Annotated in this window: 62 protein-coding genes, 3 tRNA genes, 3 rRNA genes and 2 pseudogenes (2 of these 70 only partly in view); 46 read left to right on the top strand and 24 right to left on the bottom strand. The window is 57.9% G+C overall.

The genetic code is table 11. The features are described 5' to 3' along the window. From CKALI_RS11600 to CKALI_RS11590, 3 genes are all read right to left on the bottom strand, one after another. A protein-coding gene (locus CKALI_RS11600; RefSeq protein ID WP_156193497.1) for an MFS transporter crosses the window boundary here: on the bottom strand, positions 1–228 show its start. It extends 933 nt beyond the left edge of the window; the window shows 228 of its 1,161 coding nt (coding positions 1–228); its start codon is at positions 226–228; the stop codon falls past the left edge of the window. A gap of 93 nt (positions 229–321) precedes the next feature. After that, on the bottom strand, positions 322–2,448 hold the full coding sequence (locus CKALI_RS11595) for a heavy metal translocating P-type ATPase (protein ID WP_156193496.1): 2,127 nt from the start codon (positions 2,446–2,448) through the stop codon (positions 322–324). Positions 2,449–2,516: 68 nt separating this feature from the next. Continuing rightward, entirely contained in the window at positions 2,517–2,720 is a 204-nt protein-coding gene (locus tag CKALI_RS11590; protein WP_231580469.1) for a heavy-metal-associated domain-containing protein, read from the bottom strand. A 184-nt stretch (positions 2,721–2,904) separates the two neighbouring features. Between CKALI_RS11590 and trxA the strand changes: the two genes are divergently transcribed. Both trxA and CKALI_RS11580 read left to right on the top strand, forming a co-directional pair. Next, complete coding sequence (gene trxA / locus CKALI_RS11585; RefSeq protein ID WP_156193495.1) at positions 2,905–3,279, top strand: thioredoxin; 375 nt, start codon at positions 2,905–2,907, stop codon at positions 3,277–3,279. A gap of 107 nt (positions 3,280–3,386) precedes the next feature. Further along, positions 3,387–4,220, top strand: a complete 834-nt coding sequence (locus CKALI_RS11580; RefSeq protein ID WP_156193494.1) for a PspA/IM30 family protein — start codon at positions 3,387–3,389, stop codon at positions 4,218–4,220. Between the two features lie 101 nt (positions 4,221–4,321). Here CKALI_RS11580 and CKALI_RS12385 read toward each other — a convergent pair. Beyond that, a pseudogene (locus CKALI_RS12385) lies at positions 4,322–4,729 on the bottom strand (NYN domain-containing protein); the annotation flags it as partial. Between the two features lie 251 nt (positions 4,730–4,980). Next, positions 4,981–5,554 (bottom strand): annotated as a pseudogene (locus tag CKALI_RS12380) (NYN domain-containing protein); the annotation flags it as partial. 209 nt (positions 5,555–5,763) lie between these two features. Between CKALI_RS12380 and CKALI_RS11570 the strand changes: the two are divergent. From CKALI_RS11570 to CKALI_RS11530, 9 genes are all read left to right on the top strand, one after another. Further along, positions 5,764–6,147: a GntR family transcriptional regulator gene (locus tag CKALI_RS11570; protein ID WP_156193492.1), complete on the top strand. Its 384-nt coding sequence runs from the start codon at positions 5,764–5,766 to the stop codon at positions 6,145–6,147. Next, positions 6,144–6,986 carry an AAA family ATPase gene (locus CKALI_RS11565; RefSeq protein ID WP_156193491.1) on the top strand — a complete coding sequence of 281 codons (843 nt, stop codon included), beginning with the start codon at positions 6,144–6,146 and terminating at the stop codon, positions 6,984–6,986. The genes CKALI_RS11570 and CKALI_RS11565 overlap by 4 nt, the downstream gene beginning before the upstream one ends. Continuing rightward, a complete protein-coding gene (locus CKALI_RS11560; RefSeq protein ID WP_156193490.1) occupies positions 6,983–8,014 on the top strand; it encodes a hypothetical protein in 1,032 nt (343 codons plus the stop codon). The genes CKALI_RS11565 and CKALI_RS11560 overlap by 4 nt, the downstream gene beginning before the upstream one ends. Before the next feature lie 441 nt (positions 8,015–8,455). Continuing rightward, a 16S ribosomal RNA gene (locus tag CKALI_RS11555) occupies positions 8,456–9,972 on the top strand. A 371-nt stretch (positions 9,973–10,343) separates the two neighbouring features. Further along, positions 10,344–13,420 (top strand): 23S ribosomal RNA (locus CKALI_RS11550). Positions 13,421–13,548: 128 nt separating this feature from the next. After that, a 5S ribosomal RNA gene (gene rrf, locus CKALI_RS11545) occupies positions 13,549–13,666 on the top strand. Together the 16S, 23S and 5S rRNA genes with 1 tRNA gene alongside form the textbook arrangement of a ribosomal RNA operon. A 54-nt stretch (positions 13,667–13,720) precedes the next feature. Further along, a tRNA-Ala gene (locus CKALI_RS11540) sits at positions 13,721–13,793 on the top strand. A 159-nt stretch (positions 13,794–13,952) separates the two neighbouring features. Continuing rightward, a complete protein-coding gene (locus tag CKALI_RS11535; RefSeq protein WP_156193489.1) occupies positions 13,953–14,975 on the top strand; it encodes a pyridoxal phosphate-dependent aminotransferase in 1,023 nt (340 codons plus the stop codon). A gap of 109 nt (positions 14,976–15,084) precedes the next feature. Further along, positions 15,085–16,539: an NAD-dependent succinate-semialdehyde dehydrogenase gene (locus tag CKALI_RS11530; protein ID WP_156193488.1), complete on the top strand. Its 1,455-nt coding sequence runs from the start codon at positions 15,085–15,087 to the stop codon at positions 16,537–16,539. Here CKALI_RS11530 and CKALI_RS11525 read toward each other — a convergent pair whose 3' ends face one another. Together CKALI_RS11525 and CKALI_RS11520 are read right to left on the bottom strand one after the other, a co-directional pair. Continuing rightward, positions 16,540–16,992 (bottom strand): carboxymuconolactone decarboxylase family protein, encoded by a 453-nt coding sequence (locus tag CKALI_RS11525; RefSeq protein ID WP_156193487.1) that lies wholly within the window; start codon positions 16,990–16,992, stop codon positions 16,540–16,542. 45 nt (positions 16,993–17,037) lie between these two features. Beyond that, positions 17,038–17,652, bottom strand: coding sequence for a GyrI-like domain-containing protein (locus CKALI_RS11520; RefSeq protein WP_156193486.1), 615 nt, complete (start codon positions 17,650–17,652; stop codon positions 17,038–17,040). Between the two features lie 87 nt (positions 17,653–17,739). Here CKALI_RS11520 and CKALI_RS12315 point away from each other — a divergent pair, with 87 nt between their 5' ends. After that, positions 17,740–17,865 carry a hypothetical protein gene (locus tag CKALI_RS12315; protein WP_269076354.1) on the top strand — a complete coding sequence of 42 codons (126 nt, stop codon included), beginning with the start codon at positions 17,740–17,742 and terminating at the stop codon, positions 17,863–17,865. Next, positions 17,866–19,326, top strand: coding sequence for a sodium/proline symporter (locus CKALI_RS11515; RefSeq protein WP_156193485.1), 1,461 nt, complete (start codon positions 17,866–17,868; stop codon positions 19,324–19,326). It abuts the gene before it with no gap. Between the two features lie 74 nt (positions 19,327–19,400). On the opposite strand, the gene CKALI_RS11510 is transcribed toward CKALI_RS11515, so the two are convergent. The 5 genes from CKALI_RS11510 to CKALI_RS11490 form a co-directional block, all read right to left on the bottom strand. Further along, on the bottom strand, positions 19,401–21,950 hold the full coding sequence (locus CKALI_RS11510; protein ID WP_156193484.1) for an ABC transporter permease: 2,550 nt from the start codon (positions 21,948–21,950) through the stop codon (positions 19,401–19,403). A gap of 3 nt (positions 21,951–21,953) precedes the next feature. Beyond that, positions 21,954–22,682, bottom strand: coding sequence for an ABC transporter ATP-binding protein (locus CKALI_RS11505; protein ID WP_156193483.1), 729 nt, complete (start codon positions 22,680–22,682; stop codon positions 21,954–21,956). 190 nt (positions 22,683–22,872) lie between these two features. Further along, positions 22,873–25,431 (bottom strand): ABC transporter permease, encoded by a 2,559-nt coding sequence (locus tag CKALI_RS11500; protein ID WP_156193482.1) that lies wholly within the window; start codon positions 25,429–25,431, stop codon positions 22,873–22,875. 4 nt (positions 25,432–25,435) lie between these two features. Beyond that, positions 25,436–26,167 (bottom strand): ABC transporter ATP-binding protein, encoded by a 732-nt coding sequence (locus tag CKALI_RS11495; RefSeq protein ID WP_156193481.1) that lies wholly within the window; start codon positions 26,165–26,167, stop codon positions 25,436–25,438. A gap of 86 nt (positions 26,168–26,253) precedes the next feature. After that, positions 26,254–27,273, bottom strand: coding sequence for a pseudouridine synthase (locus tag CKALI_RS11490; protein ID WP_156193480.1), 1,020 nt, complete (start codon positions 27,271–27,273; stop codon positions 26,254–26,256). Here CKALI_RS11490 and CKALI_RS12230 point away from each other — a divergent pair. From CKALI_RS12230 to CKALI_RS11475, 4 genes are all read left to right on the top strand, one after another. After that, positions 27,209–27,355: a hypothetical protein gene (locus CKALI_RS12230; RefSeq protein ID WP_197079705.1), complete on the top strand. Its 147-nt coding sequence runs from the start codon at positions 27,209–27,211 to the stop codon at positions 27,353–27,355. The genes CKALI_RS11490 and CKALI_RS12230 overlap by 65 nt on opposite strands. A 121-nt stretch (positions 27,356–27,476) precedes the next feature. Continuing rightward, complete coding sequence (locus CKALI_RS11485; protein ID WP_156193479.1) at positions 27,477–28,382, top strand: universal stress protein; 906 nt, start codon at positions 27,477–27,479, stop codon at positions 28,380–28,382. 201 nt (positions 28,383–28,583) lie between these two features. Next, positions 28,584–28,847: a GlsB/YeaQ/YmgE family stress response membrane protein gene (locus CKALI_RS11480; protein WP_156193478.1), complete on the top strand. Its 264-nt coding sequence runs from the start codon at positions 28,584–28,586 to the stop codon at positions 28,845–28,847. Positions 28,848–28,944: 97 nt separating this feature from the next. Further along, positions 28,945–29,568, top strand: a complete 624-nt coding sequence (locus CKALI_RS11475; protein ID WP_231580572.1) for a TetR/AcrR family transcriptional regulator — start codon at positions 28,945–28,947, stop codon at positions 29,566–29,568. Here the strand turns inward: CKALI_RS11475 and yidC are convergent. Continuing rightward, positions 29,556–30,701 carry a membrane protein insertase YidC gene (yidC, locus tag CKALI_RS11470; protein WP_156193476.1) on the bottom strand — a complete coding sequence of 382 codons (1,146 nt, stop codon included), beginning with the start codon at positions 30,699–30,701 and terminating at the stop codon, positions 29,556–29,558. The genes CKALI_RS11475 and yidC overlap by 13 nt on opposite strands. A 112-nt stretch (positions 30,702–30,813) precedes the next feature. Between yidC and CKALI_RS11465 the strand changes: the two genes are divergently transcribed. Beyond that, on the top strand, positions 30,814–31,614 hold the full coding sequence (locus tag CKALI_RS11465) for a class E sortase (protein ID WP_156193475.1): 801 nt from the start codon (positions 30,814–30,816) through the stop codon (positions 31,612–31,614). Between the two features lie 3 nt (positions 31,615–31,617). Then, the gene (locus tag CKALI_RS12225) at positions 31,618–31,770 is read left to right on the top strand and encodes a hypothetical protein (RefSeq protein WP_197079704.1); all 153 of its coding nucleotides are present in this window, start codon (positions 31,618–31,620) and stop codon (positions 31,768–31,770) included. On the opposite strand, the gene CKALI_RS11460 is transcribed toward CKALI_RS12225, so the two are convergent. Then, the gene (locus CKALI_RS11460; protein WP_156193474.1) at positions 31,767–32,321 is read right to left on the bottom strand and encodes a DUF2020 domain-containing protein; all 555 of its coding nucleotides are present in this window, start codon (positions 32,319–32,321) and stop codon (positions 31,767–31,769) included. The two genes, CKALI_RS12225 and CKALI_RS11460, sit on opposite strands and share 4 nt — an antisense overlap. A gap of 390 nt (positions 32,322–32,711) precedes the next feature. Between CKALI_RS11460 and CKALI_RS11455 the strand changes: the two genes are divergently transcribed. Next, positions 32,712–33,530: a sensor histidine kinase gene (locus CKALI_RS11455; protein WP_407643753.1), complete on the top strand. Its 819-nt coding sequence runs from the start codon at positions 32,712–32,714 to the stop codon at positions 33,528–33,530. Further along, on the top strand, positions 33,527–34,165 hold the full coding sequence (locus CKALI_RS11450) for a response regulator (protein ID WP_156193473.1): 639 nt from the start codon (positions 33,527–33,529) through the stop codon (positions 34,163–34,165). The genes CKALI_RS11455 and CKALI_RS11450 overlap by 4 nt, the downstream gene beginning before the upstream one ends. On the opposite strand, the gene CKALI_RS11445 is transcribed toward CKALI_RS11450, so the two are convergent. After that, a complete protein-coding gene (locus CKALI_RS11445; RefSeq protein ID WP_156193472.1) occupies positions 34,162–34,482 on the bottom strand; it encodes a histone-like nucleoid-structuring protein Lsr2 in 321 nt (106 codons plus the stop codon). The genes CKALI_RS11450 and CKALI_RS11445 overlap by 4 nt on opposite strands. A gap of 170 nt (positions 34,483–34,652) precedes the next feature. Here CKALI_RS11445 and CKALI_RS11440 point away from each other — a divergent pair, with 170 nt between their 5' ends. The 4 genes from CKALI_RS11440 (at position 34,653) to CKALI_RS11425 (ending at position 39,933) form a co-directional block, all read left to right on the top strand. Then, entirely contained in the window at positions 34,653–36,395 is a 1,743-nt protein-coding gene (locus CKALI_RS11440) for an alkaline phosphatase D family protein (RefSeq protein WP_156193471.1), read from the top strand. Positions 36,396–36,474: 79 nt separating this feature from the next. Then, positions 36,475–38,310 (top strand): pyruvate kinase, encoded by a 1,836-nt coding sequence (locus CKALI_RS11435; protein WP_156193470.1) that lies wholly within the window; start codon positions 36,475–36,477, stop codon positions 38,308–38,310. Position 38,311: 1 nt separating this feature from the next. Next, positions 38,312–39,022 carry a glycerophosphodiester phosphodiesterase family protein gene (locus CKALI_RS11430; RefSeq protein ID WP_156193469.1) on the top strand — a complete coding sequence of 237 codons (711 nt, stop codon included), beginning with the start codon at positions 38,312–38,314 and terminating at the stop codon, positions 39,020–39,022. Positions 39,023–39,027: 5 nt separating this feature from the next. Next, entirely contained in the window at positions 39,028–39,933 is a 906-nt protein-coding gene (locus CKALI_RS11425) for a DUF5926 family protein (protein WP_156193468.1), read from the top strand. 52 nt (positions 39,934–39,985) lie between these two features. Here the strand turns inward: CKALI_RS11425 and aqpZ are convergent, their stop codons facing one another. Next, positions 39,986–40,729 (bottom strand): aquaporin Z, encoded by a 744-nt coding sequence (gene aqpZ, locus CKALI_RS11420; protein ID WP_231580468.1) that lies wholly within the window; start codon positions 40,727–40,729, stop codon positions 39,986–39,988. Positions 40,730–40,939: 210 nt separating this feature from the next. On the opposite strand from aqpZ, the gene CKALI_RS11415 reads away from it, so the two are divergent. The 5 genes from CKALI_RS11415 to CKALI_RS11395 all read left to right on the top strand — a co-directional run bounded on the left by CKALI_RS11415 (position 40,940) and on the right by CKALI_RS11395 (position 43,548). Further along, a tRNA-Ser gene (locus CKALI_RS11415) sits at positions 40,940–41,024 on the top strand. Between the two features lie 44 nt (positions 41,025–41,068). After that, a tRNA-Arg gene (locus CKALI_RS11410) sits at positions 41,069–41,144 on the top strand. Between the two features lie 238 nt (positions 41,145–41,382). Then, positions 41,383–42,210, top strand: a complete 828-nt coding sequence (locus tag CKALI_RS11405) for a TIGR04255 family protein (RefSeq protein ID WP_197079703.1) — start codon at positions 41,383–41,385, stop codon at positions 42,208–42,210. Next, positions 42,200–42,829, top strand: coding sequence for a hypothetical protein (locus CKALI_RS11400; RefSeq protein ID WP_156193466.1), 630 nt, complete (start codon positions 42,200–42,202; stop codon positions 42,827–42,829). Before CKALI_RS11405 ends, CKALI_RS11400 begins: the two co-directional genes overlap by 11 nt. A gap of 2 nt (positions 42,830–42,831) precedes the next feature. Continuing rightward, a complete protein-coding gene (locus CKALI_RS11395; protein WP_156193465.1) occupies positions 42,832–43,548 on the top strand; it encodes a hypothetical protein in 717 nt (238 codons plus the stop codon). A 515-nt stretch (positions 43,549–44,063) separates the two neighbouring features. On the opposite strand, the gene CKALI_RS11390 is transcribed toward CKALI_RS11395, so the two are convergent. From CKALI_RS11390 to CKALI_RS11365, 6 genes are all read right to left on the bottom strand, one after another. Continuing rightward, complete coding sequence (locus tag CKALI_RS11390; protein ID WP_156193464.1) at positions 44,064–45,299, bottom strand: tyrosine-type recombinase/integrase; 1,236 nt, start codon at positions 45,297–45,299, stop codon at positions 44,064–44,066. A gap of 97 nt (positions 45,300–45,396) precedes the next feature. Next, a complete protein-coding gene (locus CKALI_RS11385; RefSeq protein ID WP_156193463.1) occupies positions 45,397–45,759 on the bottom strand; it encodes a hypothetical protein in 363 nt (120 codons plus the stop codon). Positions 45,760–45,777: 18 nt separating this feature from the next. Further along, positions 45,778–46,344, bottom strand: coding sequence for a membrane lipoprotein lipid attachment site-containing protein (locus CKALI_RS12220; RefSeq protein ID WP_197079702.1), 567 nt, complete (start codon positions 46,342–46,344; stop codon positions 45,778–45,780). Positions 46,345–46,365: 21 nt separating this feature from the next. Beyond that, positions 46,366–46,779, bottom strand: coding sequence for an ImmA/IrrE family metallo-endopeptidase (locus CKALI_RS11375; RefSeq protein ID WP_156193462.1), 414 nt, complete (start codon positions 46,777–46,779; stop codon positions 46,366–46,368). Between the two features lie 2 nt (positions 46,780–46,781). Continuing rightward, on the bottom strand, positions 46,782–47,852 hold the full coding sequence (rhuM, locus tag CKALI_RS11370) for a RhuM family protein (protein ID WP_156193461.1): 1,071 nt from the start codon (positions 47,850–47,852) through the stop codon (positions 46,782–46,784). Between the two features lie 8 nt (positions 47,853–47,860). Then, positions 47,861–48,313, bottom strand: a complete 453-nt coding sequence (locus CKALI_RS11365) for a helix-turn-helix domain-containing protein (RefSeq protein WP_156193460.1) — start codon at positions 48,311–48,313, stop codon at positions 47,861–47,863. A 77-nt stretch (positions 48,314–48,390) separates the two neighbouring features. Between CKALI_RS11365 and CKALI_RS11360 the strand changes: the two genes are divergently transcribed. The 4 genes from CKALI_RS11360 to CKALI_RS11345 are packed head-to-tail and all read left to right on the top strand — an operon-like array spanning position 48,391 to position 49,737. Further along, the gene (locus tag CKALI_RS11360) at positions 48,391–48,639 is read left to right on the top strand and encodes a helix-turn-helix domain-containing protein (RefSeq protein WP_197079701.1); all 249 of its coding nucleotides are present in this window, start codon (positions 48,391–48,393) and stop codon (positions 48,637–48,639) included. A 31-nt stretch (positions 48,640–48,670) separates the two neighbouring features. Continuing rightward, complete coding sequence (locus CKALI_RS11355; RefSeq protein WP_156193458.1) at positions 48,671–48,868, top strand: hypothetical protein; 198 nt, start codon at positions 48,671–48,673, stop codon at positions 48,866–48,868. A 33-nt stretch (positions 48,869–48,901) separates the two neighbouring features. Beyond that, positions 48,902–49,054, top strand: a complete 153-nt coding sequence (locus CKALI_RS11350) for a hypothetical protein (RefSeq protein ID WP_156193457.1) — start codon at positions 48,902–48,904, stop codon at positions 49,052–49,054. Between the two features lie 29 nt (positions 49,055–49,083). Beyond that, positions 49,084–49,737: a hypothetical protein gene (locus CKALI_RS11345; protein ID WP_156193456.1), complete on the top strand. Its 654-nt coding sequence runs from the start codon at positions 49,084–49,086 to the stop codon at positions 49,735–49,737. 296 nt (positions 49,738–50,033) lie between these two features. Here the strand turns inward: CKALI_RS11345 and CKALI_RS11340 are convergent, their stop codons facing one another. Then, positions 50,034–50,279, bottom strand: a complete 246-nt coding sequence (locus CKALI_RS11340) for a hypothetical protein (RefSeq protein WP_156193455.1) — start codon at positions 50,277–50,279, stop codon at positions 50,034–50,036. A gap of 288 nt (positions 50,280–50,567) precedes the next feature. Here CKALI_RS11340 and CKALI_RS12310 point away from each other — a divergent pair, with 288 nt between their 5' ends. The 9 genes from CKALI_RS12310 (at position 50,568) to CKALI_RS11300 (ending at position 53,210) form a co-directional block, all read left to right on the top strand. Next, complete coding sequence (locus CKALI_RS12310) at positions 50,568–50,696, top strand: hypothetical protein (protein WP_269076353.1); 129 nt, start codon at positions 50,568–50,570, stop codon at positions 50,694–50,696. 15 nt (positions 50,697–50,711) lie between these two features. Next, on the top strand, positions 50,712–51,491 hold the full coding sequence (locus tag CKALI_RS11335; protein ID WP_156193454.1) for a phage antirepressor KilAC domain-containing protein: 780 nt from the start codon (positions 50,712–50,714) through the stop codon (positions 51,489–51,491). Between the two features lie 63 nt (positions 51,492–51,554). Further along, positions 51,555–51,812: a hypothetical protein gene (locus CKALI_RS11330; protein WP_156193453.1), complete on the top strand. Its 258-nt coding sequence runs from the start codon at positions 51,555–51,557 to the stop codon at positions 51,810–51,812. Then, the gene (locus CKALI_RS11325; protein WP_156193452.1) at positions 51,803–52,006 is read left to right on the top strand and encodes a helix-turn-helix domain-containing protein; all 204 of its coding nucleotides are present in this window, start codon (positions 51,803–51,805) and stop codon (positions 52,004–52,006) included. The genes CKALI_RS11330 and CKALI_RS11325 overlap by 10 nt, the downstream gene beginning before the upstream one ends. Beyond that, complete coding sequence (locus tag CKALI_RS11320; protein WP_156193451.1) at positions 52,003–52,164, top strand: hypothetical protein; 162 nt, start codon at positions 52,003–52,005, stop codon at positions 52,162–52,164. Before CKALI_RS11325 ends, CKALI_RS11320 begins: the two co-directional genes overlap by 4 nt. Beyond that, entirely contained in the window at positions 52,161–52,394 is a 234-nt protein-coding gene (locus CKALI_RS11315) for a hypothetical protein (RefSeq protein WP_156193450.1), read from the top strand. Before CKALI_RS11320 ends, CKALI_RS11315 begins: the two co-directional genes overlap by 4 nt. Next, the gene (locus CKALI_RS11310) at positions 52,385–52,660 is read left to right on the top strand and encodes a glutaredoxin family protein (RefSeq protein WP_156193449.1); all 276 of its coding nucleotides are present in this window, start codon (positions 52,385–52,387) and stop codon (positions 52,658–52,660) included. The genes CKALI_RS11315 and CKALI_RS11310 overlap by 10 nt, the downstream gene beginning before the upstream one ends. After that, positions 52,657–52,899, top strand: coding sequence for a hypothetical protein (locus CKALI_RS11305; RefSeq protein WP_156193448.1), 243 nt, complete (start codon positions 52,657–52,659; stop codon positions 52,897–52,899). Before CKALI_RS11310 ends, CKALI_RS11305 begins: the two co-directional genes overlap by 4 nt. Continuing rightward, on the top strand, positions 52,893–53,210 hold the full coding sequence (locus CKALI_RS11300; protein ID WP_156193447.1) for a hypothetical protein: 318 nt from the start codon (positions 52,893–52,895) through the stop codon (positions 53,208–53,210). The genes CKALI_RS11305 and CKALI_RS11300 overlap by 7 nt, the downstream gene beginning before the upstream one ends. Before the next feature lie 13 nt (positions 53,211–53,223). On the opposite strand, the gene CKALI_RS11295 is transcribed toward CKALI_RS11300, so the two are convergent. Further along, on the bottom strand, positions 53,224–53,475 hold the full coding sequence (locus CKALI_RS11295; protein WP_156193446.1) for a hypothetical protein: 252 nt from the start codon (positions 53,473–53,475) through the stop codon (positions 53,224–53,226). Here CKALI_RS11295 and CKALI_RS11290 point away from each other — a divergent pair. The 3 genes from CKALI_RS11290 to CKALI_RS11280 form a co-directional block, all read left to right on the top strand. Then, on the top strand, positions 53,474–53,791 hold the full coding sequence (locus CKALI_RS11290) for a hypothetical protein (protein WP_156193445.1): 318 nt from the start codon (positions 53,474–53,476) through the stop codon (positions 53,789–53,791). The genes CKALI_RS11295 and CKALI_RS11290 overlap by 2 nt on opposite strands. Then, on the top strand, positions 53,788–54,045 hold the full coding sequence (locus CKALI_RS11285) for a hypothetical protein (protein WP_156193444.1): 258 nt from the start codon (positions 53,788–53,790) through the stop codon (positions 54,043–54,045). Before CKALI_RS11290 ends, CKALI_RS11285 begins: the two co-directional genes overlap by 4 nt. A 150-nt stretch (positions 54,046–54,195) precedes the next feature. After that, a protein-coding gene (locus tag CKALI_RS11280; RefSeq protein WP_156193443.1) for a hypothetical protein crosses the window boundary here: on the top strand, positions 54,196–54,377 show its beginning. The gene runs 577 nt beyond the window's last position; the window shows 182 of its 759 coding nt (coding positions 1–182); it begins with the start codon at positions 54,196–54,198; its stop codon lies off the right edge, out of view.

The raw sequence follows: 54,377 nt of genomic DNA, 5'->3' as shown, positions 1-54,377 counted from the left end.
GATGACCAGGGCGGGGCGCATGAGGGCGCGGCGACCAACGCGGTCGGAGAGTTTGCCGCCGATGAGCAGCGCGGGCACGAGGCCGAGGATGTAGGCGGCCAGCAGGAAGGTCACGGTTGATTCGCTCAAGCCCGCTTCCATCTTGTAGGCGAGCAGCATCGGAGCGTAGCTATTTGCACCGAAGGCGATGATAAACATGCCGAGGGCGATTCTGAGCCATTTATCCATGGCGCCTCCCAAAGTAAAATGTGATCCGAATTACAGCTTTACCATGTGGGAGACCTCGCTGGCGGGCTTTTGGGAATACCCGCCTATGCAGACTTAGCGAAAGCTACTTTTGAAACCTCGGAGTCGGAGGGAGTTTGTCACAACGAACACCGAGCTCAGGGCCATCGCAGCACCAGCGAGCATGGGGTTGAGCAGTCCCATCGCAGCTACTGGAATCAGCACGACGTTGTAGGCGAACGCCCAGAACAAGTTGCCATGGATGATTCGCAAGGTTGACCGGGACAACCGGATCGCATCGACGGCGCTGCGGGGGTCATTGTTCATGATGGTGATGTCACTGGCCTCAATCGCGACGTCGGTGCCGGCGCCCATGGCTAGTCCCAGGTCGGCTTGGGCGAGAGCGGCGGCGTCGTTAATGCCATCGCCGACCATCGCGACCTTCTTGCCGGATTCCTGCAGTGCAGCAACGCGCGCCACCTTGTCGGCGGGCATGACTCCGGCGACCACGTGGTCGATGCCGAGCTGCTTTGCGACGTCCTTCGCCGCGCCCTCGTTATCGCCGGTGACCAGCCATGGCTCGATGCCCAGCTGTTTGATGTGTGCGACTGCCTCAGCGGCCTCCGGCTTCGGGGTGTCCTGGACGACCACGAAGCCGTAGTCCTGGTCATTGACTCGCACCGCGACGGGGGTGGATCCATCCGGGGCGTTGACGGTCTCATTCGGTCGGCCCACCCACACTCGCTGACCGGCGACGGTAGCCGAGATGCCCTGGCCAGTTTCAGCGCGGAAGTCGCTCGCCTCTGGGATATCCGTGGTCGCAGCGACGATCGCCTTGGCAATGGGATGCTCGGAACCTTGCTCGACAGCGGCGGCCAGCGCAAGGGTGTCGTTGGGGCCTGACACGCTAGTGACCTTCATGTTTCCGGTGGTCAGGGTGCCGGTCTTGTCAAAGATGATGGCCTGCACCTGTCTAGTGGCCTCCAGCACCTCAGGGCCCTTGATCAGCAGGCCGAGCTGCGCGCCACGACCCGTACCAACCAATAGGGCGGTCGGAGTGGCCAACCCTAGGGCGCATGGGCAAGCGATGATGAGCACAGCCACTGCGGCGGAAAACGCATCGGTGACGGCGTTTCCCATTAGTAGATGCACTGCCAAGGTGATGATTGCCGTGACAATCACAACCGGCACGAACACTTGGGAGATCTTGTCGACCGTCCGCTGGACAGGTGCCTTCTTTGCCTGCGCTTCAGTGACGAGTCGGCCCATAGCCGCCAAAGTGGTGTCTTCGCCCACGCGCGTGGCCTCGATCAATAGCCGACCAGAGCTGTTCAGCGATGCGCCGGTCACGAGGTCGCCAGGAGCTACTTCCACAGGCACCGACTCGCCGGTCAACATCGAGTTATCAACCGCGGAGTGGCCCTCGAGTACGCGACCGTCAGTCGCGATCTTCTCGCCCGGTCGGACGATAAACCGGTCCCCGACGCGCAGCTGCGCGATGGGAATGGTGACTTCGATGCCGTCGCGAAGCACGTGCGCATCCTTGGCGCCCAGGTCGAGCAGCGCCTTCAGTGCGGCGGAAGACCGGCCCTTGGCGCGCTCCTCAAACCAGCGTCCCAGCAGCAGAAACACGATCACCATCGACGCGGTTTCGAGGTAAAGACCGTGCCCGGAGTGCGCGGTGAAGCTCATATGCATCTTCATGCCGACCTCGCCCGCGCCGCCGAAGAACAGGGCAACGAGGGACCAGAGGTACGCGGCGGTGGTGCCTAGTGAGATCAGCGTGTCCATGGTGAACGCGCCATGTTTGAGGTTCACCACGGCGGCGCGGTGGAATGGCCAACCGCCCCACAAGTACACCGGAGTGGCCAAAGCGAGGGCTACCCACTGCCAGTAGTCGAACTGCAGCGCCGGGATCATCGACAGCAGCATCACCGGCGTGGCAAGCAGCGCGGACACCACAAGCCGACGTCCCAGTGACGCATGCTTATCGACGTCCTGCTCTTGCTCCACGGGAACAGCGCCGTACCCAGTCTTTTCGATGACTGCGATGAGGCCGGTGGCGTCGATAAGCGCAGGATCGTAGGTGACGCTGGCGGTCTCGGTGGCGAAGTTGACGGTCGCCGCTACGCCCTCCACCTTGTTGAGCTTGCGCTCCACGCGGGAGGAGCAAGAGGTGCAGGTCATACCGGTGACGCCGAGGTCAATATGAGTGGTAGACATATCCCCAACATACCCCTAGGGGGTATCAGGTGCAAGCAAAAAAAGGGGCCTCACGGCCCCCATGTCACTTACTGCTCGATGACCTTGTAGCCAGCTTCGATGACGGCTTCGACGATGGCGTCATCAGAGAAGTCTTCGCCGTGCACGGACATGCGGCCAGAGGCAAGATCGATGTCAACGCCCTGGGTGCCGGGAACCTCGTTTACCTCGGCTTCCACTGCCTTCACGCAGTGCTCGCAGGTCATTCCCTCGATCTGGTAGTTTTTCGTCACTGAAACTCAAGCCCTTTCGACAATGGCAGCATTAATATTCATACATCTGTATGAGACATTAATAGCCCAGGAAGCGATAAAAAGTAAACGTGGCACTAGTCACAGGGCGGCCTGCGGGAATATCCTGGGAGGCGTTAGGGTTGAACCAGCTAGAACACCCACCGATGAGTCAAGGAGACTAGCAATGGCAACCGTAAACATTACCGAGACCGACTTCGAGAAGACTGTTACCGATGGCGGCATCGTCCTCGTTGACTTCTGGGCATCCTGGTGCGGCCCATGCCGTCAGTTCGCTCCAATCTTTGAAAAGGTCTCGGAGAATCACACCGACGCGGTATTCGCCAAGGTAGATACCGATGCTAACCAGGGCATCTCTGCAGCACTGCAGATCCAGTCCATCCCAACCCTGATGGCTTTCCGCGACGGCATCATGGTCTTCCGTCAGGCCGGCGTCCTCCCAGCCAACGCGCTTGAGGACCTGGTCACCCAAATCAAGGGACTCGACATGGAAGATGTGCGCCGTCAGGTGGCTGAGCAGAACGCAGCTCAGGGCGAGTAGTTACCTATTCGATACCAAAGACCTGCCCTCCCGGGCAGCGTCCCCCATGCTCAAACACTAGAATGGTGGGAAGCTTATCCAACTGACCAGGAAAGAGTTGACCCACCATGGCGAATCCGTTTAGCAAGGGCTGGAAGTACCTGACCGCATCCCTGGATGCAAAGATCGACGAAAACGCCGATCCAAAGGTGCAGATCCAGCAGGCAGTGGAAGCCGCCAAGGGGCAGCACCGCAAGATTACCGAACAGGCGGCAGCCGTCATCGGAAATCAGCGCCAGCTGGAAATGCAGCTCGATCGCCTGGTCAAGGAACAGACCTCCCTGCAAGACAAGGCTCGCCAAGCCATCCTCGCCGCAGACAAAGCCTCCGCCGACGGCGACGCCTCCAAGGCCGCGGAGTTCACCACCACTGCAGAAATCTTTGCCTCCCAGCTTGTTGCTGTGGAGCAGCAGATTGAGCAGACGAAGGCAATGCACACCCAGGGAGCTGCCGCAGCTGAGCAGGCGAAGAAGCAGCAGAAGGAATCTGAGCTGCGACTGCAGGAGCAGATGGCCCAGATCGACCAGCTCCGCGCGCAGGCGGACCAGGCATCCATGCAGGAAAAGGTTTCCGAGTCCATGGATTCCATCAACCAGTTTGGCAAGGATGACTCCGTGCCAACTCTCGATGATGTTCGAGCGAAGATTGAACGTCGCTACGCCAACGCGTTGGGCGCTCAGGAGCTCGTGGAGTCCACCGTGGGCGACCGTATGGCAGAGATTCAGTCTGCGGGCGTCGACCTCAAGGCCAACGCACGCCTCGACGAGATTCGCGCCTCCATGAAGGCCGATAAGGAGCTCGAGGCTGCCCCTTCTGACGAATCCGCTGCTGAAGAGCAGGGTGCGGAAGCCGACGCTGAAAAGCCTGCTGAAGAGTCGACTGAGAAGTCTTCGGAAAAGTAGGAATCAGCGGCTGGGAGGCTGCGAACAAGAAGAGAGGCGGGGCCACATGGGCTCCGCCTCTCTTTACTTTCGTATCTCTGGCCTGAACTGGGCGCTAACAGCTAGTCCGTCCGACGGCCGAGGTTAATGAGCACACCACGGATTCCGGAGTGGAAACCATCGCGCAGGCTCACGCGCTGGGTCTCGGTCAGGGTGTACTCGTGCAGGGTTTCGCAGGCGAATTGCAACAACGGCCGATCGATCTCGGGTGGCAGTCCGCCGCCGGAGAAGAGATGCGCAGAGTCGCGCTGCTCGAGTGTTGCGGCGTTGTCGTACCACCACGATGCGTACTGTTGCCCGACTTCAAACGGGGTTTGGAATCCGGCCGATGCCCACACTTCATTAGGAAGGGGCACGTACCTCGAACGCAGTTTGCGGCGTGGTGCCATCATCGATGGGCTCGGGATCGGGCGGGATTCCTGGTCCTCCTTGGCGGAATCTTCCTCCTCAGCGGGTTCTGCTGGAGAAGACTCCGAAGGCGACTCGTCAGTAGTCGTCTTTGCTGCTTGCTGGGCGAGCAGCGCGGGCGACGGGGTTGAAGGCTGCGCAGGTGCTGGGTCCTGAGCAAGTTCATCGCGTTCGCCTTCGGACAGGCAATCGTCGTCGGTCTCGCGTGGCTTTTCCACACTGGGTTCCCCTGGCCGTGCAGGGAAGTGCGGTTTCACGTCGCCAAAGTTGGTGGTGCCATCGACGTCGATAGGCTCGGCGTCCCCGATGGGTTTCGTGCGCACAACTGGTGGCAGTGGGCCCTCGAGTACCTGGAGCTGCATGCAGTCGGCGAAGTCTTCACGCGGGTCAAAGATGGTGGTCGAGTCACAGGCGTGACGCAGTGCGGAGGACATAGAGTCCCAGCCGAAGCCGTACAAATGAACGCGTACGCCGGCGTTGACCGCTTCCTGGACACCCGGGATCATGTCGGCATCGCCGGAGACCAGCACGATGTCGGAGCAGGTGCCACGGACACCGGCGAGGACGAGGTCGGCAACGAGGCGAGTATCTACCGCTTTTTGGGTACGGCGCTCGCCCCACTCAATCAGCTGACCAGCCCGAAGCTGTACGCCATCACAGGTGCGCAGGGCGCGTTGGTATCGGTGGGGGCCGGTGTCTGGGATGCCGTCGTACCAAAACTGGCGGTGGATGGGCTGCTTAATTTGGTTTTCGATCATGGTTCCGAGGACGGCTACGACCTCGGGTAGGTCAATTTCTAATTGTGCGCGTGCTCCTGTTTCCCACGAGTTGTAAAAGCTCGCGAGCAGGTAAGACGTGTCCACAAAGACCATTGTTCGTTCAAGCATGGCTCCTAATTTCCGTTCATTGTTTTGTATCTAAGTTATGTATAACCAGCATGCCCTATTACCCCCTGCTGCGTCGAAAATTTTGTTTCATAATGCCCTGGCCTGCAGCTTTTCGACGCCCATCGGCCCCATTTGTCGCCATTGCCATCGATTTCTGGTGGTGGTATGGTTAGTTACATAAGTAACCAACTAAATAGCTAGGAGGGGCTGTGGACGAGTCGACCGCGCCACTCTTTCGTCAGATCGCAGACCTGATCGAAGACTCCATCGTGGAGGGATCGCTCGCAGTCGGTGACCGAGCGCCCTCCACCAATGAACTTGCAGCCTTCCACCGCATTAACCCGGCTACCGCACGCAAAGGGCTGGCCCTACTAGTGGAAAGTGGCGTGCTGGAGAAGCGGAGGGGGATTGGCATGTTTGTCACCGCAGGTGCGCCAATGCTCATCGTGCAACGGCGTCGAGAAGCCTTTGCAGCTGACTACTTGGCGCCACTCGTGGATGAAGCCGTGAAACTAGGCATGCACCGCGCAGATGTACACGACCTACTAGATCGGGTCGCGGAAAGCCGCGGCCTATACAAGGAGCAGCCATGATTATCGCCCGCAATCTCTCCGCGCAGTACAAGGAACCCGTCATAACCGGCCTGAACCTGGAGCTGGCCCCTGACCTTATTCACGGCCTGATCGGGCCGAACGGCTCGGGCAAAACCACGCTGATGCGTGTGCTCGCTGGGCAACTTCCGCATGGTGGCGAGCTTTCGGTATTCGGCACGGACCCGTTTGACAATGAAAGCGCGATGGATCGCATCGTGTTTTCCGGAGCGGACATGGTGTTTCCCATCAATTGGAAGGCGAAGAAGATTTTTGCGCTAGGGGCTAAGCGCTGGCAGACATACGATCTTGACCATGCGCTTGCGCTCCTGGATCGCTTTGAAGTTTCGGCGGACACGCCTTTCGGCAAACTTTCGCTGGGCCAAAAGTCTGCGGTCGCCGTGGTGTTTGCCCTTGCGGCACGCTGCCCGTTCACGCTCCTCGACGAGCCCTACTTGGGCATCGACGCCCAGCGCAGAGAACTGCTTTACCGCATTCTCTTGGACGAACAGGAGGAACAGCCTCGCACTATCCTGCTCTCCACCCACCACATCAATGAAAGTGCACGCGTGCTCGACTCGGTGCATTTGATCAGTGACGGCAGCGTGCACCTTTCCTCTGATGTGGAGACGCTGACCAATCAGATCCTTGAGATAACTGGCCCGGCTGAGACCCTAGCCAGCTGGGATGTTCCGGTGCTGGCCCAGGAAACCGTTGGTGGCACAACCAAATTCATCATTGATACTCGGGTAGGAATTAACGTGCCAACTGAACCGCACGTCCGCGTCTCCGCCGTGGATCTAGAAACCGCAGTATTGGCGCTACAGGAGGCATTGCGATGACCGCGCGAAACATTGCCTCGCTGATCCTTGATTGGCGCCGACTATTCTGGGTCACCCTCATGGCTCTCTACCTCCCGTTTCTCAACCTAGAACTCGGCTTACCGATAGCCTTCGCGGGACTCGTTGGCACCGCGGTGATAGTGGGCCTTTACACTGCCGATCCCAACCGGTTCCGGCTCTATGGCCTGTCCCGGCGTACAACTAGACAAATTCGCTTCGTGGTGGCAGCGCTCATCGGCGCGATAATCACCCTGAGTCTTGTGCCTGGCGCGCTGATCAACGGTTCGCGGAACGCAGTGTTTTGCGCGGTCGGAACGGTGATTGGACTCAGCGTGCAGGCTTTTCGACGCCCGGAGGAGAGCTTCGGAGCAAAGCAACCCTTCATCTTTGCCACAGATGCAGTGCGAGGAATTCGCTTCGACATCCTTATCCGACCACTAATGATGTGGATTGCGGTGATTGTCGGCATGTTGCTCATTTACCCGATGATTATCCGACGCGGGCACGGTGATGTGGAAAGCATCATGCCAGCGATGATGGGAGCCTATTGGCCGATGCTCGCCGGCATGGTTGTGTTGGTGAAAAACCAGCTCTCGGTTTCACGAATCTACGGGCGGTCCGCAACCTGCGTAGTCCGAGATCTTCGGTGGGTAACTCTTTCCATGGTGGCGCTTTACGCACTCGGCACAATGGCAATGGCTTATTGGGCAGTGGAGCGATTGGAATGGCACCAGCTGTTGCCGTTGCTGACTATGAGCCTCACTATGCAGGTGGCATTGTTCATTGGAGCGTTTCGAAAGCTCGGCATCGCCACGCCTGTCATCGTCTTTGTGGGAGTGATTGCTGTGATGATCTCTTCAAGCGTGATTATGGACAGTCTCGCGCTCTGCATCGCTCAGCTAAGTGTCGTGCTCGTGATCTGGCTGTTTGTTCTGTTCATCTATGCGCCACGGCGTGCAAGGACTGGAGTGTTCGGTTCCAGCGGACTGCGTGAATCGTTCGGAAGCGCAACTAATGTAACCCTATAAAACCGCTATTTACCTGCGGGTTTGTGTTGTGGGTTGGGGGTGTGTAACTTTATGTGGGTCAGCGTGACCGACAACGCCCCGCTTTTGAGTGTGTGGCGGTAGGAAAACGAGTCGCTGGTATTACAAGCCTTCTTTTTCTTTCAGTCTTTTGGGGCTGGGGGTTGGTTGTGCGTGTGTTGTTTGAGAACTCAATAGTGTGCCAAGTACTTATTTTTTTAAGTTGTTTTTGGTTGTGTGTTGGTGCCGGCAGGCCCGTGAGGGGTCTGTGTAAGCATTAATACTCAATTTTGTGGCTTTCTTTTCTTTCCTCGTCGGATTTTGGGGGAGTCACGTATTTTTGGACAATCTAGATAGAGGCAGGCCTTTTGGGGTTTGTTTTTGCTGGTTGTTTGTTTTTTTGCTAGGTAGTTGGGCTTTTCATAGTTCTGATTATTTTGATCTTTTATGGAGAGTTTGATCCTGGCTCAGGACGAACGCTGGCGGCGTGCTTAACACATGCAAGTCGAACGGAAAGGCCCTTCGGGGTACTCGAGTGGCGAACGGGTGAGTAACACGTGGGTGATCTGCCCTGCACTTTGGGATAAGCCTGGGAAACTGGGTCTAATACCGGATACCTACCATTGTTTAGTGTCGATGGTGGAAAGCTTTTGCGGTGTGGGATGAGCCTGCGGCCTATCAGCTTGTTGGTGGGGTAATGGCCTACCAAGGCGTCGACGGGTAGCCGGACTGAGAGGTCGATCGGCCACATTGGGACTGAGACACGGCCCAGACTCCTACGGGAGGCAGCAGTGGGGAATATTGCACAATGGGCGCAAGCCTGATGCAGCGACGCCGCGTGGGGGATGACGGCCTTCGGGTTGTAAACCTCTTTCGACAGGGACGAAGCTAACGTGACGGTACCTGTATAAGAAGCACCGGCTAACTACGTGCCAGCAGCCGCGGTAATACGTAGGGTGCGAGCGTTGTCCGGAATTACTGGGCGTAAAGAGCTCGTAGGTGGTTTGTCGCGTCGTCTGTGAAATACCGGGGCTTAACTTCGGAGCTGCAGGCGATACGGGCATAACTTGAGTGCTGTAGGGGAGACTGGAATTCCTGGTGTAGCGGTGAAATGCGCAGATATCAGGAGGAACACCAATGGCGAAGGCAGGTCTCTGGGCAGTAACTGACGCTGAGGAGCGAAAGCATGGGTAGCGAACAGGATTAGATACCCTGGTAGTCCATGCTGTAAACGGTGGGCGCTAGGTGTAGGGGTCTTCCACGACTTCTGTGCCGTAGCTAACGCATTAAGCGCCCCGCCTGGGGAGTACGGCCGCAAGGCTAAAACTCAAAGGAATTGACGGGGGCCCGCACAAGCGGCGGAGCATGTGGATTAATTCGATGCAACGCGAAGAACCTTACCTGGGCTTGACATACACCAGATCGCTGCAGAGATGTAGTTTCCCTTGTGGCTGGTGTACAGGTGGTGCATGGTTGTCGTCAGCTCGTGTCGTGAGATGTTGGGTTAAGTCCCGCAACGAGCGCAACCCTTGTCTTATGTTGCCAGCACGTTATGGTGGGGACTCATGAGAGACTGCCGGGGTTAACTCGGAGGAAGGTGGGGATGACGTCAAATCATCATGCCCCTTATGTCCAGGGCTTCACACATGCTACAATGGTCGGTACAACGCGTTTGCGACACTGTGAGGTGAAGCTAATCGCTGAAAGCCGGCCTCAGTTCGGATTGGGGTCTGCAACTCGACCCCATGAAGTCGGAGTCGCTAGTAATCGCAGATCAGCAACGCTGCGGTGAATACGTTCCCGGGCCTTGTACACACCGCCCGTCACGTCATGAAAGTCGGTAACACCCGAAGCCAGTGGCCCAACCTTTTAGGGGGGAGCTGTCGAAGGTGGGATCGGTGATTGGGACGAAGTCGTAACAAGGTAGCCGTACCGGAAGGTGCGGCTGGATCACCTCCTTTCTAAGGAGCTTTTTTGGCTCACAGTTGTGAGCCGTGTACACCAACTCAGTCACCGAGTGTGTGGCTGTTGGTTTATGAATCGGGTGGAGACTAACTAGCCGCTTATATGGTGGTGGTCATCACGACCGGAAATATGACTTAAATATGTTTTTGTGCTTGGCATGCTGTTGGGTGTCTGGAATGACACTGTTGTGTTGTTTCAATGGGCTCCTTGCTTTCTGGTTGCGTGACTGTTTCTTTGTGGGATGGTGTGGTTGCTGGTTGTGGGGGGTGTGTTGTGTGAGAACTGTATAGTGGACGCGATGCAATTTTTATTGTGTTTCTTTGTTTTTTGTGGCATATATTTTGTTTGTGTTTGCCTTTTGTATGGTGTTTTTGTTACTTAAGGGCGCACGGTGGATGCCTTGGCATACTGAGCCGATGAAGGACGTGTAAGGCTGCGATAAGCCTCGGGGAGTTGCCAATAGAGCGTTGATCCGAGGGTGTCCGAATGGGGAAACCCAGCTAGGGTTATGCCTAGTTACCTGCCCATGAATTCATAGTGGGTGTGGGGGTTACGCGGGGAAGTGAAACATCTCAGTACCCGTAGGAGAAGAAAACAATTGTGATTCCGTTAGTAGCGGCGAGCGAAAGCGGATGTTTGGCTAAACTGCATGCGTGTGATACCCGGCAGGGGTTGCGTGTGTGGGGTTGTGGGAGCAAGCTGTTCCAATACTGCCGTGTTGGTCGTGTGTGTTTGTGTGTTAGGGGAAGTGGTGTGGAATCGCCTGCCGTAGACGGTGAGAGCCCGGTACCTGAAAATGTGCAAGCCATGCGTGTTTGTTTCCCGAGTAGCAGCGGGCTCGTGGAATCTGCTGTGAATCTGCCGGGACCACCCGGTAAGCCTGAATACTCAGTGTGACCGATAGCGGATTAGTACCGTGAGGGAATGGTGAAAAGTACCCCGGGAGGGGAGTGAAATAGTACCTGAAACCGTGTGCCTACAATCCGTCAGAGCCGACTTGTTCGGTGATGGCGTGCCTTTTGAAGAATGAGCCTGCGAGTCAGCGGCATGTCGCGAGGTTAACCCGTTGTGGGGTAGTCGTAGCGAAAGCGAATACTAACTAGTGTGTTTAGTGGCATGTCTTGGACCCGAAGCGGGGTGATCTACCCATGGCCAGTGTGAAGCAGCTGTAAGAGGTTGTGGAGGCGCGAACCCACTTAGGTTGAAAACTGAGGGGATGAGTTGTGGGTAGGGGTGAAAGGCCAATCAAACTCCGTGATAGCTGGTTCTCCCCGAAATGCATTTAGGTGCAGCGTTGCATGGTGCTTGCCGGAGGTAGAGCTACTGGTTGGTTTAGCGGGACTACAATCTTAGCGACGTCAGCCAAACTCCGAATGCCGGCCAAAGTTAGTGCAGCAGTGAGACTGCGGGGGATAAGCTTCGTAGTCGAGAGGGAAACAGCCCAGATCGCCGGTTAAGGTCCCTAAGAGTGTGCTAAGTGGAAAAGGATGTGGGATCGCTTAGACAGCCAGGAGGTTGGCTTAGAAGCAGCCATCCTTGAAAGAGTGCGTAATAGCTCACTGGTCGAGTGGTTCTGCGCCGACAATGTAGTGGGGCTCAAGCACACCACCGAAACCGCGGCAATATATTTATATGTTGGGTAGGGGAGCGTCGTGTACTGCGTTGAAGCATCCGGGTAACCTGGTGTGGAGTGTACGCGAGTGAGAATGCAGGCATGAGTAACGAATTGATGAGTGAGAATCTCATCCGCCGGATGACTAAGGGTTCCTGGGTCAAGCTCGTCTTCCCAGGGTGAGTCGGGGCCTAAGGCGAGGCCGACAGGCGTAGTCGATGGATAACGGGTTGATATTCCCGTACCCGAGTGTGCGCGACCATGGTGAATCAGTGATACTAACCACCCTGAAACACCTCGTGATGCTCTTTGAGTGTTGTGTGGTGTGGATGCGTGGGGCCTGATCTGGTAGTAGCTAAGTGATGGGGTGACGCAGTGAGGTAGCCGAGCCACTTATTGGATTGTGGTGTAAGCGTGTAGCCCGCGGCCTAGGTAAATCCGGGACCGCATGTTGGGTGAGGCGTGATGCGTACCCTTTAAAAGGGGATGTTGGTGATCCTGTACTGTCGAGAAAAGCCTCTAGCGATGTGCATATTCGGCCCGTACCCCAAACCGACACAGGTAGTCAGGTAGAGAATACTAAGGCGTTCGGGTGAACTGTGGTTAAGGAACTCGGCAAAATGCCCCCGTAACTTCGGGAGAAGGGGGACCACAAGCGGTGATCGTTTTTACAACGTGAGCTGGTTGTGGTCGCAGAGAATAGAGGGAAGCGACTGTTTATTAAAAACACAGGTCCGTGCGAAGACGATAAGTCGATGTATACGGACTGACGCCTGCCCGGTGCTGGAAGGTTAAGAGGACCTGTTAGGACGTAAAGTCCGAAGCGGAGAATTTAAGCCCCAGTAAACGGCGGTGGTAACTATAACCATCCTAAGGTAGCGAAATTCCTTGTCGGGTAAGTTCCGACCTGCACGAATGGCGTAACGACTTCCCTGCTGTCTCAACCACAGGCCCGGTGAAATTGCAGTACGAGTAAAGATGCTCGTTTCGCGCGGCAGGACGAAAAGACCCCGGGACCTTCACTATAGCTTGGTATTGGTGTTTGGTGCGGTTTGTGTAGGATAGGTGGGAGACTGTGATGCAGCATCGCTAGGTGTTGTTGAGTCGTTGTTGAAATACCACTCTGATCGTAGTAGATACCTCAACCTCGGCCCATGATCTGGGTTAGGGACAGTGCCTGGTGGGTAGTTTAACTGGGGCGGTTGCCTCCTAAAGAGTAACGGAGGCGCCCAAAGGTTCCCTCAGCCTGGTTGGCAATCAGGTGGTGAGTGTAAGTGCACAAGGGAGCTTGACTGTGAGACTGACAGGTCGAGCAGGGACGAAAGTCGGGACTAGTGATCCGGCACTGGCTTGTGGATGCGGTGTCGCTCAACGGATAAAAGGTACCCCGGGGATAACAGGCTGATCTTCCCCAAGAGTCCATATCGACGGGATGGTTTGGCACCTCGATGTCGGCTCGTCGCATCCTGGGGCTGGAGTAGGTCCCAAGGGTTGGGCTGTTCGCCCATTAAAGCGGCACGCGAGCTGGGTTTAGAACGTCGTGAGACAGTTCGGTCTCTATCCGCCGCGCGCGTGGAAACTTGAGAAAAGCTGTCCCTAGTACGAGAGGACCGGGACGGACGTACCTCTGGTGTGCCAGTTGTACCGCCAGGTGCATGGCTGGTTGGCTACGTACGGAAGGGATAACCGCTGAAAGCATCTAAGCGGGAAGCCTGTTTCAAGATAAGGTTTCTTTTGAGGTTCCCCATAGACCATGGGGTTGATAGGCCAGATCTGGAAGCACAGCAATGTGTGGAGGTAACTGGTACTAATACACCAACTAACAAAACCCAAACATGGGGCACGCAACAGCAAACAAAACATCTTGCCGCAAGCAAAAACAAGAATAAATCGCGTTCACTATGCAGTATCTGACACAACACCCACACCACATGTGTGTGTGGCCGATTGTCACAGTTGTGTCGGTGGTTATTAGCGTGAGGGAAACGCCCGGTCCCATTCCGAACCCGGAAGCTAAGCCTTACTGCGCCGATGGTACTGCACCTGGGAGGGTGTGGGAGAGTAGGACACCGCCGACCAAAAACTTCATATTCATGGACCCGGATAACCTCCGGGTCCATGAACCCATTCTTGGGGCATTAGCTCAATTGGTAGAGCACCTGCTTTGCAAGCAGGAGGTCAGGAGTTCGATTCTCCTATGCTCCACAACTAAAACGAGATCCCGACATCAGTTAATGGTGTCGGGGTCTTTCTCGTTCTTCTACTCACACGGCATTGTCGTTCCAGTGGGCGTCGATAAGCCAGCTGAGCTGGGCGACTACACTGAGACAAAACAGATTTTTCCCCACAAAAGGAGTTTGTGAAGTGATTCGTGCAGATCTGGCTGCATTGCCGGCCTATGTCCCAGGCAAGCGCCAGGATGGAGCGACGAAGCTGTCCTCCAATGAGACGACACAACCTCCACTGCCAGCTGCAGTCGCTGCGATGCGCGATGTCGCCGCCGGGGCGAACCGCTACCCAGACATGGGTGCGATCGAGTTGCGCACCGAATTAGCTGATCACCTCGGCTTGTCGCTCGAGCAGATAGCTGTCGGCACCGGTTCCTCTGCACTGTGCCAGCAACTCGTACAGATCACCTCCACCGTGGGAGACGAAGTTGTATTTCCGTGGCGTTCCTTCGAGGCCTACCCATTGTTCGCACAGGTCGTCGGCGCGACGCCGGTCGCGGTTCCATTAAAGGACGACGGTGTCGATCTGGAGGCCATGGCCGCTGCGATCACCGAGCGCACACGATTAGTTTTCGTCTGCAACCCGAACAACCCGACGGGTACAACGGTCACGTCAGGTGAATTCATCAAGTTCTTGAGCAAGGTACCATCCGACGTAATCGTCGCGCTCGACGAAGCCTACTTCGAATACAACAAGGCCACCGATACGCCGGTCGCCACTGACTTCCTGGCCTCCCATCCGAATGTTGTGGGCCTGCGGACTTTTTCCAAGGCGTACAGCTTGGCCGGCGTGCGCGTCGGATACTGCTTCGGTGCTGTTCCCATCATTGAGGCGCTGAACAAAGTTGCGATCCCGTTTTCCGTCAGCTCCGTCGCTCAGGCAGGCGCGGTCGCATCGCTGCGCGCCCGCGACGAGCTCGCCGAGCGAGTTGCACTCACCGTGACTGAGCGCGAGCGCTTGTCGACAGCCCTCGGCACGATCCCCTCCGAAGCGAACTTCGTCTGGCTCCCGGCCTCGTCTCTGCCTCGGCCACCAGCCGAGATCGCCTCCGTTCTTGCCGATCGTGGCGTTCTCGTTCGTGCCTTCCCTGAGGGCATTCGCATCACCGCTACCACCGCCGAGGAAACCGACAAGCTGCTGGAAGCTTGGGACTTTTAGTTCCGGCGCGGCATTGAAGGAGCCTCCGGGTGTGGGGTACCTTGGGCTGCAAAGCCATTCGTTTGGCTGTTGCTCAAGTCCAGCCTCGCGCTGGGGGAAGGTTTCACACATGAAAGAGCTGCTCGCAAAAGTCCCAGCTGGCCTGCTGATTAACGGCGAATGGGTGGACTCGATCACGGGGGAAACCTATGATGTGAAGAACCCGGCGACAGGCGAGGTGATCGCTACCATGCAGTCCGCAGGTGCCGAGGACGCCATAAAGGCCCTCGATGCCGCCTGCGCTGTGCAGAAAGAGTGGGCCCAGACCCCGGCCCGCGAGCGCTCCGAAATCCTGCGCCGCGCCTTCGAACTCGTCACGGAACGCGCCGAAGAGTTCGCTACCCTGATGACACTCGAGATGGGCAAGCCACTGGCCGAGGCACACGGCGAGGTCAAATACGGTGCAGAGTATCTGCGCTGGTTTGGTGAAGAGGCTGCGCGCATGAACGGCCGGTTCGGCCACGCGCCTGACGCTGGCTTCCCGATGCTCACCCGTCGCAAGCCTGTCGGCCCCTGCCTGCTGATCACCCCGTGGAACTTCCCATTGGCGATGGCCACCCGCAAGGTTGCCCCGGCAGTGGCTGCTGGCTGCACAATGGTGCTCAAATCCGCACGCCTGACCCCACTTACCGCGCAATACTTCGCCCAGACCATGCTTGATGCGGGCCTGCCATCGGGCGTGTTGAACGTGGTGTCCGGTAAGTCGGCATCGGCCATCTCCAATCCGATCATGGAGGACCGACGCCTGCGGAAGATCTCCTTCACCGGCTCCACTCCGGTCGGCCAGAAGCTGCTGGCCAAGGCATCGGAAAACGTCTTGCGTACCTCGATGGAGCTCGGCGGCAACGCCCCGTTTATCGTGTTCGAGGATGCTGACCTGGATGCTGCGGTCAAGGGAGCCATGGGCGCGAAAATGCGCAACATCGGCGAGGCATGCACCGCTGCCAATCGTTTCCTCGTGCATTCATCCGTCATCGACGAGTTCTCTGCCAAGTTCGCCGCGGCGATCGTCGAGCTTAAGGTGGGCAACGGCCTCGACGACGGCGTCACCTGCGGTCCGATGGTGGAGCAGGACGCAGTCGACCACATTGCCGAGCTTGTCGACGACGCAGTCGCCCGCGGGGGCCGCATCCTCGTCGGTGGAAAGCGAGTAGAGGGCGCTGGCTACTTCTACGAGCCGACGGTCATCGTCGACGCTCCGATCGAGTCCCGTGTCTTCCGCGAGGAAATCTTCGGACCAGTTGCCCCGATCTTCCCATTCGATACGGAAGCAGAGGCCGTGGAGCTGGCCAATGACACCGAGTACGGCCTGGCCTCCTACGTGTTCACCCAGGATCCAGACCGTATGTACCGCATGTCCGACGGATTGGAGTTCGGACTGATGGGCTTTAACTCGGGTGTCATTTCCAATGCGGCTGCGCCGTTCGGCGGTGTGAAGCACTCTGGCATGGGCCGCGAAGGCGCAGCGGAGGGCATCGAGGAGTACACCTCGTTGCAGTACATCGGGGTGAAGAACCCGTACTAGTTACAGCGCTGGGTGCGCGCTGAGCAGCGAAAGTCGGTTGTACGAGTTGATCACAATGGCGATCCATTCTGCTGCTGCAATTTCTTGGTCTGACAGCGCGGCACCGTAAGCGGCGAATTCGGCGTCCCAATCCCGGTTTGGATCTGTGATGGTGACTGCTTCCGCAATCTGTAGGCATGCGCGCTCGCGTGGGGAGAAAACATCGGCCTGGCGCCAGGCCGGGAGAACGTTAATTTTGGTTTCGCTTATCCCGACGCGCCTTGCCTCGGGAACGTGCAGGCTCAAGCAGGTGACGCAGGCATTAATTTGGGAACAACGGAGCTTAATCAGCTCGATGAGCGCCGTATCCAGCCCCGCGCTGATGGCCGCATCCTTCGCTTGGCGGGACAGCCCGTTCAGCGTCTTGTACATTTCGGGATGAGTCTTGTCGAGGTAAGGGCGTCCTGGCTTCACTGTGCTTCTCTTTCCGATTAGGGGGTCGTCCTCTAATTCAACCCCCTAGGTCGGGGAATATTCCGACACTGGCTGTCGCAAGACGGTCTTGAGTCTCTCAGGCCCGACCCGCCTCGGGTCACTGAGATAAATCTCGTGGTGCAGCCCGTTGAACTTTAGCCCCCGTTCAGGCATCCATTCATCGTGGAGTTGCGCGAGCAGGGGTGCTTCCTCGTCATAGGAACCGATGTGCAGCACCTGCGCGCAGAGCCCCTCACTGAGGGTTGCTAGGCGGATATCCGGAAACTCGCACTTTTTAGCGGCCTTGTCGATGCCCTCCTGCAGCTCCTCCTGACCGATCCACTCCGGCTGTCGAATCATCATCGTCCAACGAAAGCTGTCCTTCTCTGCCCGGGTAAATACGCCATAGTCCGCGGCATGCCACAGGCCTTCAAGTGGCATGACGACGAAGTCGCGCTGCTCGGCCTTGCTGAGGAATTTGATGGCGTAAGACACCGAGTACAGGGCTTCAACTGCGGTTTTATACAATGGCGAGGTGTTGGGATCGCCCGCGCCGTCGATCATCAAGTATTGGGCGGGAGGGACGTCGATAAGCTCCCAGCTTCGGTTTTTCGGCGCGTACTCCGCCCGGTGCACCTTCTTCAGATCTGTTTTCTCCACACTCTGAGTTTATGAAGAAAAGTGTCAATTTTTTCGCTTGAAGGCGGGATGTATGCCACTCTTTACTGCAATAGAAAGGGAGCACACGTGTTTGGATTACCTCTGGAAACAGCGATCATCATGTCCGTGATTCCCGCGGGGTGGTTGCTGTACACGCTTGGTTTCTGGGTCTTTAGCCGGGACTGGCAGGCTACCGAGAATGAGGGCGACTAGATGAACGTCGCACTCATTGTCCTGGTGGTGTACTTCGCGCTGATGGCGGCCATTGGTATGTGGACGACGCGGAGGTCGTCGACAAGCACCGAAGACTATTTGCTGGGCGGCCGCAGGCTGGGACCTGCGGTGACGGCGCTGCGCCTGCAGTCATCGTCGATGTCGGGGTACATGTTCCTGGGCGCTGGCTCGTTGGGATTCACCCAGGGATATTTCGGCATGTGGTACGCGCTAGGGGATCTCGGCGGCGGCATTTTGAACCTGTCAGTGCTAGGGCGTCGAATGCGCAAGCTGTCCAAGATGCTCGGTTCGGTGAGCTCGATTGAATACTTGGAGGATCGCTACCAGTCACCGTGGGTGCGGATTGTGGCCGCTCCCATCGCGCTGGGCGCCCTATTCCTCTACGTGTTGTCTCAGTTCATTGCCGGTGGCTCGGGTTTGGCATCGGTCACTGGCCTGGATTTCAAAGTGGCGCTGCTGATCGCGGTGGGCGTGATCGTGCTGTACACCTTCCTGGGTGGCTATTTGGCGGTGGCGTACACGGACTTTATCCAGGCGATCGTCATGCTCATTGGCATGTTGTGGATTTTGATCGCCACCCTGCGCTCCGTTGGTGGGGTGACGACGGGGCATGAACGCGTGGGAGAGGTGAACCCGAACCTGCTCACCATGTGGGGTGCCGACCTGCAATATCAGGCGGATTGGGGAACGATCCTTGGCGCGCTGTTGCTCTTTTCCATCGGCTACATGGGCTGGCCCCACGTGGTGGTCTCCCATATGGCAATGGAAAAGCCGTCCGTCGCACGCGGCGCCGGGGTTTATTCGATGTTGTTTAACATCCTGTTCATCCCCGCCCCGTATCTGATTGGCACCATGGCAATCGTGTTGTTGCCGGGTCTCAGTGATCCGGAGCAGGCCATCTTCGAAGTAGCCAAGTCGGTGCTACCGGAATTTGCGGTAGGCATTGTGATGGCAGCTGTGATGGCAGCGATCATGTCTACCGCTGATGCCCTGTTGTTGCAGACCTCCACCATCGCAGCGCGGGACGTCTTCGGGCGCTTCTTCATCAAGAACATGAGCGAGCGCCAGATGGTCAGGATCTCACGCACTATGGTGCTGCTACTGGCTGCCGGCGGAATCGGTCTCGCACTCTGGCAGCCACCAGGAGTGTTCGCGCTGGTCGTCTTTGCTACCACCATCCTGGGCAGCGCTTTCGCCCCGGCCTACATTTGCGCGGTGTGGTGGCAGAAGGCCAACTCAGTAGGTGCCATCGCCTCGATGATCGCCGGAACAGTGGTCTCCGTGGCCTGGAAACAATCCGGCCTGGCAGATATGACCAGCACCGATCCGATGCTCGCCGGGCTGCTGGCCTCCACTATTGCGATGGTCGTGGGCTCGTTGCTCACGCAAAAGAGCCACCCCGTTAGTTCGGAGATTCGCGAGGCGATGGCAGATTTGTAACCACTAGGCGTCGATAAGCGCATGGCAAGAGCCGGTGGGAAATAGCTCACCACCGGCCCTCGAGAATGTGCAGGCTATTCTTCGATAGCCTCCAGCGGCTGGGTTCGCGCTGCGCCACGGGCTGGCATCAGGGCGGCGATCAGGCCTACCAAACCGGAGGCAAGGACCACGACCCCGACCTGCAGCCACGGGACGCTGATGGTTGTCAGCCCCATGTCGGACAGGCTCTTGATGAACGCCCAGCCCAGCCCCAGTCCGATGAGGGAGCCAACAACCGCGCCGTACAGGGCGATCACAATGGCTTCCAGGTGGATCATTCGGGATACTTGGCTGCGCTGCATACCGACGGCGCGGAGCATGCCGATCTCTTGGCGCCGCTCGGATACGGACAGCGCAAGGGTATTCATGATGCCGAGGACTGCGATGATCACGGATAGCGCGAGCAGCGCGTAGAGGATGTTCAGCATCATTGTGATTTGCTTGCCGACCTCGCCCTTGACGTCCTCGCGATCGAGAACCATGACCGTGAGGTCGCCGGAGACTTCGTCTTCCAGATCGGTGCGGAGTTGCTGGAGGTCAGCGCCGTCTTTGGCGTCGATGATCACATTGAGCAATCGCAGGCGCTGCTCCGGGACGATGCGGCTGACCGACTCCATGGACAAGATGGCCGTGCCGATGGACGGATTTGGTTTGAAGATACCCGTCACTGGCGCTTGCGTCTGTTCTCCGGAGAAGGAGAAGAGGGTGATAGTATCGCCGACCTGCACGCCGTGTTCCGTGGCCAGGTTGGAGTCCAGGATCGCGCCTTCGCGCCCCTCGAGGTTGGAGTCGCCGGATTCCATGTCCAGCGTCATGGCCTTGGCCGGGTCACCTTCGATCGCCCCGATCATGTCATTGAAAGCGGTGGCCGGTGGCTTATTGATCGTTACGGGCGCCAGGTAGAGCGCGGTGGCTGCCTCCACGCCGTCGATATGCGTTACTCGCTCGGGAACGGTGAGGGGGATCGGCATGCCCATCGTGGCAGGGGCGCGGAGCATGTAGTCAGCGGTGAAGGTGGTGTCGATGAGGTCGTCGACGTTGTCGCGCATGGTGGCGCCCATCATGCCGATGGCGGACACCATGGTAAGACCCAGCGTGAGGGCGAAAGCGGTGGCTGCGGTGCGGCGTGGGTTGCGACGCGAGTTTGTCGACGCCAGCTTGCCGACGTTTCCGAACGGCAGGCCTACCACGCGACCGATGGAGCCGACAATCGGAATCGACAGTGCTGGACCGGCGAGCCAGAGGCCCAAGATGACCGCAAAGGTGGCAACGCCCACGGTGATCGCGCGCGTCTTGGTATCGCCCATATCCGAGTTCAGTCCTGCGTACAACGCTGCAGCGGCACCAGCCAGCATGAAGACTGCACCGATGATTGTGCGAACGGTCAGTGAGTTGGAGCTAGACTGATCGCCCGAACGCATGGCCTGAACTGGGTGGACACGTCCGGCGCGTCGGGCTGGCGCCCAGGCGGAGAACACGGTGACCAGCACACCGACGACAATCGGAGCAACGATTGAAGCCGTATCTAATGACAATCCAGCATCCGGCATGCCCAGGTCTTGGGCTTCCATCACCGCGTAGATCGCTTTCGTGATGCCCATACCAGCGAGGATGCCCAGCGCGGAACCGATCAGACCGACGATGGCCGCTTCGAAGACCACCGCCGTGGTGATCTGACTGCGGGAGGCACCGAGGCTGCGCAGCAGCGCGAATTCCTTCAGGCGCTGGGAGATGATCATGGAGAAGGTATTGGAGATGATGAACGAGCCGACCAGCAGGGCGATCGCCGCGAAGGCCCAGAGGAAGTAGTTCATGAAGGCCAAGGAATCCTTGATCTCCTTGTTCGCCTTTTCGGCCAGCGCCGTGCCGGTCTCAAACTTCAGGTCAGGGTACTTGGCTTCCAGGGTGGCCTGAGCTGCTGCAACGTCACCTTTGACATCGATCGGCATTCCGGAGAGGTGCTGCCCATCGGTGAAACTCTTCAGGTAGTCGCTCTCGGGAATGACTAAGCCGACGAAGCCACCGACCTCCATGTCGGTGTCGTAGATGCCCACCACGCGGTAGGTGTCGCGGCTGGTCGCGGACACCATAGTGATGTCGTCGCCAAGCTTGATGCCAGCCTTTTCAGCCGCGCCCGAGTTGATAGCCGCGGTCCCCGGCTCGGTCGGAATGCTGCCCTCGGTCAGGGTCGTAATATTGCCGACGGTCGATCCATCAGGTGCTTGTGACAGGGCGAGGGAAGGAGCGCCGCCGGACTGCAGGGCCTTGCCATCTGGTCCAGCCACGACGATGCTCGGGTTGAGCCCCTCCACGTCCACAGCGACGATGTCTGGGTTGGCGCGGAGCTCGTCGCGGACGGACAGCGGGATGCCGAGGGACATTTTGTCCTTCGGTGAAGCCTGCAAGTCGATGCTCTCGTACGTGCTCGTCGTGATGTCGGTGAAGGCATTGTTCATACTCGCGGACAGCATGTTGGAGCCTGCGATGAACGCGGTGCCTAGGATGACGGCCAGCAGCGTGAGCGCCAGCCTGAGTTTATGCGCAGAGAGATTGCGCAAGGAAATTGTGCGCATTGCGTTTTTCATGACTTAGGCGCCTTCCATTTCGCCCATGACCTGCAGGATGTCTTCGGTCGTCGGGTCCAGCAGTTCGCGGACGAGTTTGCCGTCCGCAAGGAACACGACGCGGTCTGCGTAGGACGCTGCCTTGGCATCGTGCGTCACGATCACCACAGTCTGTCCCATTTCATCCACAGCCGCGCGCAGAATGTCCAGCACTTCCTTGGACGCGTTGGAGTCCAGGTTGCCGGTGGGCTCATCGCCGAAAATCAGGTCGGGGCGGGAGATCAGTGCGCGTGCGATGGCCACGCGCTGCTGCTGACCACCAGAGAGCTCGGCGGGACGGTGCTTCAGGCGGTCGGTCAGGCCCAGGCGGGTGGTGACTTCGTCGAACCACGCCTTATCGACGCCCTTGCCCGCAATACTCAACGGCAAGGTGATGTTCTCTTCGGCATTTAGGGTCGGCACCAGATTGAAATACTGGAAGACGAATCCCAGCCGATCGCGTCGGAGCTTGGTGAGCTCCTTGTCTTTCAGCGTGGCAAGGTCTGTGTCGCCGATAAGTGCTTGTCCAGTGGTCATGGCGTCAAGACCTGCCATGCAGTGCATGAGGGTGGACTTACCTGAGCCGGATGGGCCCATGATGGCGGTGAATTGTCCTTTTGCGAATTCAACTGAGACATCGTCGAGGGCGTGGACAATGTTGGTGCCACTTCCGTACTGCTTGACCAGGTTTACTGCTCGTGCTGCGGTCTCCATAGCTGCTCCTTGTTAGGTGTTTCTTTTCTTCTCACCTTTAGTATTGCCCGATACCAGGAAAGAAGTAAGAGTTCGCGCAGGAGATCAGTGGTTTTTCAGGGGGAACCCTGAGCGCTTTCGGGGTTGGTTGAGCGAAAAAAATTCACCCATGGTTGGGCACAACCACGGGTGAATTCTTCTTAAGCGGGAGCTAGTCCGTAATAGCCTCCAGCGGCTTCGTCCTAGCCGCCTTGTGACCTGGCCAGACAGCAGCAATGATGCCGACGAGGATCGAGGCGCCGAGCATAGCTGCGACTTGACCCCACGGGACAACCACCGAGTCCATGCCTTCGCCGGAGAGGGCGTGGATGAAAGCCCAACCGATGCCGAGACCAACGGCGGCACCGAGCAAAGCACCGTAGAAGGCGATGACGGCAGATTCGATGTAAATCATGCGTCGGATCTGGCCACGCTGCGTGCCGACGGCGCGGAGCATACCCACTTCTTGGCGACGCTCGATCACGGAAAGCGCCAGGGTGTTGACGATGCCGAGGATCGCAACAACCACGGACAGTCCCAGCAGCGCATAGAGGATGGAGAGCATCTGATTGATCACGCTGGTGGTCTCTCCGATGTACTCGTTCTTGTCCTTCACACCCACGACAAGGTGGGAGGCAGTGGCATCTTGGAGCTTGGTGCGCATCTGTTCCGAGTGACCGCCAGCGGAGACGAAGATGCTGTCGATCTGAATGCTTTGCTCTTCGTTGATTTCTCTCGCGGACTCATAAGAGGCGAGGGCGCGGCCGACAGTGGAATTCTGCTTATAGATGCCCTTCACAGGTGCCTTCGCCTGGCCGCCTGACAGGGAAGTCAGGGTGACATTCGAGCCGACCTTCAGGTCAAAAGTCTCTGCGGTGGATTCGGCGATGATCACGCCGGGCTCGTTTTCCGGTAGGTCGAGGGTGCCGTCGATAAGCTCGATCTTGATTGCCTTGGAGATGTCGCCCCGCACCACCTTCATATTCGGTGCGCCCATGGAGTCGCTCATCGGCTTGCCACCGAGCAGCATCGGCGCCGCGTAGGTGGTGGTGACGGATTCGACTCCGTCCACTCCGGCGACTACCTCAGGCACGTCCTTAGGCACACCGATGGCGCCGCCCGCGGAGCCGGTGAGGACGTAGTCGGCGTTGATGGAGTCGTCGATCATGTCGGCCATGGAGTCGCGCATGGTGGCGCCCAGCATGCCGATGGAGGACACCATCATCAGGCCCAGGGTGAGAGCGAAGGCAGTGGCAGCGGTGCGGCGCGGATTGCGCTGCGAGTTCGTTGCAGCCAACTTGCCGACCGCGCCGAACGGAGCGCCCACGATGCGGCCCAAACCGCCCACTAGCGGACCTGCAAAAGCCGGGCCGGCGAGCCACAGCCCGATGACCACCAGGAAAGCGCCCGTGCCGATAGTGCTCATGCGGGTAGTCATGCCACCCAAATCGGAATTGAGTGAGCCGAGAAGAGCCAGACCAATGCCGACAGCAAGAGCCAGACAACCGAACACGGTGCGGATGAGCAGAGAATTATTGCTGGACTGGTCGCCGGAACGCATCGCCTGCACCGGATGCGTGGCACCCGCGCGCTGAGCGGGCGCCCAGGCGGAGAGGACGGTGATCACGATGCCTACGCCGAGCGGGACCAGGATGGACTTGGCGTCGAGGCCCAGTCCGCCGTCGGGAAGCGGCATGCCTTGCGAGCCCATGAGAGCGAACAAGATCTTGACCAGGCCCATGCCGGCGAAGATGCCGATGATAGAGCCGATGAGGCCCACGACGATCGCCTCGAAGACTACCGAGCGGGTGATCTGGCCGCGGGAGGCACCGACCGCACGCAGCAGCGCGAGTTCACGGCCGCGCTGGGCGACGATCATGGCGAAAGTGTTGGAAATGATGAAAGTTCCCACGAGCAGAGCGATGCCGGCGAAAGCCCAGAGGATGTAGTTCACAAAGGACAGGCCTTGAGAGATGAGCTTAGTGGTTTGCTCGACTAGCGATTGGCCGGTTTCGATGGTGACGCCCGGGTATTGCTGCTGGAGTTCGGTGCGCACGGTATCGGCGTTGGCGCCGTCATTCAGGCCGATCGTGACCAGCTGAACGTGCTCGCCGTCCGTGAAGTGCTTGAGGAAGTCGGCCTCGGTGAAGGCAACGCCCACCATGGAGTCGGTGACTACCTCGGCATCGAAAGTACCGACCACCTTCATTTCCGTCTTGCCGTGCGGGGTGACCACGGTGGTGGTGTCGCCCACTTTTAGGTCGCCCTTCTTCATCGCGCCGGGGTTCAGCGCGATTTCGTTCTCAGCCTCGGGCTTTGTGCCTTCCGCCAGGGTCACGCCGGTGGCGAAGCTTTCGCCGGGCGCAACAGCGAAGGCTTGGGCCGGGGCAGCACCGGTTTGCAGTGGCTTGCCGTCAGAGCCAGTGATCACCACAGATGCTTGCTGCGCCGAAATGTCCACGCTCTGCGCGTCAGGGCGCTCGCGGAGTTTTTGAACGTCCGCCATCGGGACACCCAGTGGGGAGTCCTTGCCCGGCATCATGACGACATCGACATCGTCAAACGCAGTAGTGAGCAAAGAGTCCATGCTGTTCTTCAGCGATGTTGTCATCATGGAAGAACCGGCGATGAACGCGGTGCCAAGCACGACGGACAGGATGGTCAGGAATAGCCTGACCTTGTGACTTGCGATATTGCGCAGGGAAATCGTGCGCATTGCATTACTTGCCATGCGCTTATCGCTCCTCGATGCGAGCCATCACGCTCAGGATCTTTTCCGTGGTTGGCTCGAGCAGCTCGTCTACGAGCTTGCCGTCAGCCAGAAAGACCACGCGGTCTGCGTAGGACGCAGCCTTCGGGTCGTGGGTGACGATCACGACGGTCTGGCCCAGGTCATCGACGGAAGTGCGGAGAATGTTCAGTACCTCAGCGGAGGAGTTGGAGTCCAGGTTGCCGGTTGGCTCATCACCGAAAATGATGTCGGGACGGGAGATCAGCGCGCGGGCCACGGCCACGCGCTGCTGCTGGCCACCAGAGAGCTCGGAGGGGCGGTGGCTCAGGCGCGACGTCAGGCCAAGGCGGTTGGTCACCTCCTCGAACCAGGCTTCATCGACCTTGCGACCAGCGATATCTACCGGCAGGGTGATATTTTCGCGGGCGTTCAGGGTCGGTACGAGGTTGAAAGACTGGAATACGAAACCGAGTCGGTCGCGGCGCAGCGCGGTCAAATCCTTGTCCTTCATCTGGGACAGCTCAGTCTCACCGATGTAGGTGCGGCCGCCGGTAGGGGCATCTAGGCCGGCCATGCAGTGCATGAGGGTGGACTTACCCGATCCTGATGGGCCCATGATGGCTGTGAACTTGCCCTTTTCGAACTGGATGGACACGCCGTCCAGGGCGCGTACCGCTGCTTCGCCAGTGCCGTACTGTTTGACAAGTTCTTCCGCATGCGCGGCGATGTCGGCCATCAGAGATCCTTTTCGGTTTGGGTAATTAGTAAACAATCGTCACTCTAGTTAACTCTGCCAGCGGCGGCATAAGTTCCCAAGAAAGATCATATTTTTGAGACGAACTCGCGAGGCTCACCACTCAGCGGATCAATGAAACTCAAGCGGCGCGACAGCAAATGCATCGGCACCCCAAAGTCCTCCGCCTCCAGTGGAAGCACGTCCGGGTACACCGGATCGCCAAGGATCGGGGATCCAGCCAGAAACATGTGCAGCCGCAGCTGGTGCGTCCGGCCCGTCAGCGGGTGCAGCTCGTATCGAGCTTGCGGCCCCAAGGGGCCATGCATGGCCTCGAGGGTGGTGTGTTCGGTGGCGTCGATAAGCGTGACCGCGTTGACCTCGGTGCGCGCATTGACCGGCCCGGCGACGATGCGCGTTTTGAACTCGCCGCGCTCCTTTTCCATCCGGTGCTCCCAGACGGTGCCGGGCGTGATCGCCGGATTGACGTCCGCAATCGCCTCGTACACCTTGTCCACCTCGCGCCGGGCAAACAGCTCCTGATAAGCGCCGCGAATCTCCGGGCGCTTGGTCAGCACGAGCACTCCCGAGGTCAGGCGATCAAGCCGATGCGCGGGGGACAGGGCCTGGTTGCCGGTCTGGCGACGCATGCGCACCAGCACGGATTCGGTGATGTGGCTGCCGCGCGGGAAGGTGGCCAAAAATGGGGGCTTATCGACGACCAACAGCTCCGCATCCTCATGGATGATCCCAATCTCGTGTGGCACTTCCAATTCGGGGGCTGGGACGCGATAAAACCAGATGTCTTGGCCGCTTTTGAGGAGCTGATCCGGTTGGAATGGCGTGCCGCGCTGGTCGACGACTTCGTTGTCCGCGAAGCGTTTATCGAGGGCAGCGTCGTTATCGTCCGGATGAACGTAGCGCTGCGTTGTGATGAGATGTGCGACAAACTCGCGGGCGGTCATTGCCGGAGCGTCGTTGGGGAACCGGACTCGGGAGGGATTTAGTCCATCTCGCACCGGCAGTGGCTGTATTCTGTTCCCCATGGATATCAATTCAATCATGACTCCGGTTCTCGACTTCTTCAGCCATGGTATTGGCGAAATCATCGCAAATGTCATGCGTGTTATTTACGCACTTATCTACCCAGCTAACGCGGAAGCAGCACGTCCCGTCGACCTACCCGCGTAATTGGTTAGAACCACTGCCTAAACAGGTTCTGACAGCGTAGACTGGTATCTAGAAATCCTTATGCACCATGAGGATTTATCAATAGCAGCGCGCGTCAGGCGTGTTTGAAGGAGAGACCCACATGTCGAGAGAAAACATTGTCGTAGTCGCGGTCGATGGCTCCGAGGCCTCCAAGGTCGCAGTGCGTTGGGCAGCTAATACCGCCATGAAGCGGGAAATTCCGCTTCGCCTGGCATCCTCCTATGCCATGCCACAGTTCCTCTATGCGGAGGGAATGGTGCCGCCACAGGAGATCTACGATGACCTCCAAGCCGAGACCCTCGAGAAGATCGAGGAGGCTCGTGGAATCGCCCTCGAGGTGGCCCCAGAACTCAAGATCGGCCACACTATCGCTGAAGGCAGCCCCATTGACATGCTGCTCGATATGTCCAAGACAGCAACCATGATCGTCATGGGTTCTCGTGGCCTCGGTGGCCTGTCCGGCATGGTGATGGGCTCGGTATCCGCTGCTGTGGTGTCGCACGCAGATTGCCCGGTCGTGGTGGTCCGCGAGGATAACCACGTGGATGAGTCCACTAAGTACGGTCCGATTGTGGTTGGTATCGATGGTTCCGCTGTCTCCGAGAAGGCGACCGAGTACGCCTTTGCTGAGGCTGCCGCCCGTGGCGCAGAACTGCACGCCGTCCACACCTGGATGGATATGCAGGTCCAGGCTTCGCTCGCAGGTCTGGCCGCTGCTCAGCAGCAGTGGAAGGTAGTGGAGGAAGAGCAGCACGTGCTGCTCGCCGAGCGCCTCGCCGGGTTCCAAGAGCAGTACCCGAACGTAGTAGTAAAGAAGATCGTCACTCGCGACCGCCCAGTGCGCGCGCTTTGCGACGCCGCTGAGGGCGCGCAACTCCTGGTCGTGGGCTCGCACGGTAGGGGCGGATTCAAGGGCATGCTCCTTGGCTCCACCTCCCGCGCGCTACTCCAGTCTGCGCCATGCCCAATGATGGTCGTTCGCCCAACCGAGGAAGACATCGCTTAAGTCCTCCTGTTTCAGCCCCCTGCCCCAAGTTCTGGGTAGGGGGCTTTTGCATTGCCTAAGTAGCTCCTTAAAAAGGTTACGGGCCTGTAACAGACCTGTTTCTAATTAAGTATCAAGGGTGCTAATTCTCGCTTACTGTGCCCAACTCGCCTACGGTGGGAAGAGCAAGTTGACATTTGAACAAGTAATGGAGTGATTAAAATGGCATTTGGAATTATTGGTTGGATCATCATCGGCGGCCTCGCAGGCTGGATTGCTTCTAAGATCATGGGCACCGATGCTCAGATGGGTCTGTTCCTTAACGTTGTCGTTGGTATCGTTGGTGGTCTGCTTGGCGGCTGGCTGCTTAGCTTCTTCGGTCAGCCACTGGAGGGCCAGGGCGTTATCATGAGCTTCCTGACCTGCCTGATTGGCGCAGTTGTACTGCTCGCTATCGTGGGCTTCTTCATGCGCGCTAAGAAGTAAAACTTCAAAAACAAGGCGGGCTGGTTCGGTTGTTTCGAACCAGCCCGTTTTTGTGCGTTATGATATGGACAAACTGGTCTGTTTGAGGGAGGTTGTTGTGGTCGAGGCGAAGGCTAAGGCGAGTGGGCGTCGAAAAGGGCGCCCGAGCCCCCGCGAACGACTGCTAGCCAGCGCGACCAACCTGTTCACCACCGAAGGCATCCGCGTGATCGGCATTGACCGCATCTTGCGTGAGGCGGATGTCGCGAAGGCATCCTTGTATTCGTTGTTCGGTTCGAAGGATGCCCTGGTCGTGGCGTACGTTGAGCAGACCGACCAGCTGTGGCGCGAGGACTGGGCGGCTCGCACCGCAAAGATGTCTCAGCCGAAGGACAAGATCCTCGCTTTTTTCGATCAGTGCATCGAGGAGGAGCCCGCTAAGGGGTTCCGCGGCTCCCATTTTCTCAATGCAGCGACTGAATACCCGCGTGCTGAGTCCGATCAGGAGCGGAAGATCGTTGCCGCCGCGATGGAGCATCGTCGCTGGTGCCACGACACCCTCAGCGCACTCCTCACCGAGCTCAATGGCTTTCCCGGCGAATCTCTAGCCGATCAGATCCTGGTATTCCTCGAGGGCGGACTGGCAGGCAGCACGCTGACCCAGTCGGTGCAACCACTGCAGACGGCCCGCCAGCTCGCCGACGAGCTCATCTCCGCGCCGCCCGCTGATTACTCCATCTGATCTTTCTCCGCTTGCTCTTTCTCAGCTTGCTTGGCCGCGCGCTTTTCAGCCCGCTGCTGCTTCTCCGCTTCTCGACGCAACTTCGCGTTCTCACGCTTGTCCTTGGTTAGCTCCCGGCGCTCCTCCCGCCTGCGTGCCTTGGCCTCGGCGATTGTCTGGCGGTGCGTACTGAATTTGTGCGGCTGGAGCAACATGAGCGCTCGGTGCTTGCGCACGGCGCGCTTGTGAGCCTTCAGTGCTTTTTGCTTGACCTTGAAGTCTGCCTTGCTCTCTTCGCGCATAGCGATGAACTCTTCGGTCAGAGGCTGGGTGCGCTCCAAATGCCAAGTGAAGACGAAGAACTGGCCCATTGACCAGAGGTTGCCACCGAACCAATACAGCATGATCGCCAGTGGGAGCGGGGCGGTGAATGCGGATACCAGCAGCAAGATCGGAACCAGCACCACAAAAGATGCGAGAAAGCGGGTCAAACCCACCGCGAACGATGAATGCCAGTCGAGGGTCCGGTACCCGCGCCAGGTTGAAAAGGCCATGTTGATGATAGTGAACACGCAGGCAGCGAGGACGAGCGGAGTGATGACACCGATCGCCATTTCCTTGGTAGTGCCCAGTTCCGCCAGACGTTCTGGGGTCATCGCAATGTAGGCAGGCAGCGGCACGTCCAGGAACTTCACCTGCAGGAATTCGGCCACATCCGTGGGGGAGAGGAAACCGATTGGGTGGTGCGCGGCATCGAGACCCTCGGCTGGGCGCGCCATGCGCAGCAACACCTGGTACAGGCCGATGAACACGGGAAACTGGATGAAGGCGGGGGCGCAGCCGGCCAGTGGGCTGTAAGAGTGCTCTTTGTGAAGCTCCTTGCGCTGCGACTGAAGCCATTTAAAGGCATCGGCGTCGGTACGCGATTCAAACTCCTTTTGCAGCGCCTTGAGCTTCGGCTGGATCAATTGTCCTTTGCGCCCGGACTTCATTTGCATCCAGGTCAATGGAGCGATAATCGAACGAACCGTGAAGACGAGCCCGAATATGGAGAGCAGCCATGCGAGGGAGGGATCGACTCCGAATACCGAAGCGAGCAGGTAGTGCCAGAACTTCATGATCGCTGACACGGGGTAAATCATGAACTCGATCATCGGCCGGGGAATCCTTCAAAGAGCGGGAGTGGACTGCTAACCGCCCCAACTTTAGTCCACGGGAAGGATAAGAAAATAGCCATCCCCCTTTCCCCTGGATAGTATGACCTGTATGAGCGCAGCGAAACATGGCGGGGCCGCCCGCAAGGTGACCTTCACCCAGGTCATTGGTGAACTGTTCATCACCGTCAGCGTGCTGCTGTTCGCCTTCGCTTTCTACGAGTCCTATTGGACCAACGTAGAAGCCGGCAAGCAGCAGAATCAGGCGTCGCAGGCGCTGGATGATGAGTGGGGCCAAAAAGTGAACCCACGCGCGAAGAAAGCCCCGGAGCTTGGTGAGGCTTTTGCCCGCATGTATATTCCTGCGTTCGGATCGGACTTTGCCTTCGCCATCGTTGAGGGCACGTCGGATGCGGATTTGCTTAAAGGCCCGGGTCGCTACACGGATTCCCAAATGCCCGGTCAGCCTGGCAACTTCGCCATCGCTGGCCACCGCGTCGGCAAGGGCGCGCCGTTCAATGACCTCGGCAACCTTGAGGTGTGCGACGCAGTGATTGTGGAGACTCGCAGCAGCTGGGATGTTTACCGCATCTTGCCAATCGACCTGCAGGGCGAGCAACGGCGAGCGGCGGCCGAGCAGTGCTTCACCAAGGAACAAATCGAGGACATCACTTCAGGCCGATACGCAGCGGTGGAAGGACGCCACATCACCCTGCCAGGCGATTACAGCGTGGTCCACCCGGTCCCGGAAACCGAAGTGACCGAGGTTGCTCCGGATATGCAGTCCGTGATGACCATGACTACCTGCCACCCCCAGTTTTCCAACGCCGAGCGCATGATTGTGCACGCCATGAAGGTACGGTCGGAACCGAAAACCGGCTCGAACCGTCCCGCTGAATTTGAGGAGAATTAAGCCATGTATGGACTGTTCTGGCGCATGCTTCCTGGCCCCACGTTTGTGAAGGCGCTCATCTGCCTCGCCCTACTCGTGGGTATTTTCTTCCTGCTCATGGAGGTTGTCTTCCCGTACATCTCCACGCTCATGCCATACCAGGAAGTCGCAGTCTAAAGGCCAAGATTCTTAATGGTCTCCTCGGCCACCAATTGCGCCTTCAGCGACTGATCCTGGTTGGTGAACACCACGACGGCCTTATTGTCCTTGTACACCGCGTAGAGGGAACGTCCCGGTGAGCCGAGGCGGCCACCCATCCAACCAGCCGGCAAGTCAGCTGGCTCGGTGGTGTCGATCGGCGCTGCCCAGTTCACCACTTGTTCCGCGTCGGACTCGCTGGCCATGGTGCGTACCATGACGGTGAGCTGCTCTTCTTCCGCGTAGGACCAGAACACACAGGCTGGGTGGTCGAAGCGTTCGTCGATGCCGGAGCCGAGGACGCGCTGGCCATTCGTGTCGGCTACCCATTGGGAATCCAAGTACGGGCAGGGCACGAGTTCGTTCCGGCCGGTGGGGATGTCGGGCATGGCGTCGAAAGGCAAGCCCTGGTCGCCGGCTACTGCGGGTGCCACCATGGAAGTAGAAGAAGGCGTGGGGTCCGACGTGGTGCTCGTGGTGCACGCAGAAAGAGCACAAACGGCGACGAGAGCGGGAAGAATGGTTCTCATAACTCTTAAGCCTAAGCTAGGTGCGTGATGGAAACAGAAATGGACACAGCTGCCATGCCGGGGGCGGAAACGCTCCGCCGAAGCGTGGACATTTTGTTCGGGATATTGCTCATTGGTGTGGGCGCGTCGGTGCTAACGAACGGCGTTCAGAAGTTCCTGGTTTTGGGGCTGCTGTTTGGTTTCGCGGCGGTGTACTACTGGGGCACCTTTTTCCTCGATAATGCGCCGACATGGCCGGTATTTGTGTGGCTTATGGTGCTGACGGTTTTATGGGTCGTAATGTTGCCTATTCAGCCATTGGCGGTATATCTGGTATTTCCATTATTCTTTCTTTACCTCAATGCATTTCCGGACTATAGAGGAATTACAGCTGTTATTGGTGCGACGGTTGTGGCGATATTCGGTAATTATCCGCAATTTTCGCCGGGCAGCGTGGTAGGGCCTGTGCTCGCCGCCCTCGTCACCATCGCGATCTTCTTCGCTTTTCGACGCCTCTGGCTCGCCCACCTCGACCGCGAGCAGCTCTTCCGAGAACTGCTAGCCACTCGCCACCAGCTGGCAACCACTGAACGCAAGGCTGGAATGGTGGCCGAACGCCAGCGCATCGCCCACGAAATCCATGACACGCTCGCGCAAGGCCTGTCCAGTATTCAGATGTTGTTGCATGTGGCTGAACAAGAAGTCAGTTCGGGTGATGCTGACAATGCCATCAAGCACATTGGCCTGGCGCGGACCACGGCCGCCGACAACTTGAGCGAGGCCAGGGCCATGATCGCGGCCCTGCAGCCGGCTGCCCTAGAGCAGGCGTCGCTGGAGGGCGCGCTGCACCGCATCGCCGAATCCAGCGCCGTCCCCGAGGTTGCGGTCACTGTCGAAGGGGCGTCCCGTCCACTGCCGATGCGGGTTGAGGCGACGCTGCTGCGCATTGCGCAAGGGGCGATGGGGAACGTCGAAAAGCACTCGGGCGCGGGGCGCGCGAAGCTGACCTTGACTTTTGAACCGGACGAGGTGCGGCTGGATGTGGTCGACCACGGCGCGGGCTTTAATCCGGAGGAGGTGTCCGAGCGGCCCGCAGGGCTGGGGCACATCGGTTTAGCTGCGATGCATTCCCGCGCCGCCGAAGTGGGGGGTGACCTCACCGTGGAATCGACACCTGGGCTGGGCACTGCGGTGAGCGTCGCGATCCCGACGGTAGACTCAGACGCATGATTCGCATTCTGCTTGCCGACGACCATGAAATCGTTCGCCTTGGACTGCGCGCCGTCCTGGAAGCCGAGCCGGACATTTCGATCGTAGGGGAGGCCTCAACCGCCGAGGAAGCCATTATGGCTGCCCAGGCTGGGGGCATTGATCTTATCCTGATGGACCTGCGCTTCGGCGCTGGTGAGGCGGGACGCAAGGTGGCTACCGGAGCTGACGCGACCGCGGAAATCCGCCGCACCGTACCGAATCCACCACACGTGTTGATGGTGACCAATTACGACACCGATGCTGACATCCTCGGTGCCATCGAGGCTGGCGCCGTGGGATATTTGCTCAAGGACGCGCCACCGAAAGAACTTATCGCGGCGGTGCGCTCCGCATCCTGCGGCGATACTGCGATGTCGGCTGTGGTGGCCGATCGGCTGATGACGCGGGAAGAAACGCCGCAGGTTGCGCTCACTCCTCGTGAGCTGCAGGTTCTGACGCTGGTTGCTGATGGCCACTCGAACCGGGTGATCGGTTTTAATCTGGAGCTGTCCGAGGCAACAGTGAAGTCTCACCTGGTGCATATCTATGACAAGCTCGGTGTGCGTTCCCGCACGTCTGCCGTGGCATCTGCGCGGGAACTCGGTTACCTCTAGTGGGCTGCTAGGTACTTTTCGATAATCTCGTTGGATAGCTTGCCGCGCGCCGCTACTTCAATTCCCTGGGACTTTGCCCATTCGCGAATGAGCTTAGGGTCCGGGGAATTAGTCGTTTTCCGGGCGGTGCCGGTATCCTTTCGGGCCACCTTTACATAAGGCTGCAAAGCCGCTTCAAACTTTGCGGCGTTTTTCGCCGAAAGATCAATGATGTAATTATTTCCATTCACGGAGAACTTAATTACATTCACTTCATCCTGAGTTAGTGGGGAATTATCTAGATCATCGAAAAATTGAATTACTTCACGGCGTGCCATGATAGAACTCCTTTTAATAGTTTGAGAATTAACACCGATAATAAACGGTATTTTCGGTATTTACAACAAATGATTTTTAAAAGCTTCTTGGGAAAACAGTGAGTTAACGCTCCATGAAATCTGTTTCCAGCGGTGGCGCTAGGCGTTCTGACCGCCCATGATCTTGGGTTATGGGCTCTTTTGGTGACATCGCGCGTACGGCACTACAGCCATTCCAGCGCGTCAGTCGCCGTAACTTCCTGCGCGGAACCATGGGAGTCGGTGCTCTCACACTCCTGCCAGGTTCACTCAATACGGCAAACGCCGGCAATTTCGCCGATCTCATTGACCGTGACCTCCGCGAGCGCCACGAACCTGATGCCCTCAATCCGGCCGAGTTTCGCCCGTTCATGCACGGAGTTGCCTCCGGTGATCCGCTGCCACACAGCGTCGTGCTCTGGACCCGGGTCACCCCGAGCCCTGAAGCCGTTCCCGGTTCCAGCAAAGGGTTACCAGTGCGCCTGCGCTGGGAAATCGCCACGGATGTTGAATTCACGGAGATCGTGAAAACCGGAGAAGAAACCACCACCGCAGAGCGCGACCACACCCTCCACGTGGAACCCTGGGGCCTGAATCCTGGCACCGAGTACTTCTACCGGTTCAGTATCGTCGGCGGAAAATTCGACGGCGTGACCGCACCCATCGGCCGTACCAAGACTGCGCCGGCTCCGAATGACACCCCTGACCAGCTGAACTTAGCGGTTTGCTCCTGCGCCAATTTCGAATCCGGCTATTTCGCCGCCTACTCGGATATCGCCCGCCGCGCCGCCGACGGCGACATCGACGTCGTCGTGCACCTAGGTGACTACATCTACGAGTACGCCTCCGGCCTCTACGCCGGAAAATACGGTGTGGTTCGTACCCACGAACCCACCTGGGAAATCGTCAGCCTCTCCGACTACCGTGCCCGCTACGGTCGCTACCGCCGCGACTACGAGCTGCAGGCTGCGCATGCGGCCGCCCCGTGGGTCGTGATGTGGGACGACCACGAAATCGCCAACAACGCCTGGGAGCACGGAGCACCCGCGCACACCGGCTGGCACGGTGACTGGGAGCAGCGCCGGGCGTCGGCAATGCAGGCCTACCTCGAATGGCTGCCGGTGCGCGGGCTAGCGCCGACGCAAGGCGGGCATATTTACCGGTCGCTGCGTTTCGGCACCCTCGCCGAGCTCACCATGCTTGACCTGCGCAGCTACCGAGACAAACCAGAAACCCTCAACGTCAAGCGGTCCTTGGAAGATGGGCGCACCATCATGGGCGCAGAACAGTTTGACTGGCTGCAACGCAAGCTCGAACGCCCGGAGACCCGCTGGAACATTGTGGGCACGTCCGTCATGGTGTCCCCGGTGTCGCTGGTCAACATGGATACCCGCATGGGCGACGCCGTTCGCAAGCTCATCGGCGCCGACTGCGACGGCCTGCCCTACAACCTCGACCAATGGGACGGCTACATGGCCGACCGTGCTCGCCTGATGTCAGTACTGACTAAGCGCGCCGAACAGCACCCAGACTCCGGCACCGTCTTCCTCGCCGGTGACATCCACTCCGAATGGGCCACCGAACTTGAGGCGGGCGGGCGCACCGTCGCCGCCGAACTCGTCTGTACCTCGGTGTCCGCCCCCAACATCGACGACGCCCTCGGCCTTCCCATCGACTCCCAACCCAGCACCCAGGCCGAAGCACACCTGCTGCGCGCCAACCCAGCCGTCAAACACGTCGACCTCGACGCCCACGGCTACGGCCTCGTCTCCATCACCCGCGCGCACGTCAGCATGACCTACTTGCGGGTCGAAGAAGTCACCACCGCAGGCTCGCCAATAGCGCCCGCACGCACCGCGCGGTTTAACGGCGCAACCGTAGAAATCACTGCATAACAACACTCGCGCTGCCGAATTATGCAAAAGCGGGCACAATACTCTTGTTCACCACGCACGATAAAAGGTTGGAATAAACATGGCTCAGACACCACTCGTTCCGGAGATTGATTCGCTGCTCAAAGGCATTGCTGATTTCGCTTGGGAGCGACGCGATCAAGTCAATCGTGTTGCACAGACGCACCGCGCTGGTGCGCTCAACCTGGTGCATTATAAGCACTTGCGCACTCAGGACTTGCGCCGTCTCCAGGCCCGTCTGACCGACCTCGGCGTGACCCGCATGTCCACCATCGAGACCGGTGTGAAGGCCAAGCTGGAGGCTGCCCGCAACGTGGTTGGTCTCATGGAGGGCTGCGGCGCCCCATACGACCTGGGCGACATCGCTCGTAGCTTCGCCGAGGCCGATGAAATCCTCGAGGCGCACACCGAAACCCTGCTCGGCCCAACCGACGAGAACACCCCGTCGCGCATCATGGTGACCCTGCCGTCCGAGGCTGCTGACGACTACGAGATGGTCAAGTCCTTCGTCGACTCTGGCATGGATGTTGCCCGCATCAACTGCGCCCACGACGGCACCGACGTCTGGCTGCGCATGATCGACAATGTCCACCGCGCCGCCGACGAAGCTGGTCGCGAGGTTCGCGTCAACATGGACCTGGCCGGCCCGAAGATCCGTACCGGCGAGATCGCGCCGGGCCCAGCCGTCGGTCGCGCCCGCGTCACCCGCGATGATGCTGGCAAGGTGCTCACCAAGTCCAAGCTGTGGCTGACCGTCGATGGCCAGCCTGCCCCTGAGTTCGAGGGCCGACCAGCCCTACCGGTCACCGTGAATCAGCAGTGGCTCGAGGGCCTGCAGGAAAACAGCGTGATCACGCTGCATGACACCCGTGGTTCCAAGCGGGAGTTCGTGGTCGTCGAAAAGCGCGATGGCGCCGTCCTCGCGGAGGGCGACCGCAACGCTTACATCGCCGAAGGCACGCTCATGGAGTGCGATTACGAGCGCACCCGCGCGCACGGCATCCCGAACGTCGTGCAGGCGCTGCGTATGCACGTCGGTGACCAGCTGATCCTCACCGCCGACGACGTCATCTGCACCATCGAGCCCGGCCGAACCTCCCGCATCTCCTGCTCCCTCCCGGAGGCCATCCACGCCCTGGAGGTCGGGCACAATGTGCTTTTCGACGACGGTGCCATCGCAGCAGTGGTTGTCGAGAAGCGTGACAATGACGCCGTCCTCGAGATCACCCGCGCGAAGGAAGGCGGCGTGAAGCTTGCAGCGCACAAGGGCATCAACTTGCCGGACACCTACCTGCCGCTGGCCTCCCTCACCCCAGAGGATGAGGAGCACCTCGAGTTCGTTGCGCGTCATGCCAACATCGCCGCGATTTCCTTCATCCGCAGTGTCGAGGACGTCCAGCACGTACTCAGCGTGCTCGGGCGCATCGCGGAGAAGTTTGAGGCAGAATCTCCAGAGCTCGGCCAGCGGGTTCGCGACCTCGGTCTCGTGCTGAAGATCGAAACGGTCCCGGCGTACGAGAACATCTCCGATATCCTCCTCGAAGGCATGCGTCACCCGAACTTCGGCATCATGATCGCCCGCGGCGACCTCGCCGTCGAGCTCGGCTTCGACCGCATGACCGAGGTCCCGGGCCAAATCCTCATGGTCGCCGAGTCCGCACACATCCCAGTGATCGTGGGCACCCAGATCCTCGAAAACATGGCCAAGAACGGCCTGCCATCCCGCGCTGAAATGACCGACGCCGCATTCGCGCTCCGCGCCGAAGCCGTCATGCTCAACAAGGGCCCGCACATCACCGACGCCATCGAAATTCTCAACCACCTGTCCCGTCGCCTTGGCCGCTCCCAGCGCAAGAACCGCATGCTGCTGCGCCACATCCACAGCTGGGACAACTAACATGCAGATCATCGCTCATCGAGGAGATTCCGGGGCGCACCCCGAACTGACCCAAATCGCTTTTGAATCGGCGCTGGCACTCGGCGCACCTGCCGTCGAATGCGACGTCCGCCTCACCCGCGACGGCCAGCTCGTCTGTGTACACGACTCAAACATCGAACGCGTCTCCAACGGCACCGGTCGCGTGGAAAACATGCATTATGCACAGTTGCGCGAATTCAACTTCGGCACCGCGGAGTCGCCGCAGGAGCCGCTGCTGCTGGACTCGCTCCTGGAATTGATGCAGGAATACCCGGATCGGCACCTCTACATCGAGGCCAAGCACCCGAGCCGCTACGGCAAAATGGTGGAAGAACAAATCGTGGTACGACTGCGTTATGCAGGGTTGCTTGACGACCCGCGCATGCACTTCATCTCCTTCGCCCCACTCGCCATCCGGAACATCCAGAACCTAGCGCCGCAGCTCGACCGCATCTTGCTTCGCGACGACAAGCCCTCGCTGTCCTGGAAAACTGCCGCCCGCTGGTGCCAGCCCATGGGCCTGGGCATGTCCATCGAAGCTGCGAAGGCGAACCCCGCAGAATTGCAAGAATACGAACGCACCTACTTGTGGACCGTCGATGACCCGGCCGACATGTTGTGGGCTCAGGAACACGGCGTGGACATGCTCGCGACCAATTACCCGGAGTTGGCGCTGCGCACGGTATCTTAAGGAGCATGGCTAAAAAGAAGAAGAATGACGAGCAGCTGCCGGAGGGCATGAGCCGTCGACAAGCAAAGCTCGCCGCCCGCGCTGCCGAACGTGCCGCCCTCGATCGCGACCCACGCCCATACGGCGGCCTCGCAATGGAGGCCGACCTGGTCGCTCTCCAGGAGTTCGTCCCTTCCGCCCTCGCGAAGCTCCCTGTGACGGGCTTCGACCGCGACGTCTACGTCGCCACCGTTCTCCCCGGCGCAGCCGGCGCGATGGTCTGGGACGACGGCACCGCCTTCGTGGCCCTGCAAACCCAGTCCCACACCCACAACCCAGGTCGCGACCTCGCGTTCGCCCTCGCGTGGGCAAAGGACGCCACGCCGGGCGCCACCCTGGCCTCCACCGCGGCTGATGGCACCCAGCCGGCGCTCGACACGCTTCTCGACGCCACCGGCCCCCTGACCGTCGAAGCTCGCGAAGACTTCAACTGGTGGCTACCAGCCGATGCGTCCCTGGACCCAGCGACCGCTCAGTCCCTGCAAGCCGCCAACGACACCATCATGCCGTCCCGCCAGGTCACCGGCTCCTTCGACGGCGTCGCCTGGTGGATCGACCCAGGCGACAAGGCACACATCCGCTGGGTCCGCACCGACGACGAAGACAAGCTCATGCGCGCCCTCGCACGCATCTCCGCAGCCGGCGCCCTTGACCTTGGCGAAGGCACCAAGTTCGCCGGTGTTTTCCGCACCCACGGCATTGCCGTTCCGGTCTGGGACCTGCCTGTCGATGTCGCCTACGACACCTACGGCCCGCTGCTGGAGAAGCTCGACAAGAAGATCGCAGCCTCGATCGAAGCCGATGAAGAGCTCTCTGCTGATGCGCGTCGCGCCCTCGAGAACATCAAATCCCGACAGGTGACGATCCGCTAGCACCATGCATAATGCCCCCGGCCAGAAGGTCGGGGGCATGTTTTATGCGCAATTAGCGCTCGAGAAGCACGTCAGTCTCGTCTGGGAAGACGAACTTATACGCTACGCCAGCGATCGCTGCGCCGATGAGCGGTGCGACGAAGAACGCCCACACCTGGGCCAGCGGTTCGGAACCTGCGTACAGCGCCACGCCCAAGGAACGGGCTGGGTTGACGGAGGTGTTGGAGATTGGGATAGAGATCAAGTGGATCAGGGTCAGCGCGAGGCCAATGGCGATCGGCGCGAAGCCCTGTGGGGCGCGCTTGTCGGTGGAGCCGAGGATGACGAAGAGGAAGATGGCGGTCAGCACGATCTCAGCGATCAGCACAGCCATCAGGGAGTATCCGTTAGGGGATAGGTCGCCGTAGCCATTCGTTGCGAAGCCGGACTCCACAGCATTGAACCCCTCCTTGCCGGAAGCAATGACGTACAGGACGCCACCAGCGACAGCGCCAGCTACCAGCTGGGTAACCCAGTAAGGGAGGACGTTCTTGGCGTCGATACGGCCTGCCAAGAAAGCACCGAGGGTGACTGCAGGGTTGAAGTGGCCGCCGGAGATGTGGCCTACTGCGTAGGCCATGGTTAGGACGGTGAGGCCGAATGCGAGGGAGACGCCGACGAAGCCGATGCCCATGTTGACGGCCTTGTCATCGGTAAGGACCTGCGCCGCGAAGATTGCGGAACCGCAGCCACCGAAGACGAGGACGAACGTGCCGAGGAACTCGGCGAAGAGGCGAGCGGACAGTTGAGAGTGCACGATTACTCCAAAATTGAGATATCAGTATTTCCGTCCAAAACCGTACCCCGCTTAGCGCACCTTTCCCATTCGAATACCAATTTGTCACCTGTTCGTTATGTGCATTATGCATGCTGTTTAGGTCGATCTCGCCGGGTGATGTGGACGTTTTGGAAGATTATGCATAGCCCTGTAGGATTGCTAAAGGTTTTCACAACTGTGATAACTGCTGGAGATGTGCCAGAGAGGCCGAATGGGGCTCCCTGCTAAGGAGTTGTCCCTCCGGGGACCGCAGGTTCAAATCCTGTCATCTCCGCTCACCCACCTAAAGTGGGGGTTTCACCGGGCCTGGTGAAATTTGCGCCCGTAGCTCAACGGATAGAGCATCTGACTACGGATCAGAAGGTTGGGGGTTCGAATCCCTCCGGGCGCACCAGCAAAGACCCAGGTAAACATACCGTTTGCCTGGGTCTTTTTCGCATTTCTGGGTAAGTGTAGCTGTTGTGAGTTGTTGCTGCTCATTGAGTCTAAGACGGCACGCTGAGGGAACGCAGAGGGAACATAGGGGGAACGCCGAAGGGGGTGGCGGCATGAAACTTAGAAGTTGGTAAATACTTGCAACTAGTTACAGTTTCAGTTACATTCTCAGTTGATTTCGGGCTAACATGGCTAGTATGACTGCTGCCAAGATTTACCAAAATGCACCGATAGTTTTGGTGTCTTTTGAGATCGAGCTTCAAACTTTGGGTCCTATCGAACAAGAGATCTTTGCTCAAATCGGAGTCATTCTGAAGGACACTCTTCCTGAACGGTTCGAGATGAAGGGACATCACTTCGCATTCGATCCAAGCAAGGAAAAGGAACCCAACTTTGAAGAACTAACTTCGCCACGTTGGTCTAGTAGGGACCGAAGAACGCACTGTTCAATTTTTAGTTCACCGATTAATCCGCCCGGAACTTTTGAAACTAGCTGCGTATTCGAAACGACTAACTACAAGGGTTACCAAAGTCTTAGGGAACTTACTTCAAAGGTGATGGCGATCGTTTTTACCTCATCCAAGGTTCAGAAAGTTAACAGGATGGGTATTCGTTACCTTGATGAGATTAGGGCTCCATTGGATGCGGAGGGCACTGTGAAATGGAGTGATTGGGTAGCTAAAAGTTTGCTGCAGGAGCTACCCGAACTTTCGAGGTTGCTGCTTGAAAACGGGGTGCGACAAACTGCAGTGGCCTATCAAATAGGTTCCGATGCATTCTTAAGACTTCGATATGGAGCATCCGAAGGGTACGAGTTTTCTGGTTCTGAAAATTTCAAGAGGCTGACACCGAACCCGGGTCCTTATTTCCTCCTCGACATAGCGGTAGATCAAAACGTGCAAAGGCAGCTCGCTGAAAGCGCAATGTTGGACCTTATGGATGAAATGCACAAGCCCGTGAGAGAAGTGTTTGAAAGCTTGATAACCGAAAAACTTCGAAAGGAAGTGCTGGAAAATGGGTCTTAGTTCACCTCAAGCCAATGAGCGACCACGTGATGCTTTTCAAGTCGGCAACTTCGACCCTTTCTCTGAGATGAGCAAACTTGCGGAGAGAGCAGGTCATCACAGGTCAATGGTCGGGTTCGCTAGAACGCAAGCAGAAAAAATTCACGGTGATGCACAAGCAGCTGCCTGGAGGATGAAGACTGCGGAACTAAAGAAGAGTCCTGCCTACGATCTATTGGATAACTTGGTTGAACTTGGATTTTCGTGGCGCCATATCGCGCAGCTTGTTGGAGTTTCTGTACCCGCCGTGCGAAAGTGGCGAAAAGGTCAGTCAATATCTCCAGATAGCCGCCAAAAGCTTGCTGCTTTGAATGCGGCCTTAGATATCATTCAAAATACTCACTATGTGACTGAAGTGGCCTCTTGGTTTGAAATGCCGGTCGTAGATAGTGCTCCCATTACTCCAATTGATTTGTATGTTTCGCAGCGAACCGACTTGATTTTTGATTATGCCAATGGCCAAGAGGATCCGGAAGATATTTTGACGAAGTTCAATCCTCAGTGGCGTGAAGAGTTTGCTTCCGATTTCGTCGTTACCATGGAAAGTGACGGAAACTACTCTATTAGGCCAAAAGGGTAGCCATGGATAAGAGATTTGACTCTCCGATCGTCGGGGACAAATGCAACTCAGAAGTTCTGTATTGGGCGCTTAAAGATGATATCTATGCAGGGCGACCGATACTGACAGGCGATGTTTTTGAAAACGTATTTCTAGAGGGTTCAGAGGGACCTAAAGTAGTTATAGTGCTTCAGCATCCTTGTTCGATGAGAGTCAAAGGAACGGAGATACGTCCAAAACTGCTAGTGGCAGAATTGAAGATGGGGCCGACATGGAAGAAACAACGTGATTGGGAGGGAAATTTCGCCAAGATGTGCCTGCCTGATCTAGCGCAGGAACTGGATACCGGAGAGGATTGGATCGTACATTTTGACGATCTGCATATAGTCCCGACAGCATCCTTGCAAGACCGAACTGCAATTCTTTCTCCAACAGGGATAAACATATTGCTGCAACGATGGGTGAACTATTCGACCAGGGTGTATGTTCCGATCGAGAAGTTTCACCTACCCGTGAATTCCTTTCTAAATGAAACAGAATTCATAGAGACATGGTGCAGTGAGTTGGATGCCGAAACTTCGGAGGAAATTGCGGAGCAGACGAGCAACTGCATCAATTGGTTGCGTGAAAAGGTTCACGGGGTAAGACGTCAGGATAAGCTCAAAGATCCAGCTGAGATATCAAAGCTCAGAAAAGACATGAATTCTCATATCAAGGAATTGCGAAAAGCGACCGTTTAGCTCATTGGTTGAGTCCGCGCATTTTGCCTACACTCATCTCCGAGGGACTGCTTCTGCCGACCGGCCCAACCAGGAATACTAGGGGTACAACCCCGACGCTACTGCTCCGTGTATTCGGAGCAGTAGCTCCAAAAAGTTGGCACTTTGCTATTGCCTCGCTCCCATCGGGCCCCACATACTGGAAGCATGACATTTATCGCGCTACTTGAAGATTACGTTCAACAGCTACCAAACGATCGGTATAGGACCTATGCCTGGAAAACTGGCTTTTCATCACGACGAGAAGCATGGGCGTGGGCTAGTTCCCAAGTTGCATCACTGTGGCCAGGCTCAGTACTTACGAGCCGAGTACAGAACTGGAGTATTCGAGATCTAAACAGCTCGAATTCAGCAACCCGCGCAATCGATTTCGCGGTCCTGGAAAAGGACGATCCGGCAAGCGGAGTTCACCTCGCAATTACAATCAACGACGAGGCTTTCTATCAAGATGCAGAGCGGTACAGCGTTCCGCAATCTTAGTTGGCGCTGCTAACAACCTTGAACCGCGCCCGTCGCCGCTCTGCCTCCGACATTTCACGTGACTCTGCCTCGGCCGCCAGGCGCTCACGCTCCCGCTCCATGAGAGCGTCCATCGCGCCGGGGAGCGAGTCGAGTCCTTCTTCCCAGAGGTGGCCGTACACGTCGAGTGTCGTTGTGGCGCTGCTGTGCCCGAGCATTAGCTGCACGGTCTTGACGTCAGCGCCGGCAGCGATCGCCAAACTAGCGGCAGTGTGGCGGAGCTCGTAGGTGTCGAGATCACCGATACCGGTGTGGATCAGGATTGTTGCCCAGATGGTGCGCCAGCGTGCGGTGGTCCATACGGCGCCGTGTTCGTCGGGTACGAGCCAGGCGTCATCGTCGCGTCCGTTGGCGGCCGTGGCCAGTAGCTCTAGGACTTGGCCTCCGATGGGGACGTCGCGGTGTTTGTAGGTTTTGACGTCGCCGACGCGACCGAGATCGTCAACGTCACGGCGGATCGCTAGGCGCCCGCGCTGTACGTCGAGGTCTCGCACCTTGAGTCCCTTTGCTTCGCCTGGGCGCAGGCCGGTCATGAGCAGCACCCTAAGCAGCAGTCGCGCGGCGTCGGTGGGTGCGGCCTTGAGGATGGCGTCGATTTCCCAGACCTTCAGGTAGCGGCGCTCCGCCTTCGCCTGCCGTGGGACGTCGCCGCTTTTCAAAGGGTTTTTGTTGATCGCCCCGAGTTCGTCGGCCATGTCGAGCAGGCTCTTCATCATTTGCCCAGCTTTGCGCACCTGCGAGGAACCCAACGGGCGCGGCGGGTCCCCGTCCTTCACACCTTTCATGGTGGTCAGGGTGGGTAGCCACGCGGTCACTGCCGGCCTGTGGATATCCCCGCACCGCATTGCGCCCCACACCGGCTGAATATGCACGTTCCACAGGGACACGTAGTCGTTACGGGTCTTTGCTGACGCCTTGGACTTCGTCGCCAACCACGGCTCCCAAATATCCTCCAGCGTCAGCTCCGCCTTAGCCTTCGTGATCCACGTACCGTCCGCCTGCCCGACCTCCACACGAGCACAGAAATCAATCGCAGCATCCTCATACTCGAAGACCTGTGAGACAGGCTCACCGTTTTCCTCCCAGCGAACCTGCCACCGCTTACCGACGCCCCACCGCGCGTTAGGGATCCGCTTCTTCCGCGCGGCTTTATCCGGGTTGGGTTTTGTCCAAAGGTCACGTACGTGTGCCATGGGATAGACTTCTTTCTTGCTTAGTTCTTTAGAAAGGGCTGGGCAATGCCCTTCACCTGACTTGCTTGGCGGCTGACAGGTGGAGGGCTGTTTTCGTTTAGTTCTTCTCGGCTCTCAAACGGGCGATTTCGAGCACCAACTCTTTTGCTAGTTCTGGGTTCTTTTTGACTCTTCGAGTGAATTCCCCAAGGATTTCATCCAGCGTGGCAAGTGAAATCAGCTCCTCACGCGAGAGTGGGGTGGTGACATCACTCTTTGGGATGAGACCGCACAAGACAAGCCCTATCGTGGTTCGATTTTTGTACTCTTTGGCGATTGCGATCACAGTCTCAGCAGTGACCCGGTCTTCAACAAACTCCAATCGCAGCATTTCACGATCGAGACCACAACGTTCGGCAACTGCGGAGAGGCTGTCTCCGGCAGTCGCTTCGGTGAACCATCGGAAGCGGTCCTCGGTCATTGCGTGGCTCCTAAGTTCCTAGCGGTATGGGTCATTTGCGCGGCAGTAGGCGTCGCTGTGAGTCGCGATGCAGTCCATCCACCACTTCTGGATTTCGCCAGATGATGGGTTTGGCTTGCCGTTAGCATCGTGCCCGTAACCGCAGATTGCAGCAGGACACGTACCACCGTCAGCGACAGGGATCTTGCTGAGATCTCTCATCTCGGTTGTAGGTTGAGTCTCCACGGGAGGTTCCGGAACTTCTGGATACAAGTTCTCGCAGTATGCCGAGTAGCCGATTGTGTCATCCGTGAACATCGTCAGGCCTGGAATAGCTTCGTTGCACTTCTTGATGCCTTTGCCATTAGCTGCGATCGGAACACCAGAGTCAACAACGTCTTGGGATCCTTCAAACCCAGCCGTTGCACCTTGAGGCAGTGCTTCACTAGTCGGCGTCGGAGTACTTGAGGTTGGGGTAGGTGTTGGTGTGCTTGTCGACGGCGCCGGCGCAGTAACTGTCACGGTTGCCGGTGCTGGGGCATCGTTGCTTGAACCGCACGCCGTCAAAAGCGCCGCGGCAGAGATGGCGAATAGAACCTTTTTCATGTGCTTTCTTTCTTTTAGTTGTTAGTAGATCCGACACCAGTCGTTGACGTCGATTTTCCCGGCCGCATATAGCCGGCTCCATACGTCGAACAACGCTGGTGTGACACCGAGCTCCGCGCAGATCTCCGGTGGCGACCATCCGGACTCGTAAGCGATCCGCTCAACATCCGAGTAGTCAATAAGCAGACGGGCCGCGTACTCATCAGCGTCCCGCTCCGCCCGCGGCGACGAGCAATCATGGCCGAACTCCGCATGCCCTAACTCATGCGCGATCGCACACCGACGCGTCACCGGATCCAAACCCCACCGCACCACGATCGAGCGCGTCTCATCGTGGTAGCACGCATTCAAATCCACCCGCAGATCCGACCGCTCCACGAGCGACACGCCTAGCTCGTCAAGACGAGCTTCCAAGCGGTTCTCAACCACAGACATGATTAGCCCTGCTCCTTGGCAAGATTGCGAGGCTGCAGGCGCTTTCGGTCTTGTAGTAGCCGCCTGTCTAGTTCTGCGAAAGAGGCGATGAACTCGGCTTCCAGCTCGGCATCTTCGTCTTGTTTGCGCCGAGCCTTGAAAAGGTCGTAGCGCTGCTGGGCAAGCTCATTGGCTGCAGCTCGCGTAATCCGGCCATGATCCTTGAGCGGTTCGCGTTCGTTGAATTCGATGAACCGATCAGTCTTCGCCAGCCAGTCGCGCATGTGAATAATCTTCCGGCTCTCTGCCTGGAGTTGGGCGTAGTCAAGGAACTGGCTGACCAAGAGATTAAGATGCCTGAGCTCCTTATTGGTGAGATAATTTTTGGCCACGGTGACATCGCGCTTCGTGACCTTCTTTCCCTTCCAGCTCGTAAGGCCCAGATTGTCAGCCGCTGCGTCACTGCGCGTCGCGATAATTTCGCTGGCCGTTAAACCTGTGATCGCATAGTGCAGCTTGTCCTGAATCGACGCGTAGATTCCCTGAGTGCGAGGGGAGTCCTTGTCATAGTCATCCGCCAGCGAGACAATTCTCCGCAGCTCAAGATACAAGCGAGCCTCACTCGAACGGATATCCCGAATCCGCTCGAGAAGCTCATCAAAGTAGTCAACTCCACGAGGGTCCTTCAATTTTTCATCATTGAGCACGAAACCCTTGATGAGGTATTCCTTCAGAACTTCAGTAGCCCATCTCCGGAATTGCCCACCACGTGGCCCGCGGACTCGGAAACCAACGGCCATGATCGCATCGAGATCATAGTGATCCATTTGGCGCCGGATATCTCGATCGCCTTCAGATCGAACTGTCAAGAAATTCTTGACAGTTCGATCCCTGGTCAAGTCACCTTCTTCGTAAATATTGATCAAATGAGCGCTAATGCTTGCCCTGGTGACGTCAAACAGCTCAGCCATTTGCCTCTGCGTCATCCACACAGTGCCATCAATCAGGCGCAGTTGCACTTCTGCGCGGCCATCATCGGTGTTGTAAATGACGAACTCGCCTAGCGAGTCATGGTGAATCTCTGGATCCTTCATTTCAGCCCCTAGCTCCAGCTCTCTTCAATCGGCTCAGTCCGCTTCTGCGCGGCAACCTTAAACTCGCCCGAATTAATCCGAGCGACGATCTCATCATCCGACAACTCACGCACCTCAGCCGCCGGCACATCAGCCACCACCGCACGCTGAGCGCGCCGGGCATCAAGATCGTTCTGGTGCTTTTCGACGGACTCCTCCGCTTTCCTATTGGGTTTAATTTCGCGTTCTGCGGCGTCCAAAACGTCGAACATCGAGATATTCAAGACGGAACAAATTGATTCGAACTCGTCGATTGTTATGGCCCGGAAACCGCGTAGTTGCTTGGAAAGCTGGCTTTGAGAAATTCCAGTAGCGCTTTCAATTTGGGCCTGCGTCAGGCCCTGATGCGCTTTCCGCGCATTTAGCTGGCGTGCAACCGCCTTTCCGAGCGCGTCTACAGACACTCGTTTTTTAGTGCTCATGCAGGCAATTATTCCCCAGTGGCTAAAAAAGTGCAATTGAACTTGACGAAATAGTTCAAATGAACTACTTTGAAAATATGCCAAATGAACTAAAGTCCAGATCGGAGGCAGTGGCGGTTGAGGTGAGAGCTGAACTTGCCAGGCAGGAAAAGACCATCAACCAGGTTGCCGATTATGTCGGAATCCCAGTTTCGACAATGCGGCGAAGTGTAAAGGGACAACGCCCGTTCACCATCGACGAACTCGGAGCAGTGTCTGAGTTTCTCGGAGTGGGAATCGTCCAGCTACTGAAACGAACCACAACCGCGCCGGGCACTGCCGCCTAGGCGTCGACAAGCAAACAGGAAGGAAAACACCATGGCGAACGAAGTAGACACCGATCTTGATCTCGACCGGCTGGCTCTAGAGATCGACGGCTTAGCCGACGAGATTTGCCGACTGCTCGCCGAGGAGAACCGCGATCTCGCGTGGATCGATCAGCTTGTCGCTCAGCGCCAGGCGCTGATCGCAAAGCGAGAAGGCTACTTCGCCGCTCTGCTCGAACCGGCGGCCTAGGGCGTCGACAGGCAAACAGGAAGGAGAAGGGAAATGCGAATTCAGATTGAAAACGTGGTTATCGACGGCGATGAGAATGGCGTAACTATCCACATCGCCGACGAAAAGCCGAAATTGTTCATCGCGCAAGAGCTTGTCAAGCCAGTCACACATGCGATGAACACCTTGATTGCTCCAGGGCCTTAAACAAAAACAGCCCTAGGTGGTTTCGGGTCATGGAACTTATCGCCACGGACGCAGAACTCAACATTCTCGGACAAATTCACGATCAATTCCGTCTTGAGCAAATCCAAAGTAACCAGACCAGGAAAACTACCCCGGCGGAGCTGGTCGATGACATCCGTGTTCCGAGTGCTCTCTCGGAGCACAAACGTCTCACCGCAGTAATACAGCTTGATATCCAACTAACTCACCTCACTTTCCAGGGAAGTGTCCCTAGAAGAAGTGAAGCACAACACCAAGAGCTATGCGCCGGATACCGCGGCGTAGGGCGTCGAAAAGCAAACAGGAAAGAGACAATCATGGACAAATTGGCCGAAGCCAATCTGCGACTAGCCGAGGGTGCTCACCGAGTCGCGGATGCCGAGCTGACGCTCGCCGTCCAGCGCTATATCGAAACTTCGGACAGCTACGTTGATCTGCTTGCAACCGGTAAGAGCGACGACGGGGCATTGGGCAAAGCACGCATTACATACAAGGTGGCTCGCAAGCGACTAGAGCACGCTATCGATGTTGCGGTGTCTGCGCTGCGACGTCTGCGGAAAGTGCAGGAACAGGCCGTGGCGCCGCAGGAATCGCCTGGGAATCCGGACACGGCGCATGTGGCTTTGCTGCTCGTACATCGAGGCATCGATTTTGGGGTCATCTAATGCCGTGGATTAGGGAATTCAATTTACCCACGGGCGATGGTCCCGTAGCCCTCGGCATTCTCACCCAATTACGGCACAACCTATTGAAAACATTGGGAGGTAAGGCTGCGAAGGACCTGGCAGATTCAGATCTCCAGTACATCCGGTTAGTGCTTCAAATGCATGACGTTGCGAAATCAAGACCGGTGGCCTCTAACGCGGAATCACGAGAAGCCACCAGTCATGCAACACCGGAGAAATCCCTCGTCGAGCGGCTCGGCATACCGTCAGAAGCCCGATGGGCCTACCGACCTGGATCAGTCAGCGGAGTTAAACCGACGCTCCAACCGCGCCATGGCATCAACAACTGCATGAGTTGCACCGTCAATGTACAAGAACAGCGCTCGCGCTGGCCCCACTTCAACCGCATCGAGAGCCTTCTTTCGAACCTCGGCGAGCTTCACAACCAAGTCCGCCGACAAGTCCAGACCGTCCCGGCGAAGCGCAAACTCCACATCGGCAGTGCTGTATGCATCGGGGCGCTCATCCTGCTCACTCATCATCAATCACCTCGCTCTCCAGGGAAGCGTCCCTAGAAGAAGTGAAACACAACAACTGAATCACCGCTCGTGCGGAGGGGAAGCCACGCGAGCACCAGCACAAGAAAGGAAGACCAATGGGAGTACATCGAAAACGATCCGTCGCGGCGGCACTGCTTCGGCAGGGCGTGCGGTGGTTAAAACGGGGCAAAGACCAAGAGGGCTGGAGCCAGAGGGACCAGCTTCGCTTGGCATCAGCAATCAACACGATCGAGAAGATCGCAACCGGAAGAGAACTTGAGGAGAAAGAAAATGTTGAGTTGGTTAATCGCAGGCACGGTCGCACTGCTGGTGCTGTTGGTGCTTAGCCTCGGCATCGATTGGTGGATCATCAACCGCCCAGTTGATCGCCGGACGTTCGAACAGTTCTGGCGCTTCTAGCGAAAAGGTGCAGCCATGAGTGAAGTCCAACTGCTCGACTTTCGAGGGAACCAGGTACGGATCATCTCCGACGATTTCGGCGAACCGATGTGGGTGGCGGCTGACATCGCCCGGGTCCTCGAATACCGCGACGCGAACACCATGTTTCGGGGAGTCGATGACGAAGACAAAGGGTACGCAAAAGTGCGTACCCCAGGCGGAGCCCAAACCATGACCACGGTGAACGAGTCCGGCTTATACACGGCAATCGTGAGAGCCAACTCAGATCGGGCGCGGGCCTTCCGCCGATGGATCACCACCGAGGTACTGCCTTCGATTCGTCGAACGGGATCCTATTCGGTCGTCGAGAAACCTCTGTCGGGTCACGAGCTCATGGCAGCAGCAGTACTAGAAGCACAAAAGGTTTTGGCCGAACGTGAAGATCGGATCCGTGAACTGGAACCCAAAGCTGCGGCGTGGGCGAATCTCGCCTCTGTGGGAGGTGACTTGTCCGTCAGCGAAGCAGCGAAGGTCTTGTCGAGGGATCCGGATATCTCGATCGGGCGCCAACGACTCTTTGACTTCATGGAAGAAATTGGCTGGATCTTTCGGGCGGGCAGTGGCCGGCGTGCGCACTGGGAGCCGTACCAACGTCATGTGGACAACGGGCGCCTGGTCGCAAAGTTCGGGAAACCATTCTTCAATTCGCGAACCGAGGAGTGGGAGCAAGCAGCGCCAACGCTTCGGGTCACACCTAAAGGAATCGAAGCGCTTCGCGATCGTCTCGCGGTTGGCAGCCAGCTCTCAATCATCTAGCCACCGGCAAATGAAAAGCCGGGTGGTGCAACACCCGGCCAGAAAACAATGAAAGGAAATTCAATGTCTAAGCAGACGATAGCACCAAAGAAAGGCGTCACGCCAGAGTGGTCGATCCGCGACTTGATCGGCGTGAACCTTGCAGAATCCCAGGAAGGGATCATGGGAACGCTCGAATCCGAGTACGACCTTGATTCTCGGCAACTCCATCGTGTGGACACCTTCCTAGATCAGGCATTCAAGCAGGCCGCGGATGTTCTCGCCGAATCCATTACGGCTGCCGCATTCGCAACGGAGATGGAGGAGCGACCATGGGCGTAACCACGCAGCTTATTTCAGTGGCAAAGGCTGCTGAAATCTCAGGCTATAGCGAGTGGACGATTCGGAAGTTTTGCCGGCAAGGAATTCTGCCTTCACGAAAGCGCCTCCCAGGCGCAAGCAAGGCTAAGAACCACCACATTCGGATTGACCCAAAAGATCTAGACAACTTCCTTCGGAAGCAGGCGACGGCATGACGTGGGATAACGACTTGCTGGATCTCGCCCGAGTAGTCAGCGTTTACGATCCGAAGCCCGGGTTGCCAGACTGGTATTTCGGTGCCCTCGGCGTGGCGTTGTGGGGAGCGATGGGCTGTCTCATCATCGGCGAATGGTTTGGGGTGATTCCTCAATGATCGACCAAGAAAAGGACCTCGAAGCTGAAGTCGATGATTGCATCGATGAGCTCCAGGCGACGCTCACCGTGATGTGGGATTCGCGGTTGTCGAACATCAGCGGGGCAAAGGAAGCCCGAGAGATTGTCAACGCACTCAGATTAATGGTCGATGGCGCCACGATGCGTCTGGTGACTGAGGACCAAAGCGAGATTATTCAGATCGGGAAGCAGGAGCAGACATGTCGTTGAGAGCAGTAGTTTATGGTCGGCCGACATGTGTTGCTTGCCGGCACGTAAAGCGATTTCTGACGAAGGCGGAGATCATGTTCACCGAGCAAGACGCCGATAGCCATCGGGACTTCATCATGGCCAAAGTAAAAGAACTCGATCTTGACGAAAGCTTGCCTTTCGTTGAAGTTCATGCCGATGAGCAGCCGCATTACATGACTGGCAACCGCTCCGGTGATTTGGAAGCCCTTGCTTTTCTTGCCAAGGATCAGGAGGTGGCATCGTGACGTACCGGCCTTTGATTGATATGAGCGGCCAGGAGCCCGATGACGTTAAGGCGTTAGAACTTTTGTTAAAGGACCACGGGTGCAACAAGGTCGAGGACATGTCCGGCAGGGTGTGGCACATCTATCCGTGGCTGAACAAGAAGTCGGTGCCGATCAATGATGCCACCGTCCACAATCCTCAGCGGATTCCTTGGAACGAAGTGCGATCTTTCGGTGTCTTGGAGGATGGAGCATGCTGACCAAAACCCATCGCATCGTCGAACCTGTGTCAGGACATCGCGTCGGCCTTGCTCGTTATCGCGGTACCGCGCATGTCGAAGTTGGTGACTTGGCGTCGATCATCCCGCGCTTCATGGTGCCGGGTGATCAGGTCTACCGATTCCTGACGATTGGAGGTCGCAGGTTCGTCAGCGTTCATATTGCCCGGAGGTGGGCGAAGCCGTGGAAAGAATCGCATGAAATGGGTGCCCAGGCCAACACGTTGCTTCGGATTCTGGATTGGGCTGAGCCCGCTCTCAAGGAAGCTGAGGCGTCGAATGGGAAAGCATAAGCGTGGTCGCCGGCTAACCGTGTGCTTGCGCTGCCAGAACATGAAGGTTCATGAAGCCCGGGGCCTGTGCAAGTGCTGCTACAACCACCTCGCAGAGCATCGCTGCCGGGGTGGAGAGTCGCTTGACGATTACCCGCTGCTCGGTGCCGTCGGTAGATGGGGCGGCGCGCATACGGGCACCCCGGTCGGTGACGCCGACAAGCTTCGGCGCAAGGCAGACCCAGGGCACATTCCTATGCGCGAGGCCAGGAAGGAGTTGTGTCATGCCGGCTAAACACTGCAAGGACTGCGGTCAGCCCATCAAGTGGGTCAAGACCATCAACGGCGCTTGGCTGGCCCTGATGATTTCACCTGATGCCGATGGCACCTACAGATTGAAGAAGTCTTTCGACCTGGAGGCCGGGGTCAGGGAAGTCAGGGCTTACCCGTTAACTCGCGCGGAGCAGAAGCAGGCCCGCGCAGACGGCGAGCTGTTGTGGCTGCCTCATGTGGCGTCCTGCACGGCGATTCCTCGTGGGGATGTCAAGGGGTGCCCGCCACATATCAAGGAACAACTTCTTCGAAGGAAGCGACGGAAATGAAACCATCACCTGCTCAGTTGCTGCAGGACCGGATCAAGGTCGCCTTGGCTGATTGTTTGGCAGCGATTTTCAAAGCTCATGTCTTGCTGGGGCTCAAGCCTGCCGAAGCCAAGATCGTGGTGTTTTTCAACGCCGAGCCTTCATCCTTTTTGGGGATTCCCGAGGTGACGTCGGCGGAGCTCCGCATGATGGCCGCTAGCCTGCTCAATTTTGCTGATCGACGTGACGAAACTGAGGAAAACAAACGTGAGTAGTCCCTCCGTCATCGAGGCGAATCGGTGGTGGGAATCCCTCACAGAGCAACGAAAGATTTCTTTGTTCATGTGGATCGAGAACCCTGATCGGTCACCGGCGCCTGGCGAGAACCAACCCGAGTTACCTATTGCATTTGAAAGGCGGCAGGCATGAAGACGGAACGGATGCCGGTGCGATCGACGGTCATTGTCTATGCTCTGGAGTTCATTCAGGCGTTGCGCGCAATGATTGCTATCGCGGATCCTAAGCTCACTCAGTTCTCGGTGATTCAACTCCGGCTGACGGATAGTGGGCTGTTTGTCACTGCTGCAAACCTGCAACACATGGGTGC

It is taken from the genome of Corynebacterium kalinowskii, from assembly GCF_009734385.1.
GTDB lineage: Bacteria > Actinomycetota > Actinomycetes > Mycobacteriales > Mycobacteriaceae > Corynebacterium > Corynebacterium kalinowskii.
The sequence above is the reverse complement of the archived record's forward strand: the minus strand, read 5'-3'. Positions and strand labels throughout refer to the sequence as shown.

Coding starts and splice junctions, on each gene's coding strand:
- trxA (WP_156193495.1), top strand. CDS start 2,905: ATGGCAACCGTAAACATTACCGAGACCGACTTCGAGAAGACTGTTACC.
- CKALI_RS11315 (WP_156193450.1), top strand. CDS start 52,161: ATGATCGACCAAGAAAAGGACCTCGAAGCTGAAGTCGATGATTGCATC.
- CKALI_RS11395 (WP_156193465.1), top strand. CDS start 42,832: ATGGATAAGAGATTTGACTCTCCGATCGTCGGGGACAAATGCAACTCA.
- CKALI_RS11340 (WP_156193455.1), bottom strand. CDS start 50,279: ATGATGAGTGAGCAGGATGAGCGCCCCGATGCATACAGCACTGCCGAT.
- CKALI_RS12220 (WP_197079702.1), bottom strand. CDS start 46,344: ATGAAAAAGGTTCTATTCGCCATCTCTGCCGCGGCGCTTTTGACGGCG.
- CKALI_RS11485 (WP_156193479.1), top strand. CDS start 27,477: ATGTCGAGAGAAAACATTGTCGTAGTCGCGGTCGATGGCTCCGAGGCC.
- CKALI_RS11325 (WP_156193452.1), top strand. CDS start 51,803: ATGGGCGTAACCACGCAGCTTATTTCAGTGGCAAAGGCTGCTGAAATC.
- CKALI_RS12230 (WP_197079705.1), top strand. CDS start 27,209: ATGGATATCAATTCAATCATGACTCCGGTTCTCGACTTCTTCAGCCAT.
- CKALI_RS11510 (WP_156193484.1), bottom strand. CDS start 21,950: ATGAAAAACGCAATGCGCACAATTTCCTTGCGCAATCTCTCTGCGCAT.
- CKALI_RS11560 (WP_156193490.1), top strand. CDS start 6,983: ATGACCGCGCGAAACATTGCCTCGCTGATCCTTGATTGGCGCCGACTA.
- CKALI_RS11445 (WP_156193472.1), bottom strand. CDS start 34,482: ATGGCACGCCGTGAAGTAATTCAATTTTTCGATGATCTAGATAATTCC.
- CKALI_RS11435 (WP_156193470.1), top strand. CDS start 36,475: ATGGCTCAGACACCACTCGTTCCGGAGATTGATTCGCTGCTCAAAGGC.
- CKALI_RS11440 (WP_156193471.1), top strand. CDS start 34,653: ATGGGCTCTTTTGGTGACATCGCGCGTACGGCACTACAGCCATTCCAG.
- CKALI_RS11300 (WP_156193447.1), top strand. CDS start 52,893: ATGCTGACCAAAACCCATCGCATCGTCGAACCTGTGTCAGGACATCGC.
- CKALI_RS11565 (WP_156193491.1), top strand. CDS start 6,144: ATGATTATCGCCCGCAATCTCTCCGCGCAGTACAAGGAACCCGTCATA.
- CKALI_RS11375 (WP_156193462.1), bottom strand. CDS start 46,779: ATGTCTGTGGTTGAGAACCGCTTGGAAGCTCGTCTTGACGAGCTAGGC.
- CKALI_RS11580 (WP_156193494.1), top strand. CDS start 3,387: ATGGCGAATCCGTTTAGCAAGGGCTGGAAGTACCTGACCGCATCCCTG.
- CKALI_RS11450 (WP_156193473.1), top strand. CDS start 33,527: ATGATTCGCATTCTGCTTGCCGACGACCATGAAATCGTTCGCCTTGGA.
- CKALI_RS12310 (WP_269076353.1), top strand. CDS start 50,568: ATGTTGAGTTGGTTAATCGCAGGCACGGTCGCACTGCTGGTGCTGTTG.
- CKALI_RS11465 (WP_156193475.1), top strand. CDS start 30,814: ATGAGCGCAGCGAAACATGGCGGGGCCGCCCGCAAGGTGACCTTCACC.
- CKALI_RS11355 (WP_156193458.1), top strand. CDS start 48,671: ATGGCGAACGAAGTAGACACCGATCTTGATCTCGACCGGCTGGCTCTA.
- CKALI_RS11430 (WP_156193469.1), top strand. CDS start 38,312: ATGCAGATCATCGCTCATCGAGGAGATTCCGGGGCGCACCCCGAACTG.
- CKALI_RS11295 (WP_156193446.1), bottom strand. CDS start 53,475: ATGACACAACTCCTTCCTGGCCTCGCGCATAGGAATGTGCCCTGGGTC.
- CKALI_RS11350 (WP_156193457.1), top strand. CDS start 48,902: ATGCGAATTCAGATTGAAAACGTGGTTATCGACGGCGATGAGAATGGC.
- yidC (WP_156193476.1), bottom strand. CDS start 30,701: ATGATCGAGTTCATGATTTACCCCGTGTCAGCGATCATGAAGTTCTGG.
- CKALI_RS11385 (WP_156193463.1), bottom strand. CDS start 45,759: ATGACCGAGGACCGCTTCCGATGGTTCACCGAAGCGACTGCCGGAGAC.
- CKALI_RS11335 (WP_156193454.1), top strand. CDS start 50,712: ATGAGTGAAGTCCAACTGCTCGACTTTCGAGGGAACCAGGTACGGATC.
- CKALI_RS11330 (WP_156193453.1), top strand. CDS start 51,555: ATGTCTAAGCAGACGATAGCACCAAAGAAAGGCGTCACGCCAGAGTGG.
- CKALI_RS11320 (WP_156193451.1), top strand. CDS start 52,003: ATGACGTGGGATAACGACTTGCTGGATCTCGCCCGAGTAGTCAGCGTT.
- CKALI_RS11505 (WP_156193483.1), bottom strand. CDS start 22,682: ATGGAGACCGCAGCACGAGCAGTAAACCTGGTCAAGCAGTACGGAAGT.
- CKALI_RS11515 (WP_156193485.1), top strand. CDS start 17,866: ATGAACGTCGCACTCATTGTCCTGGTGGTGTACTTCGCGCTGATGGCG.
- CKALI_RS11310 (WP_156193449.1), top strand. CDS start 52,385: ATGTCGTTGAGAGCAGTAGTTTATGGTCGGCCGACATGTGTTGCTTGC.
- CKALI_RS11595 (WP_156193496.1), bottom strand. CDS start 2,448: ATGTCTACCACTCATATTGACCTCGGCGTCACCGGTATGACCTGCACC.
- CKALI_RS11495 (WP_156193481.1), bottom strand. CDS start 26,167: ATGGCCGACATCGCCGCGCATGCGGAAGAACTTGTCAAACAGTACGGC.
- CKALI_RS11285 (WP_156193444.1), top strand. CDS start 53,788: ATGAAACCATCACCTGCTCAGTTGCTGCAGGACCGGATCAAGGTCGCC.
- CKALI_RS11360 (WP_197079701.1), top strand. CDS start 48,391: ATGCCAAATGAACTAAAGTCCAGATCGGAGGCAGTGGCGGTTGAGGTG.
- CKALI_RS11500 (WP_156193482.1), bottom strand. CDS start 25,431: ATGGCAAGTAATGCAATGCGCACGATTTCCCTGCGCAATATCGCAAGT.
- CKALI_RS11290 (WP_156193445.1), top strand. CDS start 53,474: ATGCCGGCTAAACACTGCAAGGACTGCGGTCAGCCCATCAAGTGGGTC.
- CKALI_RS12225 (WP_197079704.1), top strand. CDS start 31,618: ATGTATGGACTGTTCTGGCGCATGCTTCCTGGCCCCACGTTTGTGAAG.
- CKALI_RS11405 (WP_197079703.1), top strand. CDS start 41,383: ATGACTGCTGCCAAGATTTACCAAAATGCACCGATAGTTTTGGTGTCT.
- CKALI_RS11365 (WP_156193460.1), bottom strand. CDS start 48,313: ATGAGCACTAAAAAACGAGTGTCTGTAGACGCGCTCGGAAAGGCGGTT.
- CKALI_RS11400 (WP_156193466.1), top strand. CDS start 42,200: ATGGGTCTTAGTTCACCTCAAGCCAATGAGCGACCACGTGATGCTTTT.
- CKALI_RS11425 (WP_156193468.1), top strand. CDS start 39,028: ATGGCTAAAAAGAAGAAGAATGACGAGCAGCTGCCGGAGGGCATGAGC.
- CKALI_RS11460 (WP_156193474.1), bottom strand. CDS start 32,321: ATGAGAACCATTCTTCCCGCTCTCGTCGCCGTTTGTGCTCTTTCTGCG.
- CKALI_RS11390 (WP_156193464.1), bottom strand. CDS start 45,299: ATGGCACACGTACGTGACCTTTGGACAAAACCCAACCCGGATAAAGCC.
- CKALI_RS11345 (WP_156193456.1), top strand. CDS start 49,084: ATGGAACTTATCGCCACGGACGCAGAACTCAACATTCTCGGACAAATT.
- CKALI_RS11480 (WP_156193478.1), top strand. CDS start 28,584: ATGGCATTTGGAATTATTGGTTGGATCATCATCGGCGGCCTCGCAGGC.
- CKALI_RS11530 (WP_156193488.1), top strand. CDS start 15,085: ATGAAAGAGCTGCTCGCAAAAGTCCCAGCTGGCCTGCTGATTAACGGC.
- CKALI_RS11490 (WP_156193480.1), bottom strand. CDS start 27,273: ATGATTTCGCCAATACCATGGCTGAAGAAGTCGAGAACCGGAGTCATG.
- rhuM (WP_156193461.1), bottom strand. CDS start 47,852: ATGAAGGATCCAGAGATTCACCATGACTCGCTAGGCGAGTTCGTCATT.